Origin of the sequence: Streptomyces sp. NPDC002232, assembly GCF_042890295.1 — a bacterium.
Classification (GTDB): Bacteria; Actinomycetota; Actinomycetes; order Streptomycetales; family Streptomycetaceae; genus Streptomyces.
In genome coordinates this window covers 1-56492 of the sequence record NZ_JBIARV010000006.1, presented here as the reverse complement: position 1 = coordinate 56492, position 56492 = coordinate 1, and the positions used below count along the sequence as shown (strand labels likewise).

The 56492-nt window shown below is 73.5% G+C and carries 52 protein-coding genes and 1 pseudogene (1 of these 53 running past the window's edge); 34 read left to right on the top strand and 19 right to left on the bottom strand.

The window, feature by feature from the left end:
• Positions 1-859 carry the 3' portion of an alpha/beta hydrolase gene (locus ACFYXU_RS28455; protein ID WP_376509835.1) on the top strand. 254 nt of this gene lie to the left of the window's left edge, so 859 of the gene's 1113 nt are visible here — the last part of the coding sequence; the start codon falls outside the window, past its left edge; it ends in the stop codon at positions 857-859.
• Positions 860-974: 115 nt separating this feature from the next.
• Here the strand turns inward: ACFYXU_RS28455 and ACFYXU_RS28450 are convergent, their stop codons facing one another.
• Positions 975-1946 carry an ABC transporter ATP-binding protein gene (locus tag ACFYXU_RS28450; RefSeq protein ID WP_389460609.1) on the bottom strand — a complete coding sequence of 324 codons (972 nt, stop codon included), beginning with the start codon at positions 1944-1946 and terminating at the stop codon, positions 975-977.
• A 143-nt stretch (positions 1947-2089) separates the two neighbouring features.
• Here ACFYXU_RS28450 and ACFYXU_RS28445 point away from each other — a divergent pair, with 143 nt between their 5' ends.
• The 5 genes from ACFYXU_RS28445 to ACFYXU_RS28425 all read left to right on the top strand — a co-directional run bounded on the left by ACFYXU_RS28445 (position 2090) and on the right by ACFYXU_RS28425 (position 6138).
• Positions 2090-2776, top strand: a complete 687-nt coding sequence (locus ACFYXU_RS28445; protein WP_389460607.1) for an ABC transporter permease — start codon at positions 2090-2092, stop codon at positions 2774-2776.
• Between the two features lies 1 nt (position 2777).
• Positions 2778-3452: an ABC transporter permease gene (locus ACFYXU_RS28440; RefSeq protein ID WP_376509832.1), complete on the top strand. Its 675-nt coding sequence runs from the start codon at positions 2778-2780 to the stop codon at positions 3450-3452.
• A 4-nt stretch (positions 3453-3456) separates the two neighbouring features.
• A complete protein-coding gene (locus tag ACFYXU_RS28435) occupies positions 3457-4452 on the top strand; it encodes an ABC transporter substrate-binding protein (RefSeq protein ID WP_376509830.1) in 996 nt (331 codons plus the stop codon).
• A 130-nt stretch (positions 4453-4582) separates the two neighbouring features.
• Positions 4583-5653: a hypothetical protein gene (locus ACFYXU_RS28430; protein ID WP_389407669.1), complete on the top strand. Its 1071-nt coding sequence runs from the start codon at positions 4583-4585 to the stop codon at positions 5651-5653.
• Complete coding sequence (locus tag ACFYXU_RS28425) at positions 5650-6138, top strand: GNAT family N-acetyltransferase (protein WP_389407668.1); 489 nt, start codon at positions 5650-5652, stop codon at positions 6136-6138. The genes ACFYXU_RS28430 and ACFYXU_RS28425 overlap by 4 nt, the downstream gene beginning before the upstream one ends.
• Positions 6139-6174: 36 nt before the next feature.
• On the opposite strand, the gene ACFYXU_RS28420 is transcribed toward ACFYXU_RS28425, so the two are convergent.
• Together ACFYXU_RS28420 and ACFYXU_RS28415 are read right to left on the bottom strand one after the other, a co-directional pair.
• Positions 6175-7317 (bottom strand): NADH-quinone oxidoreductase subunit D, encoded by a 1143-nt coding sequence (locus ACFYXU_RS28420; protein ID WP_329854674.1) that lies wholly within the window; start codon positions 7315-7317, stop codon positions 6175-6177.
• 63 nt (positions 7318-7380) lie between these two features.
• The gene (locus ACFYXU_RS28415; protein ID WP_389461117.1) at positions 7381-8496 is read right to left on the bottom strand and encodes an SAM-dependent methyltransferase; all 1116 of its coding nucleotides are present in this window, start codon (positions 8494-8496) and stop codon (positions 7381-7383) included.
• Positions 8497-8596: 100 nt separating this feature from the next.
• Between ACFYXU_RS28415 and ACFYXU_RS28410 the strand changes: the two genes are divergently transcribed.
• Both ACFYXU_RS28410 and ACFYXU_RS28405 read left to right on the top strand, forming a co-directional pair.
• Positions 8597-9799, top strand: a complete 1203-nt coding sequence (locus tag ACFYXU_RS28410) for a sensor histidine kinase (protein WP_389407666.1) — start codon at positions 8597-8599, stop codon at positions 9797-9799.
• 78 nt (positions 9800-9877) lie between these two features.
• Complete coding sequence (locus tag ACFYXU_RS28405) at positions 9878-10552, top strand: response regulator transcription factor (protein WP_329854671.1); 675 nt, start codon at positions 9878-9880, stop codon at positions 10550-10552.
• Positions 10553-10620: 68 nt separating this feature from the next.
• Here the strand turns inward: ACFYXU_RS28405 and ACFYXU_RS28400 are convergent, their stop codons facing one another.
• Positions 10621-11709, bottom strand: a complete 1089-nt coding sequence (locus ACFYXU_RS28400) for a DUF5937 family protein (protein ID WP_376509822.1) — start codon at positions 11707-11709, stop codon at positions 10621-10623.
• A 132-nt stretch (positions 11710-11841) separates the two neighbouring features.
• Here ACFYXU_RS28400 and ACFYXU_RS28395 point away from each other — a divergent pair, with 132 nt between their 5' ends.
• Complete coding sequence (locus ACFYXU_RS28395) at positions 11842-12045, top strand: hypothetical protein (protein WP_376509820.1); 204 nt, start codon at positions 11842-11844, stop codon at positions 12043-12045.
• A gap of 166 nt (positions 12046-12211) precedes the next feature.
• On the opposite strand, the gene ACFYXU_RS28390 is transcribed toward ACFYXU_RS28395, so the two are convergent.
• A complete protein-coding gene (locus ACFYXU_RS28390) occupies positions 12212-13384 on the bottom strand; it encodes a threonine aldolase family protein (RefSeq protein ID WP_389407663.1) in 1173 nt (390 codons plus the stop codon).
• A 126-nt stretch (positions 13385-13510) separates the two neighbouring features.
• On the opposite strand from ACFYXU_RS28390, the gene ACFYXU_RS28385 reads away from it, so the two are divergent.
• The 10 genes from ACFYXU_RS28385 (at position 13511) to ACFYXU_RS28340 (ending at position 21618) form a co-directional block, all read left to right on the top strand.
• Entirely contained in the window at positions 13511-14491 is a 981-nt protein-coding gene (locus ACFYXU_RS28385) for a DUF2520 domain-containing protein (RefSeq protein WP_361405624.1), read from the top strand.
• Positions 14488-15558 carry a pantoate--beta-alanine ligase gene (gene panC / locus ACFYXU_RS28380; protein ID WP_376509816.1) on the top strand — a complete coding sequence of 357 codons (1071 nt, stop codon included), beginning with the start codon at positions 14488-14490 and terminating at the stop codon, positions 15556-15558. The genes ACFYXU_RS28385 and panC overlap by 4 nt, the downstream gene beginning before the upstream one ends.
• Complete coding sequence (locus tag ACFYXU_RS28375) at positions 15555-17249, top strand: L-aspartate oxidase (protein ID WP_389460604.1); 1695 nt, start codon at positions 15555-15557, stop codon at positions 17247-17249. Before panC ends, ACFYXU_RS28375 begins: the two co-directional genes overlap by 4 nt.
• Positions 17250-18269: a carboxylating nicotinate-nucleotide diphosphorylase gene (nadC, locus tag ACFYXU_RS28370; protein WP_376509812.1), complete on the top strand. Its 1020-nt coding sequence runs from the start codon at positions 17250-17252 to the stop codon at positions 18267-18269.
• A complete protein-coding gene (locus ACFYXU_RS28365; RefSeq protein ID WP_329854665.1) occupies positions 18269-19075 on the top strand; it encodes a type III pantothenate kinase in 807 nt (268 codons plus the stop codon). Before nadC ends, ACFYXU_RS28365 begins: the two co-directional genes overlap by 1 nt.
• 219 nt (positions 19076-19294) lie before the next feature.
• The gene (locus ACFYXU_RS28360; protein ID WP_376509938.1) at positions 19295-19870 is read left to right on the top strand and encodes a hypothetical protein; all 576 of its coding nucleotides are present in this window, start codon (positions 19295-19297) and stop codon (positions 19868-19870) included.
• A 14-nt stretch (positions 19871-19884) separates the two neighbouring features.
• Positions 19885-20055 (top strand): hypothetical protein, encoded by a 171-nt coding sequence (locus tag ACFYXU_RS28355; RefSeq protein WP_329854664.1) that lies wholly within the window; start codon positions 19885-19887, stop codon positions 20053-20055.
• Positions 20056-20174: 119 nt separating this feature from the next.
• The gene (locus ACFYXU_RS28350) at positions 20175-20594 is read left to right on the top strand and encodes a BlaI/MecI/CopY family transcriptional regulator (protein WP_329854663.1); all 420 of its coding nucleotides are present in this window, start codon (positions 20175-20177) and stop codon (positions 20592-20594) included.
• 15 nt (positions 20595-20609) lie between these two features.
• Positions 20610-21128, top strand: coding sequence for an amino-acid N-acetyltransferase (locus tag ACFYXU_RS28345; protein ID WP_329854662.1), 519 nt, complete (start codon positions 20610-20612; stop codon positions 21126-21128).
• Positions 21129-21282: 154 nt separating this feature from the next.
• Entirely contained in the window at positions 21283-21618 is a 336-nt protein-coding gene (locus tag ACFYXU_RS28340; protein ID WP_329854660.1) for an Lsr2 family protein, read from the top strand.
• Here the strand turns inward: ACFYXU_RS28340 and ACFYXU_RS28335 are convergent.
• Complete coding sequence (locus ACFYXU_RS28335) at positions 21587-22183, bottom strand: SCO3374 family protein (protein WP_389460602.1); 597 nt, start codon at positions 22181-22183, stop codon at positions 21587-21589. The two genes, ACFYXU_RS28340 and ACFYXU_RS28335, sit on opposite strands and share 32 nt — an antisense overlap.
• Before the next feature lie 462 nt (positions 22184-22645).
• On the opposite strand from ACFYXU_RS28335, the gene ACFYXU_RS28330 reads away from it, so the two are divergent.
• A complete protein-coding gene (locus ACFYXU_RS28330; RefSeq protein WP_329854656.1) occupies positions 22646-25168 on the top strand; it encodes an ATP-dependent Clp protease ATP-binding subunit in 2523 nt (840 codons plus the stop codon).
• A gap of 63 nt (positions 25169-25231) precedes the next feature.
• On the opposite strand, the gene ACFYXU_RS28325 is transcribed toward ACFYXU_RS28330, so the two are convergent.
• Positions 25232-28243, bottom strand: coding sequence for an NACHT domain-containing protein (locus tag ACFYXU_RS28325; RefSeq protein ID WP_389460600.1), 3012 nt, complete (start codon positions 28241-28243; stop codon positions 25232-25234).
• A 474-nt stretch (positions 28244-28717) separates the two neighbouring features.
• Here ACFYXU_RS28325 and ACFYXU_RS28320 point away from each other — a divergent pair, with 474 nt between their 5' ends.
• On the top strand, positions 28718-29401 hold the full coding sequence (locus ACFYXU_RS28320; RefSeq protein WP_376515210.1) for a M23 family metallopeptidase: 684 nt from the start codon (positions 28718-28720) through the stop codon (positions 29399-29401).
• A gap of 14 nt (positions 29402-29415) precedes the next feature.
• Here ACFYXU_RS28320 and ACFYXU_RS28315 read toward each other — a convergent pair whose 3' ends face one another.
• Positions 29416-29970 (bottom strand): helix-turn-helix domain-containing protein, encoded by a 555-nt coding sequence (locus ACFYXU_RS28315; protein WP_329854652.1) that lies wholly within the window; start codon positions 29968-29970, stop codon positions 29416-29418.
• A 101-nt stretch (positions 29971-30071) separates the two neighbouring features.
• Here ACFYXU_RS28315 and ACFYXU_RS28310 point away from each other — a divergent pair, with 101 nt between their 5' ends.
• Positions 30072-31655 (top strand): MDR family MFS transporter, encoded by a 1584-nt coding sequence (locus ACFYXU_RS28310; RefSeq protein WP_361405644.1) that lies wholly within the window; start codon positions 30072-30074, stop codon positions 31653-31655.
• 52 nt (positions 31656-31707) lie between these two features.
• Here ACFYXU_RS28310 and cseC read toward each other — a convergent pair whose 3' ends face one another.
• From cseC to ACFYXU_RS28280, 6 genes are all read right to left on the bottom strand, one after another.
• Entirely contained in the window at positions 31708-33024 is a 1317-nt protein-coding gene (cseC, locus tag ACFYXU_RS28305) for a two-component system sensor histidine kinase CseC (protein ID WP_361405647.1), read from the bottom strand.
• A 44-nt stretch (positions 33025-33068) separates the two neighbouring features.
• Entirely contained in the window at positions 33069-33773 is a 705-nt protein-coding gene (gene cseB, locus ACFYXU_RS28300; protein ID WP_329854647.1) for a two-component system response regulator CseB, read from the bottom strand.
• Positions 33774-33816: 43 nt separating this feature from the next.
• A complete protein-coding gene (locus tag ACFYXU_RS28295; RefSeq protein ID WP_376515217.1) occupies positions 33817-34563 on the bottom strand; it encodes a hypothetical protein in 747 nt (248 codons plus the stop codon).
• Positions 34551-35123 (bottom strand): SigE family RNA polymerase sigma factor, encoded by a 573-nt coding sequence (locus ACFYXU_RS28290; protein ID WP_189803317.1) that lies wholly within the window; start codon positions 35121-35123, stop codon positions 34551-34553. The genes ACFYXU_RS28295 and ACFYXU_RS28290 overlap by 13 nt, the downstream gene beginning before the upstream one ends.
• A gap of 311 nt (positions 35124-35434) precedes the next feature.
• Positions 35435-36361: an A/G-specific adenine glycosylase gene (locus ACFYXU_RS28285; RefSeq protein WP_329854643.1), complete on the bottom strand. Its 927-nt coding sequence runs from the start codon at positions 36359-36361 to the stop codon at positions 35435-35437.
• A 33-nt stretch (positions 36362-36394) separates the two neighbouring features.
• On the bottom strand, positions 36395-37078 hold the full coding sequence (locus tag ACFYXU_RS28280) for a phosphatase PAP2 family protein (protein ID WP_329854641.1): 684 nt from the start codon (positions 37076-37078) through the stop codon (positions 36395-36397).
• A gap of 225 nt (positions 37079-37303) precedes the next feature.
• Here ACFYXU_RS28280 and ACFYXU_RS28275 point away from each other — a divergent pair, with 225 nt between their 5' ends.
• Positions 37304-38161, top strand: coding sequence for a hypothetical protein (locus ACFYXU_RS28275; RefSeq protein ID WP_389460597.1), 858 nt, complete (start codon positions 37304-37306; stop codon positions 38159-38161).
• Positions 38162-38194: 33 nt separating this feature from the next.
• Here ACFYXU_RS28275 and disA read toward each other — a convergent pair whose 3' ends face one another.
• On the bottom strand, positions 38195-39319 hold the full coding sequence (gene disA / locus ACFYXU_RS28270) for a DNA integrity scanning diadenylate cyclase DisA (RefSeq protein WP_361405658.1): 1125 nt from the start codon (positions 39317-39319) through the stop codon (positions 38195-38197).
• Between the two features lie 331 nt (positions 39320-39650).
• Entirely contained in the window at positions 39651-41057 is a 1407-nt protein-coding gene (radA, locus tag ACFYXU_RS28265) for a DNA repair protein RadA (RefSeq protein WP_376515221.1), read from the bottom strand.
• Positions 41058-41241: 184 nt separating this feature from the next.
• Between radA and ACFYXU_RS28260 the strand changes: the two genes are divergently transcribed.
• Positions 41242-43023, top strand: coding sequence for a hypothetical protein (locus ACFYXU_RS28260; RefSeq protein ID WP_389460595.1), 1782 nt, complete (start codon positions 41242-41244; stop codon positions 43021-43023).
• Positions 43024-43136: 113 nt separating this feature from the next.
• On the opposite strand, the gene ACFYXU_RS28255 is transcribed toward ACFYXU_RS28260, so the two are convergent.
• A complete protein-coding gene (locus ACFYXU_RS28255) occupies positions 43137-43934 on the bottom strand; it encodes a hypothetical protein (RefSeq protein WP_361405697.1) in 798 nt (265 codons plus the stop codon).
• Between the two features lie 131 nt (positions 43935-44065).
• On the opposite strand from ACFYXU_RS28255, the gene ACFYXU_RS28250 reads away from it, so the two are divergent.
• The 4 genes from ACFYXU_RS28250 (at position 44066) to ilvD (ending at position 48602) form a co-directional block, all read left to right on the top strand.
• A complete protein-coding gene (locus ACFYXU_RS28250) occupies positions 44066-44998 on the top strand; it encodes a Ppx/GppA phosphatase family protein (RefSeq protein WP_329854636.1) in 933 nt (310 codons plus the stop codon).
• Between the two features lie 113 nt (positions 44999-45111).
• Positions 45112-45969 (top strand): sugar phosphate isomerase/epimerase family protein, encoded by an 858-nt coding sequence (locus ACFYXU_RS28245; protein WP_376515225.1) that lies wholly within the window; start codon positions 45112-45114, stop codon positions 45967-45969.
• A 73-nt stretch (positions 45970-46042) separates the two neighbouring features.
• Positions 46043-46654, top strand: coding sequence for a TetR family transcriptional regulator (locus tag ACFYXU_RS28240; protein WP_389460592.1), 612 nt, complete (start codon positions 46043-46045; stop codon positions 46652-46654).
• A gap of 94 nt (positions 46655-46748) precedes the next feature.
• A complete protein-coding gene (ilvD, locus tag ACFYXU_RS28235; protein WP_329854632.1) occupies positions 46749-48602 on the top strand; it encodes a dihydroxy-acid dehydratase in 1854 nt (617 codons plus the stop codon).
• Between the two features lie 185 nt (positions 48603-48787).
• On the opposite strand, the gene ACFYXU_RS28230 is transcribed toward ilvD, so the two are convergent.
• A complete protein-coding gene (locus tag ACFYXU_RS28230) occupies positions 48788-50959 on the bottom strand; it encodes a PQQ-binding-like beta-propeller repeat protein (RefSeq protein WP_389460590.1) in 2172 nt (723 codons plus the stop codon).
• 163 nt (positions 50960-51122) lie between these two features.
• Here ACFYXU_RS28230 and ACFYXU_RS28225 point away from each other — a divergent pair.
• The 5 genes and pseudogenes from ACFYXU_RS28225 to proC all read left to right on the top strand — a co-directional run.
• A pseudogene (locus tag ACFYXU_RS28225) lies at positions 51123-51368 on the top strand (SH3 domain-containing protein); the annotation flags it as partial.
• Between the two features lie 35 nt (positions 51369-51403).
• On the top strand, positions 51404-51916 hold the full coding sequence (locus ACFYXU_RS28220; protein ID WP_376515231.1) for a hypothetical protein: 513 nt from the start codon (positions 51404-51406) through the stop codon (positions 51914-51916).
• A gap of 71 nt (positions 51917-51987) precedes the next feature.
• Positions 51988-52788, top strand: a complete 801-nt coding sequence (locus ACFYXU_RS28215; RefSeq protein WP_376515240.1) for an ABC transporter ATP-binding protein — start codon at positions 51988-51990, stop codon at positions 52786-52788.
• A complete protein-coding gene (locus tag ACFYXU_RS28210) occupies positions 52785-53522 on the top strand; it encodes an ABC transporter permease (protein ID WP_389460587.1) in 738 nt (245 codons plus the stop codon). Before ACFYXU_RS28215 ends, ACFYXU_RS28210 begins: the two co-directional genes overlap by 4 nt.
• Before the next feature lie 84 nt (positions 53523-53606).
• Positions 53607-54416 (top strand): pyrroline-5-carboxylate reductase, encoded by an 810-nt coding sequence (gene proC / locus ACFYXU_RS28205; protein WP_389460585.1) that lies wholly within the window; start codon positions 53607-53609, stop codon positions 54414-54416.
• A 4-nt stretch (positions 54417-54420) separates the two neighbouring features.
• Here the strand turns inward: proC and ACFYXU_RS28200 are convergent, their stop codons facing one another.
• Positions 54421-55020, bottom strand: coding sequence for a cysteine hydrolase family protein (locus ACFYXU_RS28200; protein WP_389407656.1), 600 nt, complete (start codon positions 55018-55020; stop codon positions 54421-54423).
• 75 nt (positions 55021-55095) lie between these two features.
• Here ACFYXU_RS28200 and ACFYXU_RS28195 point away from each other — a divergent pair, with 75 nt between their 5' ends.
• Positions 55096-56112 carry a GlxA family transcriptional regulator gene (locus ACFYXU_RS28195; RefSeq protein ID WP_389460583.1) on the top strand — a complete coding sequence of 339 codons (1017 nt, stop codon included), beginning with the start codon at positions 55096-55098 and terminating at the stop codon, positions 56110-56112.
• The last annotated feature ends 380 nt before the right edge of the window (positions 56113-56492 follow it).

Sequence of the window (56492 nt, the reverse complement as noted above, 5' to 3'; positions counted from 1 at the left end):
CCACGCGGCCGGCTCGAAGGACGTGCGGGTGGTGGGGACGCAGACGCTCGACGTGCCGGGCGGCGGACGCCCCTCGGTCGGGGGACAGATCCAGAAGGTCGTGGTGTCGGGGGAGCGGTCCGGGATCGCCTCGCCGGCGTACGTGTACCTGCCTCCGGAGTACTTCCAGCCGAGGTACGCGCAGCGGAGGTTCCCGGCGGCCGTGGTGCTCACCGGGTATCCGGGGACCGCGGAGAACCTGCTCAAGGGGCTGAACTATCCGAAGGCGGCGTACCTCCAGGCGAAGGAGGGGCGGATGCAGCCGATGATCCTGGTGATGCTGCGCCCGACGGTGGCGCCGCCGCGGGACACGGAGTGCGTGGACGTGCCGGGGGGCCCGCAGACGGAGACGTTCTTCGCCCAGGACCTGCCGAAGGCCGTCTCGGGGATGTACCGGGTGGGGACGAAGCCGCGGAACTGGGGCTTCATGGGGAACTCGACGGGTGGCTACTGCGCGCTGAAGATCGCCCTCCACCACCCGGACCGCTTCGCGGCGGGCGCGGGCTTCTCCGCGTACTACAAGGCGGCGGAGGACGTCACCACGGGGGACCTGTTCCACGGGGACGAGGCGCTGCGCCGGCGGGGCGACCTGCTGTGGAGCCTGGACCACGGGCGGCAGGGCAGCACGTCGTTCCTGGTGACCTCGTCGAAGCGGGGCGAGGGGAACCTGAAGGGCACGCGGCAGTTCATCGGGAAGGTGAAGAGCCCGGCGGAGGTCTCGTCGATCGTGCTGGACAGCGGCGGCCACAACTTCAACACGTGGAACAGGGAGCTCGCGCCGGGCCTGGTCTGGATCGGCGGGAAGCTCAGCGCGAACTGACGGCCGCCCCGCCCTCCGGCGAGGGCCGCCCGGCTCCGGCTGACGGCCGCCTCGGCCACCGGGGAGGCCCGGCCCCGGCTGACCGCCGCCCGGGCGGACCCGGCCCGCCTCTGTCTCACTCCGCCGACGCCCGGCGCAGGGCGCGGTGGACGCCCTCCGGGGTGAGGACGCCGACGGGCCGGCCGTCGGCGTCGGTGACGGTGAGACGGCCCGTGTCGTGCTGGAGGAGCACCGCGAGGGCGTCCTTGAGGGAGGTCCCCAGGGGTACGGGGGCGGGGGCGCCGTCCGCGGCCGCTCCGGCGTCCTTCGCCCACGGGTCGAGGTCGGACGCGGTGACGGGGGTGACCGCGAGCCGCTTGAGGCCCCGGTCGTTGCCGACGAAGTCCGCGACGTACGGGGTGGCGGGGGCGCCGAGGACGGTGGCGGGCGTGTCGAACTGTTCGATGCGGCCCTGCCCGTAGACGGCCATGCGGTCGCCCATGCGGACGGCCTCCTCGATGTCGTGGGTGACGAGGAGGACGGTCTTGCGGACGGTGGCCTGGAGGGCGAGGAACTCGTTCTGAAGGCGCTCGCGGACGACCGGGTCGACGGCGCCGAAGGGCTCGTCCATGAGGAGCACGGGCGGGTCGGCGGCGAGGGCGCGCGCGACGCCGACGCGCTGGCGCTGTCCGCCGGAGAGCTGGGCGGGGTAGCGCGGGCCGTGGACGGCCGGGTCGAGGCCGACGAGGTCGAGGAGTTCGGCGGCACGCGCGCGTGCGGCGGCCTTCTTCCAGCCGAGGAGGGCGGGGACGGTCGCGGTGTTGTCGAGGACCGTGCGGTGGGGGAAGAGCCCGACCTGCTGGATGACGTAGCCGATCTTGCGGCGCAGGGCGACCGGGTTGACGCCGGCGATGTCCTCGCCGTCGACGAGGACGCGGCCCGAGGTCGGCTCGACGAGCCGGTTGACCATCATCATCGTGGTCGTCTTGCCGCAGCCGGACGGGCCGACCAGGGTCACGAGCTCACCCTCGGCGACCTCGAAGGAGAGGTCGTCGACGGCCGTGGTGCCGTCGTCGTACCGCTTGGTCACGTGCTCGAACCGGATCATGGTTCCCCATTCTGTCCCCTGGGCGTCGGGGGTGTGTGAAGGGCGTGTTGCCGCATTGTGGCGGGTCTCGGGGATTGTCGGTGGTGCGGGTTAGGGTCGTCACACAAGCGTTCGGGAGGGCGGACGACACGGGGGGAGGGACGATGAGCGCACCGAACTGTCTGGTCGCGAACGACTGGATCTGCGGCGAGTACCTGCGCACGCGGCGCACGGAGTTGACGGACGCGCTGCTCCAGCATGTGGGAATCACGGTCGTGTCCGTACTGATCGCGCTGGCCGTCGCGGTCCCGCTCGCGCTCCTGGTGCGGGCCAGGCCGCGGTTCGCCGGCCCGGTCCTCGGCCTGACCACCCTGCTCTACACGGTGCCGTCGCTCGCGATGTTCTCGCTGCTGCTGCCCCTCTTCGGGCTGTCGGCCGCGCTCGTCGTGACCGGCCTCGTGCTCTACGCCCTGACGATCCTCGTGCGGAACACGCTGGCGGGGCTCGCCGCCGTGCCCGCCGAGACGCGGGAGGCGGCCCGGGGCATGGGGTACGGCTCGCTGCGGATGCTGTGGCAGGTCGAGCTCCCGCTGGCGCTGCCGGTGCTGATGGCCGGCGTGAGGATGGCGACGGTCTCCACGATCGCGCTGACGACGGTCGGCTCCGTCGTCGGCCGAGGGGGCCTGGGCAATCTCATCGAGGACGCGCTGCCGACCTTCTTCAAGGCGCAGATGCTCGCCGCCTCGGTGCTGTGCGTGCTGCTCGCCGTCACCGCCGACCTGCTGCTCCTGGGCCTCCAGCGGCTGCTGACGCCGTGGACCCGGATACGGACCGCGCCGGGAGGTGGGTGAGATGGGCATCGTGACGGACGCCTGGGGCTGGCTCACCACCGGCGCGCACTGGACGGGCGAGGAGGGCATCGGGCGGCGGCTCACCGAGCACGTGTACGTGAGCGGGGCCGCGCTCCTCGTCGCCGCGGCGCTCGCGCTGCCGCTGGGCCTGTGGCTCGGCCACCTCGGCCGGGGCGGCGCGCTCGCGGTGAACGTGTCCAACGTGGGGCGGGCGATCCCCGTCTTCGCGGTGCTGGGCCTGTTCATGGTGTCCCCCCTGCGGAACGCCGGCTACGCGCCGACGGTGGTCGCCCTGGTGCTCTTCGCGATACCCCCGCTCCTCACCAACGCCTACGTGGGGGTGCGGGAGGTCGACCGGGCCGCGGTGCGGGCCGCGCGGGGCATGGGGATGACGGGCGGCCAGGTGTTCCTGCGGGTGGAACTGCCGCTGGCCCGCCCGGTGGTGATGACCGGGATCCGCTCGGCCGCGGTGCAGGTGGTCGCCACCGCGACCGTCGCCGCGATGGTCGGGCAGGGCGGTCTCGGCCGGATCATCACGGCCGGTTTCGCCACGTACGACACCGCGCAGGTCGTCGCGGGCGCCGTGCTCGTGGCGCTGCTCGCCCTCCTGGTGGAGGGCGTCCTGGTGGCCGCGGACCGCCTCTTCGACCGACACAGACGACTTGTCGAACACTGACTGGATGGGTGATCTCGTGAACAGGGTCTCGCGTATCGCGGGCGCGCTGGTGGGTACGGCGGCGCTGACCGTCGCCCTCGCCGCGTGCGGCGGTGACAGCCTGGAGGAAGGCAAGAAGAAGGACTCCGGGGGCTCCGGCTCCGCCGGCGGGGAGAAGGGCTCCCTGGTGGTCGGCGCGGCCGCGTTCACCGAGGCCAAGGTCCTCGCCGAGCTGTACGCGCAGTCGCTGCGGGCCGAGGGGTACGCGGTGTCCATCACCACGGTGAAGAATCGCGAGCTGTACGAACCCTCGCTGGAGAAGGGCGAGATCGACATCGTCCCGGAATACGCGGCGACGATCGCGGAATTCCTCAACGCGAAGGTGAACGGCCCGAAGGCGCCCGAGGACAAGCCGGTCGCCTCGGGCGACGCCACGGCCACGGTCGAGGCGCTGCGGAAGCTCGCCGAACCGCGCGGCCTGAAGGTCCTCGCGGCCGGAGAGGCCGTCGATCAGAACGCGTTCGCGGTGACGAAGGAATTCGCCGAGAAGAACAAGCTGACGAACCTTTCCGATCTCGGCCGCGCGAAGCTGAAGGTGAAGATCGCCGCCGGTGACGAATGCGCGGTGCGGCCCTTCTGCGCGCCCGGTCTGAAGAAGACGTACGGCATCGACGTGGCCGGGATCGACCCCAAGGGCGTCGGCACGCCGCAGGCCAAGCAGGCCGTCAAGGACGGGGTGGACCAGCTGGTCCTGACGACCACCACGGACGCCACGATCGACAGCTACGGCCTGGTCTTCCTCGCCGACGACAAGAAGCTGCAGAACGCGGACAACGTTCTGCCCGTGCTCAACGCCAAGGACGCCGGCGCCCCGGAGATAGCCGCCGCCCTGGACAAGATCACCAAGGTGCTGACGACAGCGGATCTCGCCGAACTCAACCGCAAGGTGGACGCCGAGCGGGCGAAGCCGGAGGACGTCGCCAAGGCGTATCTGGAGACGAAGGGGCTGCTCAAGAAGTAGTCGACGGGGGAGGGGAGTCGGCCCGAAACGGAACCGGAACCGGAGATATCCACTTCTGGTGGCGAGAAGTGGCCAAGAGATTGCCGGGCCGACGCCCCACGTGGCGCCTACGCACGGTAAATTTCAGGCCATGCCACGTGGACGCCACCGCCATTCCCCGCCTCTGCACAAGCTGCTGCCGCCCTCCGCGGTCGCCGGCGCCGCGGTCGTGTGCGCCGCGGCCGCCTGGCTGCCCGGCGACCCGGTGATCGCGCGGCTGCTCGCGGCCGCGGCGGCCGCAGCCGCCGTCACCGGCGCCGTCCTCATGCGCAGTTGGGACCGGAGCGCCGGCCTCAAGGTCGCCGAGCTCGACCGGGCGCGCACCGCCGACCAGTGGAAGGCCGAGGAGCGGACCGCCGAGCTGGAGTCCGACCTGGAGGAGTCCCGCGCGCTGCGCGTCCGCCTCGACGCCAAGCTCCGCGCCAAGCGCGTGGAGCTCGCCGGGCTGCGCGGCGAGCACGCCGACCTCCTCCGCCGGTACGCCACCGCGGAGACCGAGCGGGCCAGCGCCCTGGAGGGCCGCCGCGTCCTCGCCCTGGAGACGGGTGGCCCGGACGGCACCAAGGCGCTGCCGGCCGCCGGTTCCACGCCCACCCCGGAGGCCTTCCGCCGCGCCGCCCAGGCGCTCCGCGACCTCCCGCGCAACGCCGCGGCCCAGCAGGCCCGCCGCACGGCCGAGGCGGCCCGCGCCCGCGACCTCGCCGAGCGCGCCCGGGAGACGGAGGAGCCGCAGGGGAAGCACGCGGCGGCCGCCGGAACCGAGCAGCACACCCGGACGGCCGCCGCCGCCCCCGCGCTCCCGCCCGCCGCACCGGCCGGGGCCACCGCCCTGCCGGCGGTTCCGGCCGCCGCCGCGATCGCCCCGTACGCCGCCCGCAGGCCCGTCCCGCGCCCCGAGGGCGGCTTCGACTTCTTCGGTACGCAGAAGGCGGCGGAGGTCATCGAGGCCGTGCAGAACAGCGACCTCGCCGACGTCGTCGGCGAGGAGGTCCTCGAAGAGGCCCTCGCCTCCGGGACCCCGCTGCTCACGCCGGTCGCCCCGCCCCTCGCCCCGCACGTCACCGCCCCGCCCCGGGCGATCGGCCAGGTCATCGACCTGACCGCGCACGACGAGACCGAGCAGCTGGACGTGGCGGAACTGCGCGGCGCGGTCAACTCGTGACGTACCGCCTGGCCCCGCTCGGGGCCGAGGAGCTCGCCGCCCGCCGCGACGAGCTCCTCGCCCTGTGCGCCCAGGCCTTCTGCGGCGAGCCCTGGCACGAGCCGCCGCTCGGTGCCGTACGGACCGTGGACCGGCTGCTCGGTTCGGCCGCCGGGCGGGACGACTTCACCGCCGTGGCCGCGCTCGACGCCGAGGACGCCCTCCTCGGGTTCTCCGCCGGCTGGAGCGACACCGTCCTCACCGGGGACGCCCGCGCCTTCGAGCTCGCCGAACTCGTCGTCGCCCCCGGCCACCAGGGACGCGGGCTCGGCCGCCGGCTCCACGACGCGCTGCTCGGGGCCGCGGTGCCCGGACCGGCCCTGCTCATGACCCTCGACGTCCCGGCGCTGACGGACCGGTACACGGCCTGGGGCTGGACCGTCGCCGACCGGCGGCGGCCCGGCGCGGAGCGGCGCGCGTACGTCGTGATGCGCCGGGAGCGCTGACACCGGACCCGGCGCCCCGCGGCCCCCGGCGGACGGCTACTTGTCGATGTCGCCGACGACGAAGAAGAGCGAGCCCAGGATCGCCACCATGTCGGCGACGAGCGTCCCGGGCAGCAGCTCCACCAGCGCCTGGATGTTGTTGAACGACGCCGAGCGCAGCTTCAGCCGGTAGGGGGTCTTCTCGCCCTTCGACACCAGGTAGTAGCCGTTCACGCCGAGCGGGTTCTCGGTCCAGGCGTACGTGTGGCCCTCCGGCGCCTTGAGCACCTTCGGAAGCCGCTGGTTGATCGGGCCGGGCGGCAGGTCGGCCATCCGGTCCAGGCAGGCGTCCGCCAGGTCCAGCGCGTTGTGGGTCTGGTCCAGCAGGCACTCGAAGCGGGCGAGGCAGTCGCCCTCCTGCCGCACGGCGACCCGCAGGGTGTCCTGGAGCTCGCCGTACGCCAGGTACGGCTCGTCGCGGCGCAGGTCGAAGTCGACGCCCGAGGCGCGGGCGATCGGCCCGGACACCCCGTAGGCGTGGACGGCCCGCGGGCTCAGGACGCCGACCCCGCGCGTACGGCCCCGGAAGATCTCGTTCCCGAGGACGAGCCGGTCGTACACGTCCATCCGCGACCGCACGTCCGCGACGGCCTGCCGCGCCCGCCCCAGCCAGCCGGCCGGCAGGTCCTCCTTGAGGCCGCCGACCCGGTTGAACATGTAGTGCATCCGGCCGCCGGAGACCTCCTCCATCACGGCCTGGAGCTCCTCGCGCTCCCGGAAGGCGTGGAAGACGGGGGTGATCCCGCCCAGCTCCAGGGGGTACGAGCCGAGGAACATCAGATGGTTCAGGACCCGGTTCAGCTCGGCGAGGAGCGTCCGCGTCCACACGGCCCGCTCCGGGACCTCCATGCCGAGCATCCGCTCGACCGCCATGACGACGCCGAGCTCGTTGGAGAAGGCGGACAGCCAGTCGTGGCGGTTGGCCAGCATGATGATCTGCCGGTAGTCCCGCGCCTCGAAGAGCTTCTCGGCGCCCCGGTGCATGTAGCCGATCACCGGCTCGGCCTGCCGGACGACCTCCCCGTCGAGCACGAGCCGGAGCCGGAGCACGCCGTGGGTCGAGGGATGCTGCGGCCCGATGTTCAGCACCATGTCGGTGCTCTCCGCCGCGCCGCCGATGCCGACCGTCGTCTCCGTCATGCGGCCAGTATCCCCTGCCGCTCCCGGCCCCCGGGCCGCTGCCCGGAGGGCGGACGCGGCGGGTCAGCGGGCGCCCTCCGCGGGGACCCGCTGGGTCAGCCAGAGGAAGTCGCCCAGACCGCCGCGCGCGGTCAGCTCGGCCGCCTGGCCGGCGGCGGCGAGCGCGCGGACGTACCCGGCGGGGTCGGTCGAGGCGAGCGCGAGCGGGGGCCGCCCGCCGGACACCCCGAGCCGCCCCAGCGCCTCCCGCTGCGTGACCAGCTCGGCGCGCGGGAGCCCCGCCCCGGCCCCGGGGCCGCTCCCGCCGCCGTCCCGGGCCCGCGCCGCCGGACCCGCGTCCGGGGCCGGTCGCCGCGCCGGGTCCGCGTCCGGGGCCGGTCGCTCCACCGGGTCCGCGTCCGGGGCCGGGTGCTCCGCCCGGTCCGCGCACGCGTCCAGGGCCACGTGGGCCGTCACGTCGCAGCTGCCGTCCGGGACCGGCGGGACCTCGCGGCCCGCGCGGAAGCCCGTCAGGGTGCCGAAGGGCGGCCGGGAGGCCCGCACGTGCGCGTAGTCCACGGCCACCGCGCGGCCCGCGGCGACGCGGCCCACCGCCGCCGCCCAGGCCTCGTCGCGGGGCCGTCCGATCTCGGCCCGCGCGCCCGGCTCCCGCAGCGGCCACCAGCGCGCCAGCCAGTCGGCGTCCGGGCCGGTCACGGGGCCGCCGAGGCGCTCGGTGCCGTCCGGCGCGACCTCCACGTACCGGACCGTGCCCCGCGCGTCCGCCTCGGCGACGTCCACCGGCACGTTGTCGAGCCACTCGTTCGCGAAGAGCAGCCCGCGCACGCCGCTCGGCACCCGGTCCGTCCACTCCACCCGGGGGTCGAGCCCGGCCGGGCGGGCCGCGCGCTCGACCGCCCACGCCCGGACCGTCAGCGAGGACCCGACGGCCGCGAGCACCGCCGTCAGGAGCTCACCGCGCCCCGCGCCCACGTCCACGAGGTCGACCTCGTCGGTGCCCAGCTCGTCCGCGACCTCGCCCAGCAGCCGGGCCACGGCCGCCGCGAAGAGCGGAGAGGCGTGCACCGAGGTGCGGAAGTGACCCGCGGGGCCCTCGGGGCGCAGGTAGAAGCCCTCCGGGCCGTACAGCGCCCGCTCCGTGGCCTCCCGCCACCCCTGCCACTGACACGTCTCATCCATCACGTGCCCCAGTCTCCACCTCGGGGAGTACGGGCCCCGCGCCAAGGATCGGCCCCACGGTTGATCCCCGCACCTGTCCCCCTTCCCTACTCTGGGTGACGTGCAGCGCCTTTACGACTTCATCCGCAGACACCCGACGGGCGTCGACGTCTTCTGGGCCGTCGTCCTCCTCGGGCTCTCCGTGCTGTGGGTGGGGACGACCTACCCGACGGTGGACCACCCCGTCGCGTACGGTCTCGTCGCCGCGCTGTTCTCCCTGGTCGTGGCCCTGCGCCGGCGGGCCCCGGAGAAGATGCTGGTCCTCACGGTCGTGCTGGGCGTCGCCCAGCTCGCCCTCGGTCTGCGGCCGTTCCTGGCCGACTTCGCCATGCTCGTGATCATCTTCACCGTCGCCGCGCACGACGGACCGCGCTGGGCGTCCCGGCTCGCCCTCATCGGCGGGCTCAGCGCCTCCACGCTGTCCCAGCTCAGATGGCCGCTGGAGACTGACAGCTCCGGCACGGCCCAGGTCTTCTTCACCATCATCATGACCGTGCCGTTCGCCCTCGCCTGGGTCCTCGGCGACTCGCTCCGCACCCGCCGCGCCTACTTCGCGCAGCTGGAGGAGCGCGCCACCCGCCTGGAGAAGGAGCGCGAGGCCCAGGCCAAGGTCGCGGTCGCCGCCGAGCGGGCCCGGATCGCCCGCGAGCTGCACGACGTCGTCGCGCACAACGTCTCCGTGATGGTGGTCCAGGCCGACGGCGCCGCCTACGTCATGGACTCCTCCCCGGACACCGCCAAGCAGGCCCTGGAGACGATCTCCTCGACGGGCCGGCAGGCGCTCGCCGAGATGCGCCGGCTCCTCGGGATCCTGCGCACCGGCGAGCACCAGGAGGCCGGGGAGTACGTGCCGCAGCCCGACGTCGGGCAGATCGAGGACCTGGTGGAGCAGGTCCGGGGCGCCGGTCTCACCGTCGACTTCGCGATCGAGGGGAGCCCGCGCCCGCTGCCCAGCGGCGTCGAGCTCACCGCCTACCGGATCGTGCAGGAGGCCCTGACCAACAGCCGCAAGCACGGCGGGCCGGATGTCGGCGCCAGCGTGCGGCTCGTCTACTTCGACGACGGCCTCGGGCTGCTCGTCGAGGACGACGGCCGGGGCGCGCCGCAGGAGATGTACGAGGACGGGGGCGCCGACGGGCGCGGGCATGGTCTGATCGGCATGCGCGAGCGGGTCGGCATGGTCGGCGGCACCCTGGACGCGGGTCCGCGTCCGGGCGGCGGCTTCCGGATCAGCGCCCTGCTCCCCCTCAAGCCCGCCCACTGACGACCCCTCCGGCCCCCGGAAGCCCCCTCCCGCTCACCGTCCTTCCCGGCCACTGACGACCCCTAAGGAACTGACCTGATGTCCATCCGCGTGATGCTCGTCGACGACCAGGTGCTGCTGCGGACCGGTTTCCGCATGGTGCTCGCGGCCCAGGAGGACATGGAGGTCGTGGCGGAGGCGGGCGACGGCGTCGAGGCGCTCGAAGTGCTGCGCTCCACGGCCGTCGACGTCGTCCTGATGGACGTGCGCATGCCGAAGCTGGACGGGGTGGAGACGACCCGGCGGATCTGCTCGCAGCCGGATGCCCCGAAGGTGCTGATCCTGACGACCTTCGACCTCGACGAGTACGCCTTCTCGGGGCTGAAGGCGGGCGCGAGCGGCTTCATGCTGAAGGACGTGCCGCCCGCCGAGCTGCTCGGCGCGATCCGCTCGGTGCACAGCGGGGACGCGGTGGTGGCGCCCTCCACCACCCGCCGCCTCCTGGACCGCTTCTCGCCGATGCTGCCGTCCTCGGGCAAGGACCCCGAGCACAAGGAGCTGGGGCGGCTGACGGACCGGGAGCGCGAGGTGATGATGCTGGTCGCGCAGGGCCTGTCGAACGGCGAGATCGCGGCCCGGCTCGTCCTCTCCGAGGCGACGGTGAAGACGCACGTGGGCCGCATCCTGACCAAGCTGGGCCTGCGCGACCGCGTGCAGGTCGTGGTCCTGGCGTACGAGACGGGCCTGGTCCGGGCGGGCGGCGGCGGCCTCTGACCCGGCCGGCCGCCGGAGCACCGGCTCCCAGAAAGGCGGCCGGCGGAGCACCGGCGCCAGGAAGGCGGCTAGCGGAGCACCGACTCCAGGAAGTCGCTGCCCAGCCGCGCGACGACGGCCACGTCCAGCTGGTGCAGCACGTACCGGCCGCGCCGCTGGGTGGTGGCGAGACCGGCCTTCTTCAGGACCGCCATGTGACGGGACACCTCGGGGGCGGTGATGTTGTACGTGTCGGCCAGCTCGCTCGTCGTGTACGCGCCCCGGGCCAGGCTGCGGCACAGCCGCATCCGCATCGGGTGCGCGATCGCCTCCAGGCGCAGCTTGACCGTCTCCACGGGGGCGGCGCCGCCGAGGTCGCGGGCGGGCACCGGATACTGGACGACCGGCTGCCAGCCGGGCGTGTGCAGGGCGAAGAGGTGGGGCCAGCCGAACGCGGTCGGCAGGAACGTCACGCCCGAGCCCTCCGCGCTGGTGCGGCCCTGGACCAGCTTGTCGACGACGATCCGGCAGCCGCTCGCGTCCTCCTCCAGGGCCATCGCGGAGGAGGTGTCGGCGACGGCCTCGGCCAGCCCCCTGCGGCGCATCAGCTCGGTCTTGTGACGGGCGTCCGCGGCGAGCTGGACGCGCACCCGGCGCCAGGTGTCGGCGAAGAAGGCCTCGTCGCAGTCCTCCAGGAGCCGCCGGATCCACGCGCGCGTGCCGGGCGGGTCGGCCAGCATCCGCTCCACGAAGGCGACCTGCCGCGGGCCCCGGGCGGCGGCCAGGTCGAGGGCGCGGCGGCGCATCCGCTCGTCGACGAGCGGCGAGGGGGCGCCGTGCGTGTAGTGGCTGGCGCAGGAGATCTCCAGGGCCGAGCCCACGTACTTCTCGTCGTCCATGAGGTCGAGGTCGTCCAGCTCCTCCGCGAGCGTCTCGCGGGGCCGGGCGGGCAGCAGGATGTCGGCGCGGGTCGAGCGCCACATGAAGTCGGCCTCGTGGAGCCGGTCCGCCAGCCCCGGCTTCAGGGCCGCCGCCGTCGTGGTCGTCCAGGCGTGCAGCCGGGGGTGGTGCGCCGGCTCGGCGAGGGCGTGCAGGGCGGCGCCCAGCTCGGCCAGCGGCGAGGGGCAGAAGGCGATCCGCTCGTGCGGCAGTCCGGTGATGTCGATGCTCACGCTCACCCGTCCATGGTGCGGGGTGGGCCGGGGGAGCTGTCGCCACGTTTGACGGACCCCGTCAATCGCGGGGCCCCGGATTGACGGGGGCGGTCAATCGGGGGGCCGGTCCCCGGCGGCGCGCCGCACGGTGAGGACATGAACGCTCTGCACCAGTACCTCTTCGACTCCTACCGTGCCGCCTCGCTCGGCGAACCGGCGCCGCCGGCCCCCGGCACCCATGACGTCGCCGTGCTCCGGGCCGTCCGCGCCCACCGCCGCGCCGAGCGCCTGAGGGCGGGCCGCCCGGCGCACGGTCCCGTCCGGACGACCCTGCGCCGCTGGCTGCACCGCAGCCACTGATCCCGTCACCCGCCACGTGGGTCGGGAAGTCCCGTACCGCCCGAGCCTCCCGTACCGCCCGAGCCTCCCGTACCGCCCGACCCTCCCGTACCGCCCGACCTTCCTGTACGGCCCGGGGCCGTCACCCCGCCACGCGCGCGGGCAGGCCCCGCACCGCCCGAGCCCGTCACCCCGCCACGCGCGCCAGGAAGTCCCGTACCGCCTCCTTCACGTCCTCCGCCGTCCACTCCAGGCCCGGTCCGTTCACGGTCAGTTCCGTCACCGCCACCCCCGGCGGGCCGCCCGAGGCGGGGGTGAACCAGCGGCGGAAGAGCGCCGTGCCGGTCTCCTCGGTCTGGGCGAGGGCCGCCGCCGTCAGGACGTCGGGCCCGTACGGCAGCCAGACCTGGAACTGGTGGGTGTGCGGGGTCTCCGGGTGGATCCGGGACCAGCCGGTGCCCGCCTCCGCGAGCGCCTCCCGGATCGCGTCGGCCACCACGCGCGCGTGGGCCGTGTACGCGGGCAGCCGGGGCAGCTCGACGTCCAGGCCCCGGAGCGCGGACAGCGCCGCCGGGTAGTTCTGGAAGACCAGGCCGCCGTACCGGTGGCGCCAGACCCTGGCCTCCTCCATCACGTCCTCGGGACCGGCGAGCACGGCCCCGGACATCCCGCCGAGGGACTTGTAGAACGACACGTAGACGCTGTCGGCGAGCCCCGCGATCTCCGGGAGCCCGCGGCCGAAGCGGGTCGCGCACTCCCACAGCCGGGCGCCGTCGAAGTGGACCACCGCGTCGCGTTCGCGCGCCGCCGCCACCACCTCGGTCAGCTCCTCCCAGGTCGGCAGCACGAAGCCCGCGTCCCGCAGCGGCAGCTCCAGCATCAGCGTCCCGAAGGGCTCGGGGTGGTCCCGCACCTCCTCGGCGGTCGGCAGCCGGGGCGCGCCGGTCGGATGGACGGTCCGGAGCCCGGAGACGGCTCCGAACGCCCCGCCCTCGTGGACCTCCGGGTGGGCGAGCGGATGGAGGGCGACGACCGGGCTGCCGGTGCGTCCGGCCCAGCAGCGCAGAGCCACCTGCTGGGCCATGGTGCCGGTCGGGAAGAAGACCGCGGCGGGGAACCCGAGCTCCTCGGCGACGCGCCGCTCCAGCTCCTCCACGAGCCCGTTGCCGTACGTGTCGAGCGGGGCCTCGTCGTGGCCCGCGGCCTCCGCCCAGGCGGCCAGTTCCCGCAGCCGCGCGCCGACCGTGCCGTCCGCCGAGCTGTCCCACAGCCGCCGCTCGGCGCCGCCCCACACCCGGGCCCGGTGGAGCCGGGCCGCTTCCTCGTCCACAGGGGTCTCCGCAGGAGTCACAGGATTCATGGGCCGATCATCACACCACCGCCCACACCCTGTGGACAGGCCACGGAGCGCCGCGAAACGCTGGCGTAGCATGACCAGAAATCGTCCGGTACCCGCCGAGGACTGGAACGGAAGGCCGTCCCCACCGTGAACGCACCAGCAGCGCCCGAGCCCAGAGCCTCGGAGCCCCGGGCCGAGGACCGACCCGCCCGGCTCACCGTCGGCGTCGTCGGCGCCGGCCGCGTGGGCCCCGCCCTCGCCGCCGCGCTCCGGCTCGCCGGCCACCGTCCCGTCGCCGTCTCGGCGGTCTCCGACACCTCCCGGCGCCGCGCCGCGGAGCTCCTGCCCGACGTCCCCGTCGTCGAGCCCGCCCGGGTCCTCGCCCTCGCCGACCTGGTCCTCCTGACCGTCCCGGACGACGCGCTGCCGGGCCTGGTCGAGGGCCTCGCGGACACCGGAGCCGTCCGGCCGGGCCAGCTGCTCGTGCACACCTCCGGGCGGTACGGGACACGGGTCCTCGACCCCGCCCGCCGGGCCGGTGCCCTGCCGCTCGCCCTGCACCCCGCCATGACCTTCACCGGCACCGCCGTCGACGTCCAGCGGCTCGCCGGGTGCTCCTTCGGCGTCACCGCCCCCGAGGAGCTGCGGCTCGCCGCGGAGGCGCTGGTGATCGAGATGGGCGGCGAGCCCGAGTGGATCGCCGAGGAGGCGCGCCCGCTCTACCACGCGGCCCTGGCGCTCGGCGCGAACCACCTGGTCACCCTGGTGGCCCAGTCGATGGAGCTGCTCCACAAGGCCGGGGTCGCCGCGCCCGACCGCATGCTGGGCCCGCTCCTCGGCGCCGCCCTGGACAACGCCCTGCGGTCCGGCGACGCGGCCCTCACCGGGCCCGTCGCGCGCGGTGACGCCGGCACGGTCGCCGCCCACGTCGCCGAGCTGCGCAAGCACGCGCCCGGCACCGTCGCCGGGTATCTGGCGATGGCCCGCACCACCGCCGACCGGGCGCTCGCGCACGGCCTGCTCAAGCCCGAGCTGGCCGAGGACCTCCTCGGCGTGCTCGCCGAGCGGCCGAGCACCGCCGCCCACCCCGCCGACCCCGCAGACGGGCCGCAAGGAGAAGACCGATGAGCCTGTTCGCCCGCGACCGCGCCGCCACCGGCCGGGACGCCCGCCGCCGGCCCGCCGACCTCCTGCCGACGGCCGAGGACCTCGCGGACGCGGTCGCCCACCGGGGCACGCCCGGCGGCAACGCCGTCGTCATGACCATGGGCGCGCTCCACGAGGGGCACGCCACCCTGATCCGGGCCGCACGCGCGCGCGTGGGCGAGAAGGGCTTCGTCGTCGTCACCGTCTTCGTCAACCCGCTCCAGTTCGGCGCCGGCGAGGACCTCGACCGCTACCCCCGCACCCTCGACGCCGACCTGGTGCTGGCCGCCGAGGCCGGTGCGGACGCCGTCTTCGCGCCCTCCGCCGACGAGGTCTACCCGGGCGGCGAGCCGCAGGTGCGGATCACCGCGGGTCCCATGGGCGAGCGCCTCGAAGGCGCCTCCCGGCCCGGGCACTTCGACGGCATGCTGACCGTCGTCGCCAAGCTCCTCCACCTCACCGCGCCCGACCTGGCCTTCTTCGGCCAGAAGGACGCCCAGCAGCTGGCCCTGATCCGCCGCATGGCCCGCGACCTGAACTTCCCCGTCGAGATCGTCGGAGTGGAGACCGTCCGCGAGAGCGACGGCCTGGCCCTGTCCAGCCGCAACCGCTACCTGTCGGCCGGGGAGCGCCGGACCGCCCTGGCGCTCTCCCGCGCGCTCTTCACGGCCCGTGAGCGGCTCGCCGCCCAGGAGGCGCTGCGCGCGCGGGCCGCCTCGCTGCCCGGCTCCCAGGGCCGGGCCGAGAACCGCGCCGAGGCCCTGTCCCGGCTCGGCGAGGCCCGGGCCGCCGCCGACGCCCACGCCGTCGCGCAGGCCGCCGAGGGCGGCCGCGCCGAGGCGGTGCGGGCCGCGGCCCGTGCCGTCCTGGACGAGGCCTCCCGGGCCGAGCCGCCGCTCACCCTCGACTACCTGGCCCTCGTCGACCCGGCCGACTTCACCGAGGTCGCCGACGGTCATGACGGCGAGGCCGTCCTCGCCGTCGCCGCGCGCGTGGGGAGCACGCGGCTCATCGACAACATCCCCCTCACCCTCGGAGCCACCAAGTGACCGGAATACGGCTGCACGCGCCCGCGCCGGGCTGGGACATCGACGCCGATGTCGTCGTGGTCGGCTCCGGAGTCGCCGGCCTCACCGCCGCCCTCCGCTGCACCGCCGCCGGACTCCGTACGGTGGTCGTCACCAAGGCCCGCCTCGACGACGGCTCCACCCGCTGGGCCCAGGGCGGCATCGCGGCGGCGCTCGGCGACGGCGACACCCCCGAGCAGCACCTCGACGACACCCTCGTCGCCGGTGCCGGGCTCTGCGACGAGCGGGCCGTGCGGGCCCTGGTCACCGAGGGGCCGGACGCCGTCCGGCGCCTGATCTCCACGGGCGCCGACTTCGACAAGACCTCCGACGGCGAGATCGCGCTGACCCGCGAGGGCGGCCACCACCGCCGCCGGATCGCGCACGCGGGCGGCGACGCGACCGGCGCCGAGATCTCCCGGGCGCTGGTCGAGGCGATACGCGACCGGGGCGTCCGCTTCATCGAGCACGCCCTCGTCCTGGACCTCCTCACCGACGCCGAGGGCCGCACGGCCGGCGTCACCCTGCACGTCATGGGCGAGGGGCAGCACGACGGCGTCGGCGCCGTCCACGCGCCCGCGGTGGTCCTGGCCACCGGCGGCATGGGCCAGGTCTTCTCCGCCACCACCAACCCGGCCGTGTCCACCGGCGACGGGGTCGCGCTCGCGCTGCGGGCCGGCGCCGAGGTCTCCGACCTGGAGTTCGTCCAGTTCCACCCCACGGTGCTCTTCCTCGGGGCCGGCGTCGAGGGCCAGCAGCCGCTGGTCTCCGAGGCGGTACGGGGCGAGGGCGCCCACCTGGTCGACGCCGACGGCGTCCGCTTCATGCTCGGGCAGCACGAGCTCGCCGAGCTCGCGCCCCGGGACATCGTCGCCAAGGCCATCACGCGCCGGATGCTGGAGCGGTCCACCGACCACATGTACCTCGACGGCCGTCACTTCGGCGCCGAGATGTGGGCGGAGCGCTTCCCGACGATCCTGGCCGCCTGCCGCTCGCACGGCATCGACCCGGTGACGGAGCCGATCCCGGTCGCGCCCGCCGCCCACTACGCCTCCGGCGGCATCCGCACGGACCTGCGCGGCCGGACCACCGTGCCCGGCCTGTACGCGTGCGGGGAGGTGGCCTGCACGGGCGTCCACGGCGCGAACCGGCTCGCCTCGAACTCGCTCCTGGAGGGCCTGGTCTTCGCCGAGCGGATCGCCGAGGAGATCACGGCGGCCGCGCCGCGCGCGGCGGGCGTCCCCGTGCCGCCCCCGGTCCCGGTGACCCTGCCGCTGCCCGTGGCCGGCGCCCGGACCCGTATCCAGCGGATCATGACGGCCGGCGCGGGCGTGATCCGCTCGGAGGCCAGCCTGCGGGAGGCCGCCGAGGCCCTCGAAGCGCTGCACAGCGACGCGGTGGCGGGCGGCGACGACGACAGCAAGGCGGCCGAGCCGGGCGTGGAATCCTGGGAGACCACGAACCTGCTGTGCGTCGCCCGGGTCCTGGTCTCGGCGGCCCGCCGCCGCGAGGAGACCCGCGGCTGCCACTGGCGCGAGGACCACCCCGACCGCGACGACGCCGACTGGCGCCGGCACCTCGTCGTCCACCTCACCCAGGGGCGGACCCTGGAGGTCCGCACCACCGACACCTTCGACTTTCCCCCCACCCTCGACGCCCCCAGGGAGCCGTAAGTGAGCACGCCCGAGGAAGCCCGTCCCGAGCCCGTGGACGTCCCTCTCATCCAGATCAGCTCGGTCTCCTCGGAGGAGGCCGGCGGCTGCGGCGACGGCTGCGGCTGCGGCGGCGCCGAGGAGTTCGAGTGCGGGCTCGACCCCGCCCTCGCCGAGCTGCTCGCCGACGCCGGGCTCGACCCCGTCCAGGTCGAGGACATCGCCCACCTGGCGATCGCCGAGGACCTCGACGGCGGGGTCGACGTCACGACCGTCGCCACCGTCCCCGAGGACGCCGTCGCCACCGCCGACTTCACCGCCCGCGAGGCCGGTGTCGTGGCCGGTCTGCGCGTCGCCGAGGCGGTCCTGTCGATCGTCTGCACCGACGAGTTCGAGGTCGAGCGGCACGTCGAGGACGGCGAGCGCGTCGAGGCGGGGCAGGTGCTCCTCAGCGCCACCGCCCGCACCCGCGACCTGCTGACCGGCGAGCGCAGCGCGCTCAACATCCTGTGCCGCCTCTCCGGCATCGCCACCGCCACGCGCGCGTGGGCGGACGCCCTGGAGGGCACGAAGGCGAAGGTCCGCGACACCCGCAAGACGACTCCGGGCCTGCGCGCCCTGGAGAAGTACGCGGTCCGCTGCGGCGGCGGCGTCAACCACCGCATGTCGCTCTCCGACGCGGCCCTGGTGAAGGACAACCACGTGGTGGCGGCCGGCGGTGTCGCCGAGGCCTTCAAGGCCGTCCGCGAGCTGTTCCCCGAGGTGCCGATCGAGGTCGAGGTCGACACGATGCACCAGGTCCGCGAGGTCCTGGACGCGGGCGCCGACCTGATCCTGCTCGACAACTTCACCCCGATCGAGACCGAGGAGGCCGTCGCCCTGGTCGCCGGCCGCGCGGTCCTGGAGTCCTCGGGCCGGCTGACCCTGGAGAACGCGGCGGCGTACGCCTCGACCGGCGTCGACTACCTGGCGGTCGGCGGCCTCACCCACTCCTCCCCGATCCTCGACATCGGCCTCGACCTGCGCGAGGTGCGCGCCTGATGCTGCTCACCATCGACGTCGGCAACACGCACACGGTGCTCGGTCTCTTCGACGGCGAGGAGATCGTCGAGCACTGGCGGATCTCCACGGACCCGAGCCGCACCGCCGACGAGATGGCGGTCCTCCTCCAGGGCCTGATGGGCATGCACCCGCTGCTCGGCGTCGAGCTGAGCGACGGCATCGAGGGGATCGCCATCTGCGCGACGGTCCCCTCGGTGCTGCACGAGCTGCGCGAGGTCACCCGCCGGTACTACGGGGACGTGCCCGCGGTGCTCGTGGAGCCCGGCGTGAAGACCGGCGTGCCGATCCTCACGGACAACCCCAAGGAGGTCGGCGCCGACCGGATCATCAACGCGGTCGCGGCCGTCGAGCTGTACGGCGGTCCGGCGATCGTCGTGGACTTCGGCACGGCGACCACGTACGACGCGATCACCGCGCGCGGCGAGTACGCGGGCGGGGCGATCGCGCCGGGCATCGAGATCTCGGTCGAGGCGCTCGGCGTCCGGGGCGCCATGCTCCGCAAGATCGAGCTGGCCCGCCCGCGCAGCGTCATCGGCAAGAACACGGTCGAGGCCATGCAGTCGGGCATCGTCTTCGGGTACGCGGGCCAGGTCGACGGCGTGGTGGCCCGGATGAAGCGGGAACTGGTCGGGCCGAAGGGCGACCCCTCCGACGTGACGGTGATCGCGACCGGCGGCCTGGCGCCGATGGTCCTCGCCGACTCGAAGGAGATAGACGAGCACGAGCCCTGGCTGACCCTGATCGGCCTGCGCCTGGTCTACGAGCGGAACGTCTCCCGCATGTAGGGGCGGAGGGCAGGCCCGCGGGGCGGGACGACGGCCACGGGCACGGCCGCGCGACGGTACGCCCCGGACGCGCGGCGGGACGGCGCGACCGGACAGCGCGCGGGGCGGGGCGCGAGGGCCGAAGATCGTCACGGCGCGCCGAAATGATCCCTAAGGGGAAATTGTCCGATTAGCGCGTATCGTCGGCCCATGCCCACGCCATACGGATCCCGCGGCGGCATGGCGTTCAGCGCGGACGAGCTGCGTGTGCTCCGCCGTGCCCTTGCCGTCGCCCTCCACCCTGCCCCCCTCCAGGACGAGGACGTCCAGGACTGCCTGCGCCTGGCCGAGTCCGTGGACGAGGCGGTGCGCGAGGCGGGCCGGCTGCGCGCCTTCCTCCTCGCCGACCTGGCCCGCTACCGCGAGGCGCTGCCGGGGTCCCTCGGCGGCTACCTGGAGCTCCTCCGGGAGGCGCTGACCGCGGGCTACGACCCCGCCGCCGACGACCTCGCCGCCCTGCGGGCCCTGCGCCGCAACCCGGCCGCGGCCGAGCTGCTGGCCCGTTGCCAGGTCCTCGCCGAGCGCTCCGTACGCGCGCGCCTGGCCCGGGTCTCCCAGGCCACCGCCCCGCCCGCCGCCCTGGCGCCCTCGCGGGCCCGCCTGCTCGCCCTGCCCGGCGGTCGCGCGGCGGCCGACGAGCCCAAGCCGAAGCCGCCGGCCCCGACCGAGCGCCCGGTTCCGAAGCCGTCCGAGGTCTTCCCGCCACGCCGACGCCCCGTTCCCCCGCCCCCGCCCGAGGAGCGGGCCGCCGGATAGCTACTCTGGACGGCATGGACTACGTTTCCGCGCTCCTGCCCCCGGTCGTGATGGCCGCGTTCTTCATCGCCCTCGTCACCGTGATCGTCAAGAGCCAGGGCGGCCCGAACAAGGCCAAGGAGGACGCGGCCGTGGACGCCGCCCTCGCCCGCGCCGAGGCCGCCCGCCAGGCGGAGGGCTCCTGAGGGTCCAGGGCTCGTACAACAGTTCCGAGGGTGCGCGACCGCTTCCGGTCGTGCACCCTTTTTGTCGTTCCTGAGCGGCAATAGCCGTTTACTGTGCTTTCTCCCACTAGGGTGGCCTGGTGCCCCGCCGCCTGGGAGAACTCGAAGACGCGGTCATGACGCGTGTCTGGCAATGGAACCGCCCGGTCACCGTCCGGGAAGTCCTGGAGGACCTTCAGCAGGAACGGTCCATCGCCTACACCACCGTCATGACCGTCATGGACAATCTCCATCAGAAGGGCTGGGTCCGCCGCGAGGTCGAAGGCCGCGCCTATCGATATACGGCGGTCTCCACCCGCGCCGCCTACTCCGCCGCGCTGATGAACGAGGCCTGGGGACAGAGTGACAACCCCGCCGCCGCACTCGTCGCCTTCTTCGGCATGATGTCGCCGGAACAGCGCGAGTCGCTGAACGACGCCATCCGGATCGTGCAGCGCGACAACCCGATCCCCACCGCCCCGCGCGAGGCCCAGGGTGAGGAAGGGACGCCCCGCCCGTAGCGATAGCGTCCCCCCATGTCGACCTCCGCCAAAGCCGTCTCCGTACGCAGGGCCCGCACCAGCGATGTGGCCGCGGTCCGCCGTCTCGTCGATCCTTTCGTGCAGCGCGGCATCCTGCTCGACAAGGCGACCGTGACCCTTTACGAGTCCATCCAGGAGTTCTGGGTCGCGGAACGCGACGAGGACGCCACCGTCGTCGCCTGCGGGGCACTCCACGTGATGTGGGAAGACCTCGCCGAAGTCCGTACTCTCGCCGTCGCTCCCGAGTTCAAGGGAGCCGGCGTCGGACATCAGGTGCTCGACAAGTTGTTGCACACCGCCCGATGGCTCGGGGTGCGGCGGGTATTCTGCCTGACCTTCGAAGTCGACTTCTTCGCGAAGCACGGCTTCGTCGAGATCGGCGAGACCCCGGTCGACGGAGATGTCTACAGCGAGCTCCTGCGTTCCTATGACGAGGGAGTCGCCGAGTTCCTCGGTCTCGAACGAGTGAAGCCGAACACCTTGGGCAACAGCCGGATGCTTCTGCACCTGTGACGCGGAAGCCCGGGACTCCTCTCGCGGAACCCTATGTCCGAATCGCGCACGTTTCCCGCGTTCCCGGGGTTCTGAACCTCTCCCAGGGGTTTGTGTTTTTCCGGGAAAAGCGGTTTCCTTTCCGCGTACTGCATTTTCGATGAAAGGAAATCCGGTGGCACAGAAGGTTCAGGTCCTTCTTGTCGACGACCTCGACGGCGTCGAGGCGGACGAGACCGTGACGTTCGCGCTGGACGGCAAGACCTACGAGATCGACCTCACCACCGCCAACGCGGAAAAGCTCCGTGGCCTGCTCGAGCCGTACACCGCGGGTGGCCGTCGCACCGGCGGCCGCACCACCGCCGGCCGGGGCAAGGGCCGCGCCGTGGCGACGGGCAGCCAGGACACCGCGAAGATCCGCGCGTGGGCCAAGGAGAACGGCATGAACGTCAACGACCGCGGTCGCGTTCCCGCCGACATCAAGGCTGCCTACGAGGACGCGAACCGCTGAGGCGACAGCTGCTGAGCCGCCCCGCGGGTACCGCGCCCAGCAGCCGCACCCGATGGCACTCCGCCGCGGCGGCGGCCACGAGACGCACCAGGCAGGGGGCGCCCGCAACGCCCCACGGCGCGGCGCGCAGCGCCGGCAGCGAGGGCTCGACCTCGCGACCCGGCACGGGTGGCCGCAGCCACACCGCGGTGCCCGGCGCGCCGGATCCGCCCCACCCCGGGGGAAGGGGTGCGGTCATCCGGCCGTCGGCACCGAGGACCGCGAGGTCCAGCGAGATCCCGCCCCACTCCAGCCAGTCGAGCAGCCCCGGCAGCTCCTCCGCGCTCCCGGCGGCCACGAGCAGCCCCATCCGGGGCCCCACCAGGGCCACCGGCCCGGTGGCCGCGCCCACCCGGCGCAGCACGCCCCGGCCGGCCGCGACGGGCACCTCCAGGACGTCGAAGCACACCCCCGTGGCGAGACCCACCGGCGGACCCGGGACGGTGGCCCAGCCGAGCCCGTCCTCGTACCACCGGGCGATCCCGCCGTCGGCCGGCGAGCGGGGCGGCGGGACGGTGAGGGCCATGCCCGGGGAACTCCCTCGGGGGCGTGCGGGTTACGCCCTCCGGTGACACTCGGTCCCCGGACGAACGCGCAAGGTGTCCGGGATGGGGCGTACGCGTGCATTCGGCAGCGCAAGGGTGTTCGCTGGTAGCGGAGGGAACCGGGGTGCGCCGCATGGAGTGTCCGTCCTTACGGGTAAGACATTCCTAGTGGAGAGGGGCGACCCGCGGGCTTCGGCGTCTCACGTTCGCCATCGGCGTACTCATGGCGCGGGTAACTACTTGGCCTGCGGGAACATCGTCTCGCACCATCGGGTTGGAGCATTTGTCGGCTGTTCGGCAGCAGGTCTCCCCGCTTGAGTGGGGGTGATCCGGACGGATGTCGGCAGTTGGAATGAGCGGTCCCCGCTTGCGGGACTAAGCTGCGGAAGGACAGGGAGGGGATCGACCCCTAACTGACTGACCGCTCTGAGGAGCGATTAACGATGTTCGAGAGGTTCACCGACCGCGCGCGGCGGGTTGTCGTCCTGGCTCAGGAAGAAGCCCGGATGCTCAACCACAACTACATCGGCACCGAGCACATCCTTCTGGGCCTTATCCACGAGGGTGAGGGTGTCGCCGCTAAGGCCCTGGAGAGCCTCGGGATTTCGCTCGAGGCGGTCCGCCAGCAGGTGGAGGAGATCATCGGTCAGGGCCAGCAGGCCCCGTCCGGGCACATCCCCTTCACCCCTCGTGCCAAGAAGGTCCTGGAGCTGTCGCTCCGGGAGGCCCTCCAGCTCGGCCACAACTACATCGGCACCGAGCACATCCTGCTCGGCCTGATCCGCGAGGGCGAGGGCGTCGCCGCCCAGGTCCTCGTGAAGCTGGGCGCCGACCTCAACCGGGTGCGGCAGCAGGTCATCCAGCTGCTCTCCGGCTACCAGGGCAAGGAAGCCGCCACGGCCGGCGGTCCTGCCGAGGGCACCCCCTCGACGTCCCTGGTCCTCGACCAGTTCGGCCGGAACCTCACCCAGGCGGCCCGCGAATCCAAGCTCGACCCGGTCATCGGGCGCGAGAAGGAGATCGAGCGGGTCATGCAGGTGCTGTCCCGCCGCACCAAGAACAACCCGGTCCTCATCGGCGAGCCCGGCGTCGGCAAGACCGCCGTCGTCGAGGGCCTGGCCCAGGCCATCGTCAAGGGCGAGGTGCCCGAGACCCTCAAGGACAAGCACCTCTACACCCTCGACCTCGGCGCGCTGGTCGCCGGCTCCCGCTACCGCGGTGACTTCGAGGAGCGCCTGAAGAAGGTCCTCAAGGAGATCCGCACCCGCGGCGACATCATCCTGTTCATCGACGAGCTCCACACCCTCGTGGGTGCGGGCGCCGCCGAGGGTGCGATCGACGCCGCCAGCATCCTCAAGCCGATGCTGGCCCGCGGTGAGCTCCAGACCATCGGCGCCACCACGCTCGACGAGTACCGGAAGTACCTGGAGAAGGACGCGGCCCTGGAGCGCCGCTTCCAGCCCATCCAGGTCGCCGAGCCGTCGCTGCCGCACACCATCGAGATCCTCAAGGGTCTGCGCGACCGGTACGAGGCCCACCACCGGGTCTCCATCACGGACGAGGCCCTCGTCCAGGCCGCGACCCTGGCCGACCGGTACATCTCGGACCGCTTCCTCCCGGACAAGGCGATCGACCTGATCGACGAGGCCGGCTCCCGGATGCGCATCCGCCGGATGACCGCGCCGCCGGACCTCCGCGAGTTCGACGAGAAGATCGCCGGCGTCCGCCGCGACAAGGAGTCCGCGATCGACTCGCAGGACTTCGAGAAGGCCGCCTCGCTCCGCGACAAGGAGAAGCAGCTCCTCGCCGCGAAGGCCAAGCGGGAGAAGGAGTGGAAGGCCGGCGACATGGACGTCGTCGCCGAGGTCGACGGCGAGCTGATCGCCGAGGTCCTCGCGACCGCCACCGGCATCCCGGTCTTCAAGCTGACTGAGGAGGAGTCCTCGCGTCTGCTCCGCATGGAGGACGAGCTCCACAAGCGCGTCATCGGCCAGAAGGACGCCGTCATCGGCCTCTCCCGGGCCATCCGCCGGACCCGTGCGGGTCTGAAGGACCCGAAGCGCCCCGGTGGCTCGTTCATCTTCGCCGGTCCGTCCGGTGTCGGTAAGACCGAGCTTTCGAAGGCCCTCGCCGAATTCCTCTTCGGCGACGAGGACGCGATGATCTCCCTCGACATGTCGGAGTTCAGCGAGAAGCACACGGTTTCCCGCCTCTTCGGTTCGCCGCCCGGATACGTCGGCTACGAAGAGGGCGGCCAGCTCACCGAGAAGGTGCGCCGCAAGCCGTTCTCCGTCGTCCTCTTCGACGAGGTCGAGAAGGCCCACCCCGATATCTTCAATTCCCTTCTGCAGATCCTGGAGGACGGTCGCCTGACCGACTCCCAGGGCCGGGTCGTGGACTTCAAGAACACGGTCATCATCATGACGACCAACCTCGGGACCAGGGACATCTCGAAGGGCTTCAACCTGGGCTTCGCCGCCCAGGGCGACACGAAGTCCAACTACGAGCGGATGAAGGCCAAGGTCAGCGACGAGCTGAAGCAGCACTTCCGCCCCGAGTTCCTCAACCGTGTGGACGACATCATCGTCTTCCCGCAGCTGACCCAGGACGACATCCTCCAGATCGTCGACCTCATGGTGGGCCGCGTCGACGAGCGCCTCAAGGACCGGGACATGGGCATCGAGCTCTCCCAGTCCGCGAAGGAGCTGCTCGCCAAGAAGGGCTACGACCCCGTCATGGGTGCCCGGCCGCTGCGCCGGACCATCCAGCGCGAGATCGAGGACACGCTCTCGGAGAAGATCCTCTTCGGCGAGCTGCGCCCCGGTCACATCGTGGTCGTGGACACGGAGGGCGAGGGCGACGAGCGCACCTTCACCTTCCGCGGCGAGGAGAAGACGGCCCTGCCGGACGCCCCGCCCATCGAGGCGGCGGGCGGCGCGGGCCCGAACCTGTCCAAGGACGCGTAAGGCTCAGCACCAGAGCCGAAGGGGCGGCCCCGGAACCGATCGGTTCCGGGGCCGCCCCTTTCGTCATGTGCCGATCCGGACGGTCGGGGGGAGGTGCTCGGTGCCGGTGAGGGTGACACCGGCGGCCGAGAAGGCGGCGAGCCGGGGCAGGGCTGCGAGCGGGGAGACGTCCAGCCTGGTCGGGCCGGCGGCGTGCAGGTGCAGGATGCGCAGGTCGGGGAAGTTCCGCGCGAGGCGGTCGAGAGAGGGCGGCAGGCCGTTGAAGCAGACGACGAGCAGTTCGTCGACACCACGCACCCGCACGTCCTCCGGGCAGACGGCGAGGTGGTCGCCGCGGACGGTGAGCACGCGCACGGTCGTCAGCGCGGCGACCTGGTGCCAGCGCGGTTCCGTCACCCGGGTGTCCCACAGCACGAGCCGGCGGAGTCCGGGCCGGTGACGGAGAGCCGCCAGCCCGTCCCCGGGCCAGGCGGTGAAGGACAGGTACTCCAGCGGCCCGGGAGCGGGAAGATCGTCCAGCCGCCAGTCGGCGTCGCTGTGGAGGGTCAGGCTGAGGTGCTCCAGCCGGCTGAGCGAGGCGAGCGCGGTCAGGTCCGGCAGCCTGCCGTACCGCGTCAGGGCCAGGGTGCGCGGGTCGCAGCGGGCCAGCAGGGCGGCCAGCCGCCCGTCCGACACCCCGCGGACGTCGAGCCGCTCGGGCGGGACCGTGAGGCGGAGGATCTCGTCGGCGCGCTCGTCGTCGACGGCGGTGTACTGGAGGCCGTCGGGGGAGACGCGGGCCACGACGGCCTCCGCGTAGGGCCCGGCCTCGAAGCGTCCCCATCCCCACATCAGCTGGGAGCGGACCTTCAGCGCGGGGTGGTCGGCGAACCGGGCCAGGTAGGGGAGGGCCGCGTCCGAGGCGATGTGGGTGCCCGCCGTCACGACCAGCTGGGCCTCCTCGTCGCTCAGCCCCTCCGGCCCCGGCAGCAGGTCGAGGACCAGCCGCCCCACGGCCGCCAGCTCGCGGGCCTCGTCCGGGTTCCGGGGCGGGATCACCTCCGCCGTACGGGCCAGCACCCGCTCCCGTACCTCCGGGGACACCTCCGTCGCGTGGTCCAGGGCCGACGCCGCCAGCAGCACCAGGCGGAGCCCGATCCGGCGGTCCTGCGCCGCGTCCGCCGCCTTCAGCAGCTCCCGCAGGATCTCCGCGTACTCCCGGGGCCGGGCGTGGCCCACGGCCATGCGGATGACGTCCTCCCACTGGTCGTCGGCGGCGTTGCGGACCAGGACGCCGATGTCCCAGTGGTCCACCAGGGCCTTGGCGGCCAGGTGGTCCTGGAAGGTGCGGTGGACGAACTCGACCGTGTCCGTCGTCGGCTCGCGCAGCAGCCCGCTGCGGTGCAGGAGGTGGGTGAAGACCTCGCCCGGGTCGTGCGGCGCGGCCTCCTGGACCGCCGGGACCGCCTCCCGGACGAGCGCCTCCGCGTGGGCCCGGTCCAGCTGGGTGCGGCCGTTCAGCGTCAGCCAGTACGCGAGGCGCTGGATCAGCTGGATCTGCGGAGCCTCGGCGAGGGCGATGCCGGACGGGGCGCCCATGTCCCGCTCGCGGTCGCGGCGCGCGAGGAGCATGGACAGGGCGGCCTCGTAGAGGGCCTTGCGGCCGCGGGGAAGGAAGCCGCGCCGGTCACGGTGGAGGGCACAGACGAGCCCGCACATCAGGGGGTTGGTGGCGAGCTGGGCGACGTGCCCGGTGGTGCGCAGCGCGTCGAGGAGCGGCTGCTCGTACGGCTCCGCCTCCGGCCCGGCGGCCCGATGCCAGCGGCGTACGAAGGTGGCGACCTCGGCGCGGGTCATGGGGGAGAGGGTCAGCTCGGTGAAGCCGTCGGGGGCGAGCCAGTCGTCGCGGACGGCGGTGGTGCGCGAGGTGACGAGCCAGCGGTTGCCCTCGTACGCGTCGAGGAGGCCGCGGATCCAGTCGCGGGCCCGGCCGCGCTCGGCGGGCGGGATCTCGTCGATGCCGTCGACGAGGACGACGGCCCGGCCGGCGGCGAGGACCCGGTCGGCCCAGCCGTCGGGCGGGGTGAGGGGGCAGCCGGCGGCGGACAGGAAGCGGTCGGGGGCGGGGAGCCGTTCGCCGTGGCGGGTGAGGGTGCGCAGGGGGAGGACGAAGGGGACGCGGCCGCGGAGGTACCCCATGCCGGCCGGGCTCCCCTCCGTGGCGGCCGAGACCGTCAGCCACTGGACGAGGGTCGTCTTGCCGGAGCCCGCGAGGCCGCGCAGCAGGACCCGGTCGTGGCGGGCGAGGGCGAGGTCGGCGCGGAGGGCCTGCTCGGGGTGGCCGGGGTGCCCGGTTCCGTCGGGCAGGCCGGGGCCGGGCGCCGCGCCGGTCGCTTCGAGGGAGAGGTAGGCGAGGTCCAGCGGCCACCGGTCCGGCGAGTGGTGCAGGTCGATGCCGTGGATGGTGAGCCGGCCGTGCTTCTTGGTGAGGTGGGCCAGGTATCTGCGCTCGAAGTCCGCGTCCCGGACGTCCGGGTGCGGGACGCGGGCGGTGAGCGCGTCGAGCTTCGTGCCGAGTTCCGCCTGGCCGCGGGTCTGCTCCACGAGGGTGCGGGGGACGAAGGCGGAGCGCTGGGTGAAGAACTCCAGGATGTGGCGGCAGGCCAGCTCGGTGACGGCGTCGAGGAAGAGGACGGACGCCTCCGCGAGCCCGTCCGGGGCCGGGGCGGCGCCGCGCAGCCGGCGGGCGAGGGCCCGGTGGCCGAGGTGGACGGCCTGGGCGTCGTCCATGTCGAGGTCGCCGAGGGCGAGGAGGGTCGTCGCGAGGGTGCCGGTGACGGCCTCGGTCTCGTCGGCGGGGAAGGGCGGCTCGCCGCCGCCGGCCCGGGCCCGTGCGACGAGGGTTCCGGCGAGCTTGCGGACGTCCCGTTCGGTGAGGGTGCGCCTCTCGCCGCGGAAGGAGACCAGGGAGGAGAGCCGGATCGTGCCGGACGGGCCGGTGAGACCTGCCCCTGGACCGTCGCTGACCAGCAGTTTCCTCAGCAGTGGGCCGATCGCGGCCGAGGCGAGGCGGGTGCCGATGAGCGCCGGTTCCATGTGTGTCCCCCCGTGGAGTCCCGAAGCGGTCAGCGTAGTGCGGGACGGGGTTCCGGGCGGCTCGGTCGCGTGACCCAGGTCCCATCGGGGACGGGGCGCTGGTGACAAGGCGCACAGGCGTTTTGGAGGGTACTAGGCGGCATAGTGCTCGGCATCGAGGGTGAATCAGGACGTTTAGGGATCAACTGCCGGGACTTTGGTCCCGAGGGGCCCGAACCGGGCGCCGGGCCACGATTCGGGCACTTCACTCCCCCCTCGATGTGCGGATAAACCGTGTCGGCGAGGTTGTTTTGTCCGATTTCGTGACGTCGTCCGTCGGGCGTCAAGGGCCGCATTCCCCTGGAGATCGCTACGACGTGATGTCGTAGATGGGGTGTTTTGGGATGGGCTGGGGCTCGGGTTACCAAGGTGGAGCAAGCCCGGCGCAGCGACCGTTCGCGTCGGGTCCCGTACTTCCCGGAGGTTTTCCCCCGTATGTCGAAGCGCGTCATGAACCCCGCCGCCCGTGTCACCGCCGTTGCTCTCGTCACCGCGGGTCTGGGAGCGTCGCTGGTGGCCGGAGCAGGGTCCGCCTTCGCCGCCGAGGGCAAGGCCGCGGCCCCGGTCACGCTGACCGCGTCCGCCGCCGTCGCCGCCCAGGCCGACGCCCAGGCCCACGTCGCCGCCCAGGTGAAGGCCGCCGTCGCCAAGGCCGCCGCCGTGAAGGCCACGCCCGTGAAGGCCGTCAAGAAGGCGACCCCCGCGTGGGTCAAGCCGGTCGCCGCCTACACCCTCAGCGCCAGCTTCAACCAGGGCGGCGCCATGTGGGCCCACAAGCACTCCGGCCAGGACTTCGCCGTCCCGGTCGGCACCCCGGTCAAGGCCGCGGCCACCGGCACCGTCGTGAAGGCCGGTCCGAACGGCGGCGGCGACGGCCCCGCGTACGGCAACGCGATCGTCGTCCGTCACGCCAACGGCACGTACTCGCAGTACGCCCACCTGTCGAAGATCCAGGTCCACATCGGCCAGAAGGTCGGCGCCGGCCAGAAGATCGCCCTCTCGGGCAACACCGGCAACTCCTCCGGCCCCCACCTGCACTTCGAGATCCGCACGACCCCGAACTACGGCTCCGCCGTCAACCCGATGGCGTTCCTGCGCTCGCACGGCGTCGGCGTCTGACGCACCCGGTCGTATCAGGCTCGCTGGGCCTGCTCGATCAGATCGAGGGCGACCTCGAGGACGGCTTCCTGCTTCTCCTCGGGGTCGCCCTCGACGTTCTCCATGAAGAAGGTCCCCGCGTGCAGCGCGAAGATCGCGCTCACGGAGCGGACCTTGTCCTTCATCGGCGCCTCGGGCTCCTGGATGAACTGGTTGAGCGCGATGAAGCGCTCCTTGAAGGTGAGCCCGATGCTCAGGTCGCGCACGGTCGCCTGGTTCTCGTGCATGAAGCGGAAGAGGGGGGCCGCCGCGAGCAGGGCCTTCTGGTAGCGGCGCAGGATCTCCTGCTTCGTCTCCAGGGTGCGCGGCTGCTCGGCGGCCCAGGCGACCAGGTCGTCGATCGGGCGCGCCAGGTCCTGGAAGATCCCGATGATGATGTCTTCCTTGGTCTTGAAGTGGTAGTAGAGCGCGGCCTTCGTGACGTCCAGCCGCTCCGCGATCTCGCGCAGCGAGGTCTTCTCGTAGCCCTGCTCGGCGAAGAGTTCGAGAGCCACGTCCTGGATGCGCTGGCGGGTGTTGCCTCGGGCCATGGCTGCTCTCCACTTTCCAGAAAACTTACTTGACGCCCGGCTAGTTACCGGCCTACCTTCCTCAGTGTAGTAACTAGCCGGGCGGCAGGTAAGGGATCGAGATGGCGACGAAACACGACGTTAAGGCAGCAGAGGGGGAGGCTGTGGACCCGCAGCCGCGCAGCGTACGCGTCGTCCTCCTCGCCCTCATGATCGCGATGCTGCTCGCGATGCTGGACAACATGATCATCGGCACCGCGATGCCGACGATCGTCGGCGAGCTCGGCGGCCTGGAGCACCTCTCCTGGGTCGTCACCGCCTACACCCTGGCCACCGCGGCCTCCACGCCCCTGTGGGGCAAGCTCGGCGACATGTTCGGCCGCAAGGGCGTCTTCCTGACGTCCATCGTGATCTTCCTGATCGGCTCGGCGCTCAGCGGCATGGCCCAGGACATGGGCCAGCTCATCGGCTTCCGCACCATCCAGGGCCTCGGCGCCGGTGGCCTCATGGTCGGCGTCATGGCGATCATCGGCGACCTGATCCCGCCCCGCGAGCGCGGCAAGTACCAGGGCATGATGGCCGGCGTCATGGCCCTCGCCATGATCGGCGGCCCCCTCGTCGGCGGCACCATCACCGACCACTGGGGCTGGCGCTGGTCCTTCTACATCAACCTGCCGCTCGGCATCGTCGCCCTCGCCATGGTCACCACCGTCCTGCACCTGCCGAGGAAGCAGCGCGCCACGGGCACCCGGATCGACTTCCTCGGCGCCGCGCTGCTGACCGCCGGCATCACCGCGATCGTCCTCGTCACCACCTGGGGCGGCACGGAGTACGCCTGGGGCTCGGCCACCATCGTCGGCCTCGCGGTCGGCGGCGCCCTCGCGCTCGCCGCGTTCCTCTACGTCGAGACCCGCGCCAGTGACCCGATCATGCCGCTGCACATCTTCCGCAGCCGCAACTTCACCCTGATGTCCCTGATCGGCTTCATCACCGGCTTCGTGATGTTCGGCGCGGTCCTCTACCTGCCGATCTTCCAGCAGTCCGTCCAGGGCGCCTCGGCCACCAACTCCGGCCTGCTGCTCCTGCCCATGCTGCTGTCGATGATGGTCGTGTCGCTGCTCGTCGGCCGCTTCACCACCAGCACCGGCAAGTACAAGGTCTTCCCCATCGCGGGCGGCGCGCTCATGGTGGCCGGACTCTTCCTGCTCTCCACCATGGACACCGGCACCTCGCGCCTGGTCTCCGGCGTCTGGATGGCCGTCCTCGGCGCCGGCATGGGCTTCCTCATGCAGATCACCATGCTGGTCGCCCAGAACAGCGTGGAGATGAAGGACATGGGCGTCGCCTCCTCCTCCACCACCCTCTTCCGGACCCTCGGCTCCTCCTTCGGCGTCGCGATCATGGGCGCGCTCTTCACCAGCCGCGTCCAGGACGAGATGGCCTCCCGGGGCGGCGGCGGACTCACCGAGCGGACCGCCCAGCTCGACGCGGCCAGCCTCGCCAAGCTGCCGGCCGCGCTGCGCGAGGCCTACCAGCACGCGGTCGCCTCCGGCACCCACAGCGCCTTCCTGGTCGCCTCGGCCGTCGCCGTCCTCGGCTTCGTCCTCGCCTTCTTCGTCAAGGAGGTGGCGCTCCGCGGCGCCGGACCGGCCGCCGCCCCCCAGGCGGAGTCCGGCGACACCGCGAAGGTCGCCGAGACGGTCTGATCATCCGTACGACGGTGGGGCCGGTCCTTTCCAGGACCGGCCCCACCGTCGTTCACTCCGCCGGCCGCAGCACCGGGAAGCTGCCCGTGGCCGTCGGCGCGTGATCCGGCAGCCACAGCACCGCGATCGCGCCGCCCACCCCGCCGGGCGCGCCCTCCGAGGCCACGTTCCGGAAGGTCAGCCGGGCACCCAGCACCCGCGCCTGGCCCGCCGCGATCGTCAGGCCCAGGCCGTGGCCCTGGCCCGCGCGGTCGCTCGTCCCCGTACGGAACCGGCTCGGGCCCTCCTTGAGGAGCGCCTCCGGGAAACCGGGACCGTGGTCACGGACCCGGACCACCCGGCCCTCCACGGTGACCTCGACCGGTGGCTTGCCGTGCTTGGCCGCGTTCGCGAGGAGATTGCCCAGGACGCGCTCCAGACGGCGCGGATCGGTGTTCACCCAGGACTCGTGCACCACCCGGACGACGACCTCCGGATCCAGGGCCCGCACCCGCCGCTCCACGAACTCGCCGAGCGCGATCTCCTGGAGCTCGGCCCGCTCCGACGCACTGTCCAGCCGGGCCACCTCCAGGACGTCCTCGACCAGCGTCCGCATGGCCTGCGCCCGGTCCCGCACCAGCTCGGTCGGCCGCCCCGGCGGCAGCAGCTCGGCCGCCGTCAGCAGCCCGGTCACGGGCGTGCGCAGCTCGTGCGCGATGTCCGCCGTGACCCGGCGCTCGGCCTCGATCCGCTCGTTCAGGGCGTCCGTCAGCGCGTCCACCGCCCAGGCCAGGTCGTCCGTCTCGTCCCGTACGACTCCGCCGACGGCCTCCCGCACCCGCACGTCCGTGTTGCCCTGGGCCACGCGGCCGGCCGCGACGGCCGCCTTCCGCAGCCGCCGCGACAGCCCGCCGCCGATGAGCACGCCCAGCGCGCAGCCGCCGAAGACCACCGACACCGAGCCGATGACCAGCGCCCGGTCCAGATCGCTCATGATCGTCGCGCTGCGGTCGGCGAAGGGGATGTGCAGCGACAGCACGTCGCCGTTCGCGAGCGGAACGGCCGCCCACACGTCCGGCGGCCCGCCGTGCCGGTGCTCCTGCACGAAGGTCCCGCGCCGCTTGTCCCGCATCAGCTGGTCGAGCTGGTCCGGCAGCGACGGATCGTTGATCTTCGTGCCGAAGCGCGGCTCCTTCGGCTTCGACGTCTCGTACATCCGCTGGGCGAAGAGCAGCCGCTCCATCTGCACCTCGCGCGCGTTGTCGAGCATCGAGATGCGCGCGGCGTTGTGGACGACGATGCTCAGGGTGACCGCGATGAGCGCGCCGACCGCCGCGATGGCGACGGCGATCTTCCACCGGACCCCGGTCCGCAGGGGGAGCGGCCTCACCGGCACGGACCCGTCTCACGGGGTGTCTTGTCGATCATGCCGGGCTAGCTCCTGAGCTTGTAGCCGAAGCCGCGCACGGTCTCGATCCGGTCCTGGCCGATCTTGGCGCGCAGCCGCTGCACGTGGACGTCCACGACCCGGGTGTCACCGCCCCAGCCGTAGTCCCAGACCCGCTCCAGGAGCTTGTCCCGGGACAGCACGGTGCCCGGCGCCGACGAGAACTCCAGGAGCAGCCGCATCTCGGTCGGGGTCAGCGCCACCGGCTCCCCGCCCCTGCGGACCTCCATGCCCTCGGTGTCGACCTCCAGGTCGCCGAAGGAGAGCAGTCCGCCGCCGGCCCCCGCCTCGTCCCCGCGCTCGCCCGCGCCGAGACCCCCCGCGTGCCCGAAGCGGCGCAGCACGGCCCGGATGCGGGCCATCAGGACGGCGCCGTCGAAGGGCTTCGTCACATAGTCGTCGGCCCCGGCCTCCAGGCCCAGCACGACGTCGATCGAGTCGGCGCGCGCCGACAGCATGATGACCGGCACCGTCGACTCGTCGCGGATGCGGCGGCAGAGGCTGACCCCGTCCATGCCCGGGAGCATCACGTCGAGCAGCGCGATGTCCGGCCGCTGCGCCCGGAAGGCGTCCAGGCCGGACAGCCCGTCGGGCATGGCCGTCACCCGGAAGCCGTCCCGCTCCAGGGCGAGCTGGGTGGCCTCACGGATGACGTCGTCGTCCTCGACGAACAGGACATGGGTTTCGGCCATCGTGCGTGCCCTTCCGGGTCGGTGCGTTCTCTCGGTCCACGGCTCAGTCGGCGGGGGGCGCGCTCGGCGCGGGCTCGGTGCCCTCGCCGTCGCCGACGGCCCGGCTGTAGTCGTTGTGCACCCAGTCGTGCTGGGTGAACCTGTTCCCCGACCAGCGGTACGTGATCACGTCCTCGCCCGAGGGGTACGCGACCGGGTCGCCCTTCGCGTACACCTGCTTGGTGACGACCAGGTCGCCCCGGTCGATCGTGGCGTAGACGGCGGCGTCCTCGGCCATGAACACGTTCTCGTACCGGTCGCTCTCCCTGCGGTAGACGTACGTGCCGATGCCCACCGCGTCGCCGCACGTCATCACGTTGACCACGACGTCCGGCGAGGTGGAGTTCGTGAGGTTCCCGTAGGAGGCGTCCACCGGATAGGCGTCCGCGACGCACGGCTTCAGATCGCCCTTGAGCCGCTCGCCGATCTTCGGGTCGGCCTTCAGGAGCGCGATCGGGTCCACCCGCTCGGCCGACCGCTGCCCCTCGTCGGCGGACGCCGACGGGGTGGGCGCCGCGGCGGCGACCCCGTCCGTCCGGGCCGCGCCCTCGTCCCGGGAGCCCGTCCCGCCGGTGGAGCAGGCGGCCAGGGAGAGACCGACGGCGACGAGCCCGGCCGTCGCCGTGGCACTCGCCGCCTGGACCGTACGCCGAGGGCGGCGGCGCCCGGTCCCGTACCGGTCGTCGCCGCCGCTCGCTCCGCGCAGGCCCTCGTACGGTCTGCCGTCCGGTTCGCCGTCTAGGCCGCGCACCGCTCCCGACCCCCTTCGTCGCCTCGTACGGTCGTCCGCTCCCCGGTCCGGCCCAGGGCACGGGCGTCCAGGTCACGGCTCTCCAGCTCCTGACGGAGCCGGGCGAGCGCGCGGTGGAGCGTGGACTTCACGGTACCGGTCGACATGCCGAGCGCCGCCGCCGTCTCCTCCGTGCTCATCTGCTCCCAGTGCCGCAGGACGACGACGCTGCGCTGCTTCGGCGCGAGGACCTTCAGGATGTCCATGAGGAGGGCGCGGTCGGCGTGCTGCTCGGTCGGGTCCTCGACGCTCGCGTCGGGCAGCTGCTCGGTCGGCACCTCTTCGAGCTTGCGGGAGCGCCACCACTCGGTGCGGGTGTTGATCATGACGCGGCGCAGGTAGGCGTCGGCGAGGGACTTGTCGGCGATGCCGTCCCAGCGGCCGTACGTACGGGCCAGAGCCGTCTGGAGGAGGTCCTGGGCGTCGACGGGGTCGGCGACGAGACGGCGGGCGCTGCGCAGCAGCGCGTCCTGCCGCGTGCGTACGTACTCCTCGAAGTCGAGCACCTCGCCGTGCCTCATCCGAACCGCCTCCGAATCCCCGTGACCTGCTTCGTTCCTCGTGTCGTCGATGACGCTACGGAGCGGTTGTCACGGGGCTGTGCGGGGCAGCCGTCGGTGGACGCACGGCTACCCATCGGTTGTGTAACAGCGGGGGAGTAAAGGGTTTCGGCGGCAGGGACCCGGGGAGGGCGGCCCGCCCCGGGACGAGCGGTCCGGACCGGGCGCCCGTCCGGCGACGAGCGGTCCGGGAACGGCGCCCGGCCCGTGACGGGCGGTCCGGGCCCGTCCCGCGACGGCGGGCGGCGGGCCCGGACCCCCCGGCCCCGGGCTCAGGACAGCGGCAGCCGGTACAGGTCGCCGTCCAGGGGCTCCACGAGACCGTCCGCGACCAGCCCGTCCAGCGCCCTGGCCCGCTGCACCGGCTCGTCCCAGACCGCGTCCAGGGCCGCCTGCGGCACCGGCTCCGTCGAGTCCCTCAGCACGGCGAGCAGCCGCCCGCGCACCTGACGGTCGGTCCCGGCGTACGTCTGGCCCCGCCTCGGCGGACCGTCGTGCGCCGGCTTCCCCGCCAGCCGCCAGGCGCACCGGTCGGCGATCGGGCAGCGCCCGCAGTCCTCGCCCTTCGCCGTGCACACCAGCGCGCCCAGCTCCATCGAGGCGGCCGCCCAGCGGGACGCCGTCGCCTCGTCCCCCGGCAGCAGGGCGCGGGCGAGCCGCCGCTCGGCGGCCGTGGTCGCGTTCGGCGGGTACTGGACGCCGGTCGCCGCCCGCGCGAAGACCCGGCGCACGTTGGTGTCCAGGACCGCGTGCCGCTGTCCGTACGCGAAGGAGGCCACCGCCGCCGCCGTGTACTCGCCGATGCCGGGCAGCGCGAGGAGCTGCCCGTGGTCGCGGGGGACGTCGCCGTGGTGGCGCTCCGTTATGGCGACGGCCGCCGCGTGCAGCCGCAGCGCCCGGCGCGGGTAGCCGAGCCGTCCCCAGGCGCGGACCGCCTCGCCGGGGGCCTCGGCGGCCAGGTCGGCCGGGCGCGGCCAGCGCGCCAGCCACTGCTCGTACACCGGGAGGACCCGGACGACGGGGGTCTGCTGGAGCATGAACTCGCTGACCATGACGCCCCAGGCACCGGCCTCGGGGCGGCGCCAGGGCAGGTCACGGGCGTGCCGGTCGAACCAGGCGAGGACGGGCCCGTGGAGCTCGGCGGGGAGCGCCGGGTCGACGGGGGCCTCGGGCGTCGGGGGAGTGTCGATGGAAGTCATGGCACCCCCGATCCTGGCACGTCCGGGGCGTGATCAGTACGCGCCGTGGCGCGCGCGAGAGCGTCGCCCGGAGTGCGCGGGCGCATGCGCGGAGGCGTGCGCACTCGGCCCGCGCCCCGCGCACCACAGGACGGCCGAGCTCCTGCTGGACCGGGCCGTCTCCACCAGCGACCGCACGGGCCGCTCGGCGAGCCGCATCACCAGGAACGCCACCAGGGCGCCGAGCAGCAGACCGACGGTCACGTCGTGCGGGTAGTGGACACCGACGAAGACCCGGGAGAAGGCCATGAGCAGCGCCATCGGCACGGTCAGCCAGACCATCCCGCGCCAGGACAGCGCGAGCGCGATCGCGGCGGCCCCGGCGATCGCCGAGTGGTTGCTGGGGAAGGACCAGTCGCCGTGCGGCGGGCAGGCGACCAGCGAGACGGGCGCACCGGCGACGGCCCGGCACGGCCGTTCCTCGTCGACGAGCGACTTCGCCGCCTCGCTCACCACGTAACCGAAGCCGGTCGCGACCGGGGCGAGCAGCGCCAGCGCCATCACCCGGCTCGACCCCTCCCGGGAACGCCACCAGCCCGCGAGGAACAGCACACCGAAGAGCAGCAGCCCGAGCTCCGTCCACACCTCGGCGAGCCACTGGAACCAGTGCGGCGTGGAGTGGGCGAAGTCGGCGACGTCGAGATACAGACGGTCGGAGAGGTCGAGAAGGGTGTCCATGGTGCATGACGCTAACCGGAATCCGGAGTCCGCCGTCCCGGGCCGGCGGCCGGAACGACCCCGGGCGAACGCCGGAGGCCGGCGATTCGCGCCGGTTCCCTACGGTTTCCGGCAGGGATGCGGGAAAAGTTCCCGCACCCGACGGATGTGATCATCGGCAAAACTTGCGCTCTCCAGCGGCGGGTGGGGCGGGAGTTGGGCCGGATCTCTCGTAAGGTTCGGGTCGTGGGATCTTTGCGCAATCCGGTCGGGCCGCTTCCCTCCACCATCTACTGGCGACGGAGGGCGGTGGCGCTGTGCCTGGTGACGCTTCTCGCACTGCTCGCCGCCTGGGTCTTCACCTCCCGTGACGGCGGCGGGAAGAAGACGGACGACGGCGCCCACGGCGCGTCTCCCACCCCGCCCTCGATCACCCCGGGCCCCACCGGCTCGGGCCCGGCGATCAGTCAAAAGCCCGGCGGGCGCGACGAGTCGGGCGACTCCGGCGACAACGGCGGCTCCGCGGGCTCCGGTACGGACGAGGGCGCGGGCTCCGACGGCGGCTCCGGCTCCGGTACGGACGCGGGCGCCGACTCCGGCACCGCCGGCACCGGTACCGGCAAGAACGGCGACACCGACGGGGCCGGTGGCGACGGCGGCGCGGGCACCGGCGCCGGCCAGCAGGTCCCGGCTGGCTCCGCCCTCCCCAACTGCCCCGCCGGAGCACTGCGGTTGACGCTCCGCTCCACCAAGGTCACCTACGAGGCGGACGAGAAGCCCCGCTTCCACCTCGTCGCCGAGAACACCTCCGACACCACCTGCAAGGCCGACTTCGGGCCCCGCGCCGCGGTCCTGACGATCAGCGACGACCGGGACGACCAGGTCTGGTCCACCGCCGACTGCCCCCGGCCCGGGAACCCGCTCCTGCTGCGCGTCCCCGCGCACACCACCCTCACCCACACCGTCGAGTGGAACCGCGCCCGCAGCGCCCCGAACTGCGCGAGCGTCCCGCCGGGCCAGGCCGGCCCCGGCACCTACCTCGTGGAGGCGACGGTGCCGGGCGCCAAGGTGCTCCCGGCCTCGTTCCGGCTCGCCAAGGACTGAGAGCGGCCCGCGGCGGGTGCCGCGGGCCGGGGATCAGACGTAGCGCTCCAGGATCGAGGACTCCGCCAGGCGCGACAGGCCCTCGCGGACGCTGCGGGCCCGGGCCTCGCCGACGCCGTCGACGGTCTGGAGGTCGTCCACGCTCGCCGCGAGCAGCTTCTGGAGCCCGCCGAAGTGCTCCACCAGACGCTCGATGATCGCGCCCGGCAGCCGGGGCACCTTCGCCAGGAGCCGGTAGCCGCGGGGCGAGACCGCCGAGTCGAGCGTCTCGGGGGAGCCGCTGTAGCCGAGGGCCCGCGCCACGACCGGAAGTTCGAGCAGCTCGGTGTGGGTGAGCGCGTCCAGTTCGGTCAGCGCCTCGGCGACGGTCCGCGAACGCTTCGCCGTCGGCTCCGGCACGTAGTCCCGGACCACCAGCTCCCGCTCCGGCTCCACGCCCGCGATCAGCTCGTCGAGCTGGAGCGACAGGAGCCGTCCGTCGGTGCCGAGCTCGACCACGTACTCGGCGATCTCGGTGGCGATCCGGCGGACCATCTCCAGCCGCTGCGCGACCGCGGTGACGTCCCGGACCGTGACCAGGTCCTCGATCTCCAGGGCGGAGAGCGTGCCGGCCACCTCGTCGAGCCGCAGCTTGTACCGCTCCAGGGTCGCGAGCGCCTGGTTGGCCCGGGACAGGATCGCCGCCGACTCCTCCAGGACCCGGCGCTCACCGTGCACGTACAGCGCGATCAGCCGCATCGACTGGGAGACCGAGACGACCGGGAAGTTGCACTGCTTGGAGACCCGGTCCGCCGTGCGGTGGCGGGTGCCGGTCTCATCGGTGGGGATGGAGGCGTCCGGCACCAGCTGCACGCCCGCGCGGTGGATCTTGGTGATGTCCTTGTCGAGGACGAGCGCGCCGTCGAGCTTGCACAGCTCGCGCAGGCGCGTCGCGGCGAACTCGACGTCCAGCACGAACCCGCCGGTGCACATCGAGTCGACCGTCTTGTCCAGGCCGAGGACGATGAGACCGCCCGTGTTCCCCCGGAGGATCCGCTCCAGGCCGTCGCGCAGCGCGGTACCCGGCGCGACCGCGCTCAGGGCGGCGCGCATCAGCGCTTCGTTGCCGGAGCCCGCGCCGGACTTTCCAGGACCTGTTGCCCCGTCCTTGGCTGCCACTGCTCTCCTCCGGCTCGTACGGATGGGCGAGACCAGGGCAAAGTCTAGCGACACCGCTCCGCCGGGGGTTCGCTGATGCGACGCGCGGGTCCGTTCCGCACGGCCGGACCCCTTCACCCGGTCGCTCCCGAGCCGTGCCCGCGCCCCGGCGCGGGCCGTACCGGCGCCCGCATCCGGCCCGCGCGCCCGCCCGCGCCGTACGCACACGCACACCCCGACGGGGCGGCCCGGCCCGACGCTCCGACGTGCCCGCGTCCGACGTCTCCATGGCCCGCGCGAGGCGGCCGCCCGGCCCGGGCCCGCGCGCGGCAGCACCCGCGGCCCGGCCCCGTCAGTGACTCGGGGTCTCCTCGGCGGCCTTGCCGCGGCGGCTGCGCGGCAGCACCCGCAGCGCGTCCCCCACGTCCGCCACCTCCGTCACCTTCATCCCCGCCGGCACCTTCCCCGGGTCCACCGGGACCAGCGCGTGCGTGAAGCCGAGCCGGTGCGCCTCGGCGAGCCGCCGCTGCACGCCCGTCACCCGCCGCACCTCGCCCGCGAGCCCGACCTCCCCGATCGCGACCAGGTTCTTCGGCAGCGGCGTGTCGCTCGCCGCGGAGGCCAGCGCCAGCGCGATCGCCAGGTCGGCGGCGGGCTCGGTGAGCTTCACCCCGCCCACGGTCGCGCTGTAGATGTCCCGCTTGCCCAGCGCGCTGATCCGGCCCCGCTGCTCCAGGACCGCCAGCATCATCGAGACCCGGGAGGTCTCCAGGCCCGACGTCGTCCGCCGCGGCGAGGGGATCTGCGAGTCCACCGTCAGCGCCTGCACCTCGGCGACCAGCGGGCGCTTGCCCTCCAGGGTGACCGTCAGACAGGTGCCCGGCACGGCCACGTCACGCCGGGTCAGGAAGAGCCCGGAGGGGTCGGCGAGCCCGGTGATGCCCTCGTCGTGCAGCTCGAAGCAGCCGACCTCGTCCGTCGCCCCGTACCGGTTCTTCACGCCCCGGACCAGCCGCAGGCGCGCGTGCCGGTCGCCCTCGAAGCTCAGGACGACGTCGACCAGGTGCTCCAGGAGCCGGGGACCGGCGATGGCCCCGTCCTTGGTGACGTGGCCGACGAGGAGCGTCGACATGCCCCGCTCCTTGGACGCCCGGATGAGGGCGCCCGCCACCTCACGGACCTGCGCCATGCCACCGGGAGCGCCGTCGATCTCGGGCGAGGCGACGGTCTGCACCGAGTCCATGATCAGCAGCGAGGGCTTCACGGCGTCCAGGTGCCCGAGGACGGCCGACAGATCGGTCTCGGCCGCCAGGTACAGATGGTCGCTGAGCGCCCCGATCCGGTCCGCGCGCATCCGGACCTGGCTCGCGGACTCCTCGCCCGTGACGTACAGCGTGCGGTGCTCGTCGCTGGAGGCCTTGGCGGCCACGTCCAGCAGCAGCGTCGACTTGCCCACGCCCGGCTCGCCCGCGAGCAGCACCACGGCGCCGGGCACCAGGCCCCCGCCGAGCACCCGGTCCAGCTCGTCCACGCCGGTCGAGCGGGCGGTCGCCTGCCGGCCGTCGACCTGCCCGATGGGCAGCGCGGCGGTGGAGACCCGGCCGGCGGCGGTCGTCCGGACGGCGGGCGCGCCGTACTCCTCGACCGTCCCCCAGGCCTGGCACTCGGGGCAGCGGCCGAGCCACTTGGCCGTCTGCCAGCCGCACTCGGTGCAGCGGTAGGACGGCCGGTCCTTGGCGGTTTTCGTACGGGCAGCCATGGGCCACACCGTATCCGCCGCCACCGACAACGGCCGCCGTCCTCCACAGGGGGGACACCCGAAGGCACAGTGGGCGACGGAAACACCCGCTTCCTGTCCCCCTTCGAGCGATACCTTCACCCGTAAGAATGAGAATGGAGCAACCGGTACGAAAAGTGCCCCCCGCGCTGCCTACGGTCGCCCAGTGACGAGCAGCAGGCTGGATTCCCCCGCACGCACCACCGGCGCACACCGGGCGCACCGCGCCACGGGCCAGGGACCGCGCACGCTCGGCCGGCGTCCCCCCGCCCGCTACGAGGCGGCGCTCGACGGCCTCTTCACGTACTGCCTCTCCGTGCTCTGCGACCACGACACGGCCACCGCCGTCCTCGGTGACGTCCTCGCCGTCGCCGAACGCCACCACGGCCGCTGCCCCTCCGACGAGGACGGACGCACGGCCTGGCTGTACGCCCTCGCCCGCTGGGCCTGCCTGCGCAGCCTCGCCGAACAGCGCCGCAGACGCCAGGGCGCCCACACCGGCCGCCCGGCCGTCACCGCCCCCGAGCCGCCCCGGGTCTCCGAGGAGACCGCCGAACGCCGCCGCACCGAGCTCGCCCGCCTCGCCTGGCCCGAGGCCGCCGGCACCACGCCCGAGCAGCGCGAGGCCCTGGAGCTCGCCGTGCGGCACGGCCTCAGCCACCGCCAGGTCGCGGCCGTGCTCTCCCTCGACCCGGCCGCCGCCCGCGAACTCCTCGCCACCGCCGGCTGCGAGGTCGAACGCACCCGCGCCGCCCTCGCCGTCGTCGAGACCGGCAGCTGCCCCACCGTCGCCCGGCTCACTTGCGACCACCAGGTGCTCCTCTCCGCCGTCCTGCGCGCCGAGCTCGTCCGGCACGTCGACGACTGCCCCCGCTGCCGCCGCGCCGCCGAGCGCGTCGGCGCCACCGGTCCCTGGCCGGGCGCCACGGCCCTCCCGGCGGACCGCCTGCCGCTCGTCGAGGCGCCCAGGGCCGCCGCGTACATGGCGATGCTGCACGTCCCGCGCGCGCGGGCCGGCGCCCCGCGCTTCGCGCCGACCGGCTTCCCCATGGACCCGAAGGACCACGTCGCCCGCCGCGACCGGATGCGGGCCCGCGCGGTGACCACCACGGTCGTCGCCGCCGTGGTCGCCGCCCCCGTCCTCGCCCTGTGGACCTCCTACCGCGGCGCCTCCACGGAGGACACCGCCGGTCACGACGGGGCCAGGATCAGCGCGCGCGAGGCGGACGAACCGGTGGGCCCCGACGGCGGCCGCTACGAGAACGCGGGCAGCGCCCGCACCACCCCCGAGCCCGACTCCACCCAGGGCGGCCGCGCCCCCGACGTCTCCGTCGAGGTCGTCAGCCCCGGCGGCCCCACCGCACCGGCCCGGCCCGGCGAGCCCGCCCCCGGCTGGATCACGGTCACCGCCGCCGGCCGGGGCGACCTCACCCTGCTCACGCTCACCGCCTCGGGCGGCTCGCCCGTCGACTGGTCCCTGTGGACGGACGCGCTCTGGCTGTACGTGAGCCGGGCCTCCGGCACGCTCCGCCCCGGCGAGAGCGTCACGATCGCCGTCCGCGTCGACCACGCCCGCGAGCCCGTCGGCCCGTGGAGCGCGCGCCTGGGCGTGAACCCCTCGGGAGGGATCGTCCGGATCGACGGCTACCACCGGCCGCCCGACGACCGGGTCGTCCCGCGCCCGCCGGTCACGGCGACCCGTCCGACGCTGCCGCCGACGACGACCCCGCCCACCTCACCGCCGACGACCGAACCGACCACGCCGCCGACGTCCCCGCCCACGACGGAACCGACGACGCCGCCGACGACCGAGCCCACGACCCCGCCGCCGACCACCGAACCGACGACGGAGCCGACCACCCCGCCCCCGACGACCGAGGAACCCCCGCCCACGACCTCCGACCCGGGCACGCCCCCGTCGCCCGAGGACCCGCCGTCGTCGTCGTAGCCGACCGGGAACCGGACGGTCCGGTGCGGTTCAGCGACCGGTCGGCCCGGGGCGACTCAGCGACCGGGCCGGCCGGATGTGGCCGGGCGACCGGTCGGCCCGGCCCGGCGCGGTTACGCGACCGGGTCCGCCGGGTGCGGAGCCACCAGCGGCAGCGTCGAGGCGAGCCGCGCCTCGCACAGCCCGGCCAGCACCCCGTACGCCTCCTCGCCCATCATCTCGACGAGCTCCGGCCGGTACGAGACGTAGACCGGCTCGCCGCCGACGTGCGCCGACGTCGCCGTCGTGCAGTACCAGTGCAGATCGTGGCCGCCCGGCCCCCACCCGCGCCGGTCGTACTCGCCGATCGACACCTGGAGGACCTTCGAGTCGTCGGGGCGCTCGATCCAGTCGTACGTCCGCCGCACCGGCAGCTGCCAGCACACGTCCGGCTTCGTCTCCAGCGGCTCCCGGCCCTCCTTCATCGCCAGGATGTGCAGCGAACAGCCCGCGCCGCCCGCGAAACCGGGCCGGTTCTGGAAGATGCAGGACCCCTCCCAGCGGCGGGTCTGCCGGTCGCCGTCCTCGTCGAGCTGCACCCAGCCCGACTCCGCGCCCACGCCGTGGAACTGCCACAGCTCCGGGGTGAGCCGGGCCACGTGCTCCGCGACCCGCTTCTCGTCGTCCTCGTCGGAGAAGTGGGCGCCCAGCGTGCAGCAGCCGTCGTCGGCCCGCCCCTCCTGGATGCCCTGGCAGCCGTTGCCGAAGATGCAGGTCCAGCGCGAGGTCAGCCAGGTCAGGTCACAGCGGAAGACCTGCTCCTCGTCCGCCGGATCGGGAAACTCGACCCACGCGCGCGCGAAGTCGAGGCCCTTCTCGTCGGGCTCCCCGGCCGGGCCCCCCTTCTGCTTCCCGACCTTGACCGCCTTCACGGCCTTCGCCGCGTGCGCACTCCTGGCCGCCTTCGCAGCGCCGTCGCCGCCGCGGTCTTTGTCCTGCTTCGCCTTCTTCGTCTTTGGCACAGCACCAAGCGTATGACGACGGGCGCAGTAGCGTTCCGCCCATGAGACTCGGAGTCCTCGACGTCGGTTCGAACACAGTGCACCTCCTCGTGGTGGACGCCCACCCCGGCGCCCGGCCGCTGCCCGCCCACTCGCACAAGGCGGAGCTGCGGCTCGCCGAACTGCTCGACGAGCGGGGCGCGATCGCGCCCGACGGCGTCGAGCGGCTCATCGCGACCGTGCGGGACGCGCTCCTGGCCGCCGAGGACAAGGGCTGCGAGGAGGTGCTGCCGTTCGCGACCTCCGCGGTGCGCGAGGCCAGCAACGCCGACGCGGTCCTCGCGCGCGTGAAGGACGAGACCGGGGTCGACCTCCAGGTCCTCACCGGCGAGGAGGAGGCCCGGCTCACCTTCCTCGCCGCCCGCCGCTGGTTCGGCTGGTCCGCCGGCAAGCTGCTCCTCCTCGACATCGGCGGCGGTTCACTCGAAGTCGCGTACGGCATCGACGAGGACCCCGACACGGCGGTCTCGCTGCCCCTCGGCGCCGGCCGCCTGACGGCCGGCTGGCTGCCCGGCGACCCGGCCGACACCGCCGACGTGAAGGCCCTGCGCCGCCACGTCCGGGCGCAGATCGCCCGGACCGTCGGCGAGTTCAGCCGCTTCGGCCGCCCCGACCACGTCGTGGCCACCTCCAAGACCTTCAAGCAGCTGGCCAGGATCGCCGGCGCGCCCGGCTCCGGCGAGGGCCTCTACGTCCAGCGGATCCTGACCCGCAAGTCCCTGGAGGAGTGGGTCCCGCGGCTCGCCGCGATGAGCGTGCCCGAGCGCGCCGCGCTCCCGGGCGTCTCGGAGGGCCGCGCCGGACAGGTCCTCGCGGGCGCGCTCGTCGCCGAGGGCGCGATGGACCTGCTCGGCGTCGAGGAGCTGGAGATCTGCCCGTGGGCCCTGCGCGAGGGCGTCATCCTGCGCCGCCTGGACCACCTGCCGGAGCACTGAGGGACCGCACGGGGGCGGGGCCGGGCGTGAGCCCCTCGCGCAGGGCCGGGGCGGCGGCGGGCGTGACGGGAAGCACCCTCCGGCCCCCCGCCCGGCCCCGTACCCTGTTCCCCGTGGCAGAACCAGTGGTGCGCATCCCGGATGCGAAGGTCGCCCTGTCGACGGCCTCGGTCTATCCGGAGTCGACGGCGACGGCCTTCGAGATCGCCGCGCGCCTCGGGTACGACGGCGTCGAGGTCATGGTGTGGACCGATCCGGTCAGCCAGGACGTCGAGGCGCTGCGCCGGCTGTCCGACTACCACCAGGTCCCGATCCTGGCCGTGCACGCCCCCTGCCTCCTCATCACCCAGCGCGTCTGGTCCACCGACCCGTGGGTCAAGCTCCAGCGCGCGCAGGCGGCGGCCGAGCGGCTCGGCGCGTCCACGGTCGTCGTGCACCCGCCCTTCCGCTGGCAGCGCCAGTACGCCAAGGACTTCGTGACCGGCATCTGGCGGATGGCGGACGAGACGGATGTCCGGTTCGCCGTCGAGAACATGTACCCGTGGCGGTACAAGGACCGCGAGATGCTCGCGTACGCCCCCGAGTGGGACGTCACGAAGGACGACTACCGGCACTTCACCGTCGACCTCTCGCACACCGCGACCGCCCGCACCGACGCCCTCGCGATGATCGACCGCATGGGCGACCGCCTCGGTCACGTCCACCTCGCCGACGGCAGGGGCTCCGCGAAGGACGAGCACCTCGTCCCGGGGCGCGGCACCCAGCCCTGCGCCGAGCTCCTGGAGCGGCTCGCGCTCACCGGCTTCGACGGGCACGTCGTCATCGAGGTCAACACCCGCCGCGCGATGTCCGCCGCCGAACGCGAGGCCGACCTCGCGGAGGCCCTCGCCTTCACCCGGCTCCACCTCGCCTCCGCCGCCGCCCGCCCCGCCCCGGGCCCCCGCCCCGCCGAGCGGACCCCGCGCCCGTGACGGCCCCGGCCCCGCGTCGCACCGACAGGGCTTCCGCTCCGTCTCCACGTCCGACCGTCAGGACCCCCGCCCCATGACCGAACCGGCCCCCCGCCGGCGCGGCCGCCCCTCCCGCGCCGGGGAGGGGAGCGGCCCGGACACGCGGACCCGCATCCTGGAGGCGGCCCGCGCCCAGTTCGCCGAGCGCGGCTACGACAAGACCTCGGTCCGCGGCATCGCCAAGGCCGCCGGTGTCGACCCGGCGCTCGTGCACCACTACTTCGGCACCAAGGACGAGGTCTTCGCCGCCGCCGTCGAGGTCTCCTTCGAGCCCGCGGCGGTGCTCCCGGCGATCCTCGGCGGCCCCCGCGAGGCCATCGGCGAGCGGCTCGCCCGCTTCTTCATCGGAGTCTGGGAGAACCCGGCCTCCCGCGCCCCGCTCCTCGCGATCGTCCGCTCCGCGCTCACCCACGAGGCGGCGGCCAAGGTGCTGCGGACCTTCGTGCTGCGCCGTCTCCTGGAGCGGATCGCGGCCGAACTGGACGTGCCGGACCCGAGCTTCCGCGCGGAGCTGGCCGCCTCCCACATGATCGGGATCGTGATCATGCGGTACGTGATCCAGGTCGAGCCGCTGGCCTCGGCGGACCCGGAGCGGATCGTGGCGCAGGTGGCCCCGACGCTCCAGCGCTACCTGACCGAAAGCTGAACACTCGTCCCGCATTGCGGACACCCTGTCCAGATCTTGGAGCGTCGGCGTACGCTCGAATGCAAGCACACCCATCACTGAGGAGCGAGCGACGATGCCCGAGCTGAGGTCCCGCACAGTCACCCACGGCCGCAACATGGCGGGCGCACGCGCCCTTATGCGCGCCTCCGGTGTACCCGGCGCGGACATCGGCCGGAAGCCGATCATCGCCGTCGCGAACTCCTTCACCGAGTTCGTCCCCGGGCACACCCACCTCCAGCCGGTCGGCCGGATCGTCTCCGAGGCCATCACCGCCGCCGGCGGCATCGCCCGCGAGTTCAACACGATCGCCGTCGACGACGGCATCGCCATGGGCCACGGCGGCATGCTCTACAGCCTGCCCTCGCGCGACCTGATCGCGGACAGCGTGGAGTACATGGTCGAGGCGCACTGCGCCGACGCCCTGATCTGCATCTCCAACTGCGACAAGATCACCCCCGGCATGCTGATGGCGGCCCTGCGCCTGAACATCCCGACGGTCTTCGTCTCGGGCGGCCCGATGGAGGCCGGCCGCGCGGTCCTGGTGGACGGCTCGGTCCGCACGCTCGACCTGGTCGACGCGATGTCCGACGCCGTGAACCCGGCGATCTCGGACGAGGACATGCTCCGGATCGAGGAGAACGCCTGTCCCACCTGCGGCTCCTGTTCCGGCATGTTCACCGCCAACTCGATGAACTGCCTGACCGAGGCCATCGGCCTCTCCCTCCCCGGGAACGGCTCGCTGCTCGCCACCCACACCGCGCGCAAGGGGCTGTACGAGGACGCGGCCCGCACGGTCGTCGACATCACCCGCCGCTACTACGACGAGGACGACGCCTCCGTCCTGCCGCGCGCGATCGCGACCCGCGCCGCCTTCGAGAACGCCATGGCCCTCGACATCGCCATGGGCGGCTCGACCAACACGATCCTCCACCTGCTCGCCGCCGCCCAGGAGGCCGAGGTCGCCTACGGCCTGCCGGACATGGACGAGGTCTCGCGCCGGGTGCCCTGCCTGGCCAAGGTCGCCCCGAACGTCGCCAAGGACCGCACGTACTACATGGAGGACGTGCACCGGGCGGGCGGCATCCCCGCCATCCTCGGCGAGCTGTACCGCGCGGGCCTGCTCAACGAGGACGTGCACGCCGTCCACTCCCCCTCCGTCAAGGAGTGGCTGGAGACCTGGGACGTGCGCGGCGGCTCCCCGTCCGACGAGGCCACCGAGCTGTTCCACGCGGCCCCCGGCTGCGTCCGCTCCGCGACCGCCTTCTCCCAGTCCGAGCGCTGGGAGGCCCTCGACGTGGACGCGGCCGGCGGCTGCATCCGCGACGCCGCGCACGCGTACTCCAAGGACGGCGGCCTGGCCGTCCTGCACGGCAACCTCGCCGTGGACGGCTGCGTCGTGAAGACCGCCGGCGTCGACGAGTCCATCTGGACCTTCGAGGGCCCGGCCGTCGTCTGCGAGTCGCAGGACGAGGCCGTCCAGAAGATCCTCCTCAAGGAGGTCAAGGAGGGCGACGTCGTCGTCATCCGCTACGAGGGCCCCAAGGGCGGCCCCGGCATGCAGGAGATGCTCTACCCCACCTCGTACCTGAAGGGCCGCGGCCTGGGCAAGGCGTGCGCGCTGGTCACCGACGGGCGCTTCTCCGGCGGCACCTCGGGCCTCTCCATCGGCCACGCGTCCCCGGAGGCGGCCTCGGGCGGCACGATCGCGCTCGTCGAGGACGGCGACCGCATCCGCATCGACATCCCGAACCGCTCGATCGAGCTCCTGGTCGACGACGCCACCCTCGCGGCCCGCCGCGAGGCCCTGGGCGGCGTGTACGCGCCGAAGGACCGCGAGCGCAAGGTGTCGGCGGCGCTGCGGGCGTACGCGGCGATGGCGACGAGCGCCGACAAGGGCGCGGTCAGGGACGTGACGAAGCTGGGCTGACCCCGGCGGACAGCCACGACGAACAGGATGGAGGGGAGCGGACCCGTGGTCCGCTCCCCTCCGTCGTGTCCGGGCTTTCCCCCGCCGTGCTCGGGCGCCCGGCCCCCTTCCGCCGTACGCGGACGTCAGCCGCTCCCCTCCTGCCGTACGCGGACGTCAGCCGCCCACCCGGACGCCGGGCCGCGTCACCAGGACGCGGGATCGCGCGCGTCCACCGCGAACACCGAGCCGTCCGGCGCCGTCCCGAACACCCGGTCCCCGGCGACCAGCGGCGCGGGCACGAGGGTCGCGTACCCGAGGCGGCCGTTGCGCAGCCGCGGCCTGGTCTGGCCGACGACCGCCCCGCGCGCGGTGTCGACGGCCAGCAGCCGGCCGTCCTGGACGGAGAAGTAGAGCCGGTCGCCGGGGCCCAGGACCGGCGCGGAGACGTTGGCGGCGCCCGTCTCCAGGTCCCACACCACCCGGCCCTTCGGCGCGGCGGTGTCGAAGGCGGTGAGGTGCCCGTCGGCGTCGAGCAGATGGACGACGGCCCCGCGCACGGCGACGCCCCGGAGGTCCATCCGGTAGGGCAGCGCCACCGTGCGCACGGCGGCGTCCGCGCCCTCGCCGGGTCCCAGCAGGACCAGGGAGTCGACCAGCGAGGACTGGTAGAGGCGGGCCAGGACGAGCGTGCCGTCGCCGGTGCGGCCCAGCGGGTCGAGGTCGCCTTCCAGGTTCCGCTGCCAGACGGTCTCGCCGGTCGCGGGACGGACGGCCCCGACCCGGGTGTGCGAGCCGTCGAAGGAGGTCTCGGACACCGTGAGGAGACCGGACGGCCCGTCGTACGGCCCGGCGAGCGGCACCGTGAAGCCGGGCAGGCCGTGGCGCCACAGCTGCTCGCCGCTGCGGGCGTCGACCGCCCGGATGCCGCCGGTGCCGTCGGCCAGGACGACGGCGGAGCCGGCCGGCCGGTGGATCTCGGGCAGCTTCCCCCGCGCCGTCCAGCCGGGAGTCCCGTCCCCGGCCGCGTACGCCCGCAGGGGCCCCGTCGGAGTGGCCGAGCCGATCAGACCGTCCGCGAGGAGCACCGGCGCCCGGGGCGCCTCCTGCTCGACGGGCGCCGTCCGCGACCAGAGGATCCGCCCGGTCACCGGGTCGAGCCGGGCCAGACCGACGCCCCGGGCCGCGCAGTACAGCGCCCCCGGGCCGTGCACGCAGGCGGGCGCGGCGGAAGGACCGTGCTGCTGGAGCGCGGTGTGCCAGCCGGAGAAGGAGGTGGCCACCTCGGCCGGGCTCGTGGGCGTCTCGGGGGCGCGGTCGGCGGGGCGGCTGAGCGCCGCGTACAGACCGGTCGCGGTCAGCGCGAGCGCGGCGGCGACGGCGATCGTCGGGCGGGGCCGGATCCGCGCGAGGGACGGGATCCGCGGGCCGCGGCGGGGCGGGACCGGCGCGGCGGCCCGGACCGGCGTGTCCGCGTCCCACGCGGGCGTGGGGCCGTCGTCGGGCAGGGCGGGCCGCCGGCGCTGTGCCGGTATGAAGGCCTCCGCCGCGTACGAGGGCGGCAGCAGCGCCTGCATGATCTCGGCCGGGGTCGGCCGGTCGACGGGCTCCTTGGCGAGACAGCGGGCGACGAGCGGCGCCAGGTCCGCCGGCACGCCCGTGAGGTCCGGCTCGTCGTGGACGACCTGGTACGCCACGATGTACGGGCTGTCGGAGTCGAACGGGCCGTGCCCGGTCGCCGCGTGCACCAGCACGGAACCCAGGGCGAACACGTCCGCCGCCGGCCCGACCTCCCGGGGCCGCTGGAACTGCTCGGGCGCCATGAAGGGCGGCGAGCCGATCAGCTTGCCGGTCTCCGTGTGCAGATCGCTGTCGACCGGCCGGGAGATCCCGAAGTCGATGACCTTGGGCCCGGTGTCGGTCAGCAGGACGTTGCTGGGCTTGAGGTCCCGGTGGACGACCCCCGCCCGGTGGATGTCGCGCAGCGCCTCCGCGAGCCCGGCCGTCAGCCGGCGCAGCTCGGCCTGGGACAGCGGACCGTTCCGCTTCACCTGGTCGGCGAGCGTGGGCCCGGGCACGTAGAGGGTCGCCATCCAGGGGCGTACGGCATCGGGGTCGGCGTCGACGACCGGCGCGGTGAAGGCCCCGCTGACCCGGCGGGCGGCCGCGACCTCCTGGCGGAAACGCGCCCTGAACTCGGGGTCCTCCGCATACCGTGCGTGCACGACCTTGACCGCGAGCCGCAGCCCGGAGGCGGAGGCCGCGAGGTGCACGACGCCCATGCCGCCGGCGCCCAGACATGCCTGGAGGCGGTAGTCGCCCGCGTACTCGGGCTCCTCCGCTTCGCGGCCGGAACCGGTGCCGCGCAACGGTGGCATCGCCCACCCCCGTGTGAGTCCCCGTCACATCGCGCGCAGCCGCGCGACCCGACGGAGCCTAGTCGATGGCGTCCGGGAAGTCGGTGGGGCTTGCTAGCCTGCGCGTCGCGGAGAGTGAAACTCGGCGGAGCGCTTTTGCGCCAAGGGGGAGGACGCCATGACCACGCGCTACGAGGTCGCACCGGGATACCGGGTCAACGTGCGGTCGGGACCGGGCACCCAGTACCCGGTCGTCCGGTCGCTGGCACCGGGAGCCACCGTGGCGATCGCATGCCAGAAGTACGGCGAGTGGGTCTCCGGCCCGTACGGCACGACGAACATCTGGGACAACATCGCGGCGGGCGAGTACGTCTCCGACGCCTACGTCCACACGGGCAGCGACGGCATGGTCGCACCGCGCTGCGCCTGAGCCTCTTCACCGTCGCCCCTGGGATAATCGACCCTGTGAGCGACGCAGAGCAGACCCCGGCCCAGCACCACGACGGCACCGGCCCCCGGCCGGAGGAGATCCGCTTCTTCGGCACGACCTGGGTCGACCACGGCGGCGGCTACGCGCCGCGCCGCATCGGCCTCGCCGTCGGAGCCCTCGCCGCCGCCGTCGCGGGCTGCTTCGTGCTGCGCTTCGCCTACCAGGGCCTGCAGATCGCCGACGTCGGCGGCCTCGTCAACACGCTGGTCGTCCTCATGTTCGCGATCTGCAGCGCCATCGCCTTCGCCAAGACCTGGGAGGGCTTCGTCCGCCGCCCGGCCGACCCGGCCCGCGAGGAGTCCCTGCGCAGCCTGAAGGCGATCGGCTTCATCGGCTCCCTCCTCGCCTACGCCGCCCGCTGCCTCGTCGAGGCCCCCGGCGAGAAGCTGCGCCGCGCGGAGTACGAGACGGCCGTCGCCCAGTACGAGAAGCGCCGGTCCACCCGTACGGGCAACCCGGCGGCCCGCAAGAAGCCGAAGCGCAGGTAACCACCCACCGCCCCCTCCGCACGTCCGGATCCTTGACGCCCGGCACCCCCGGGCCCAGTATTCATCACATGATGAATAAACCGGCGGCCGAGGACCGCGGGACAGCCGCCACCGCAGCCGTCACCGCCCACCACCTCACCGCCACCCGAGGCGACCGCCCCGTCCTCCGCGGCCTCGACTTCACCGTCCCCGCCGGCCTCGTCACCGGCCTCCTCGGCCCCTCCGGCTGCGGCAAGACCACCCTCATGCGCGCCGTCACCGGCACCCAGGCCCACGTCACCGGCACCCTCCAGGTCCTCGGCCGCCCCGCAGGCGACCCCACCCTCCGCTCCCGCATCGGATACGTCACCCAGGCCCCCTCCGTCTACGACGACCTCACCGTCCGCCAGAACCTCGACTACTTCGCCGCCGTCCTGCTCCCCGGCCGGGCCCACCGCCACGACCGCCGCACCCACGTCGACCGCGCCCTCGGCGACGTCGACCTCACCGCCCACGCCGACGCCCTCGCCGGCCGGCTCTCCGGCGGCCAGCGCAGCCGCGTCTCCCTCGCCGTCGCCCTCCTCGGCACCCCCGAGCTCCTCGTCCTCGACGAACCCACGGTCGGCCTCGACCCCGTCCTCCGCCGCGACCTCTGGACGCTCTTCCACCGCATCGCAGCCGACCGGGGCACCACCCTGCTCATCTCCTCCCACGTCATGGACGAGGCCGAGCGCTGCCACCGCCTCCTCCTCATGCGCGAGGGCGAGATCCTCGCCGAGGACACCCCCGAAGCCCTCCGCCGCCGCACCGACACGGCCACCGTCGAAGAGGCCTTCCTCCACCTCGTCGACACGGCGAACCACCGAGCCGCCCACCAGGAGCCCCGCCCGTGAACGCGCACCGCACCCTCGCCACCGCCGCCCGCGTCCTGCGCCAACTCCGCCACGACCCGCGCTCGATCGCCCTGATGCTCCTCGTCCCCTGTCTGATGCTCTTCCTGCTCCGCTACGTCTTCGACGGAAGCCCACAGACCTTCGACAGCATCGGGGCCTCGCTCCTCGGCATCTTCCCGCTCATCACGATGTTCCTGGTGACCTCCATCGCCACCCTCAGGGAACGCACCTCGGGCACCCTCGAACGCCTCCTCGCCCTGCCCCTCGGCAGAGCCGAACTCATCACCGGCTACGCCCTCGCCTTCGGACTCGTCGCCGTCCTCCAGTCCGTCCTCGCCACCGCCCTCGCCGTCTGGTTCCTCGGCCTCGACGTCATCGGCTCCCCCTGGCTCCTCCTCCTGGTCGCCCTCCTCGACGCCCTCCTCGGCACCGCACTCGGCCTCTTCGTCTCCGCCTTCGCCGCGTCCGAGTTCCAGGCCGTCCAGTTCATGCCGGCCGTGATCTTCCCCCAGCTCCTGCTCTGCGGCCTCTTCACCCCGCGCGACCGCATGGCCCCCGCCCTCGAAGCGCTCTCCGACGCCCTGCCCATGTCGTACGCCGTCGACGGCATGAACCAGGTGCTCCGCCACCCCGACGTCACCGGCGACTTCGTCCGCGACACCCTCGTCGTCGCGGGCTGCGCCGTCCTCGTCCTCGGCCTCGGCGCCGCCACCCTCCGCCGCCGCACCGCCTGACCGCCCCTCGGACACCGCACGCACCCCGGACCCCACCGGTGAAAGGATGACCAAAAGGCCCCCTCCGGCGAGGTGAACAGACCCATGACCCAGACCGTCGCAGTCCTCGGCACCGGCAAGATCGGTGAAGCACTCCTCAGCGGCATGCTCCGCGCCGGCTGGCGCCCCGCGAACCTCCTGGTCACCGCCCGCCGCGCCGAACGCGCCGACGAGCTCCGCACCCGCTACGGCGTCGACACCGTCACCAACGCCGAGGCCGCCAAGCGCGCCGACATCCTCATCCTCGCCGTGAAGCCGCAGGACATGGGCCGCCTCCTCGACGAGCTCACCCCCCACGTCACCGCCGACCGCCTGGTCATCAGCGCGGCGGCGGGCATCCCCACCTCCTTCATCGAGGACCGCCTCACCCCCGGCACCCCCGTCGTCCGCGTCATGCCGAACACCCCCGTCCTCGTCGACGAGGGCATGTCCGTCATCTCCGCCGGCAGCCACGCCACCCCCGACCACCTCGCCCACACCGAGGAGATCTTCGGCGGCGTCGGCAAGACGCTCCGCGTCCCCGAGTCCCAGCAGGACGCCGCCACCGCCCTCTCCGGCTCCGGACCCGCGTACTTCTACTTCCTCGTCGAGGCCATGACCGACGCCGGCATCCTCCTCGGCCTGCCCCGCGCCCAGGCCCACGACCTCATCGTCCAGGCCGCCATCGGCGCCGCCGTGATGCTCCGCGACAGCGGCGAGCACCCCGTCAAGCTCCGCGAAGCCGTCACCTCCCCCGCCGGCACCACCATCAGCGCCATCCGCGAACTGGAGAACCACGGCGTGCGCGCCGCCCTGATCGCCGCCCTCGAAGCGGCCCGCGACCGCAGCCGCGAGCTCGCCTCCGGCAACGGCTGACCGACTACACCGCGGACGCGCCCTCCCGTACGCCCTCCAGCACGTCCGCCGTGGTCACGACCCGGGCGAACCGCCCCCCGTGCAGCGACACCGCCGTCGCCCGGGTCAGCTCCTCCGCCGTCCGCGTCCAGCCGAACGGCCCCGCGAGGTCGAAGGTGTGCATCGCGTCCAGCGCGAACAGCACCTCGTACCCCAGGTTCCCGCCCATCCGCGCGGTCGTCTCGTTGCACATGTTGGTCTGGATCCCCACGACCACGAACTGCCCGATCCCGGCACCCCGCAGCCACGCGTCCAGGTCCGGCTCCCCGTAGAAGGCCGAGTTCACCGACTTCACCACCAGCAGCTCGGGCCCCGCGCCCTTCCCCCGCCGCTCCTCGACGAAGTCCTTGAACGCGTTCCCCCCGGTCCCCGGCGCCAGCGGCGAACCCGCCTGCACGGAGTCGTGCCGCACGAGGACGACCGGCCGCCCCGTCCCCTGCCAGGCGTCGATCAGCGCCGCCATGTTCTCCTCGGCCCCGGGATTGTCCCGCCGCCCCCAGAACTCCTCCTCGAAGCCCTTCTGCACGTCGACGACCACCAGCGCTGCGTTCTCGTTGATCTCCATGCCCACGATCCTCCCGCCGGGAATGCCCCGTCCCCAGGGGGAGGAATGACAGCGACCGATGGTTAACTGCCAGCCGTGCCCCTGACACCCGCACCCCGCCCCCAGCGCATCGCCCTCGTCGCCTTCCCCGGCGTCCGCGCCTTCGACATCTCCGTCATCACCGAGGTCTGGGACAGCGACCGCACCCCCCGCGGGGTCCCGCCCTTCGAACTCCGCAGGACCGCCACCGACCCCCACACCCCCATCCCCCTCCGCGGCGGCCTCACCCTCACCCCCGACCGCCCGCTCACCTGGATCGACGACCTCACCCCCACCGACCTCGTCGTCGTCCCCGGCATCGAGGACCCCGACGCCGAGCTCCCCGCCCCCGTCCTCGACGCGCTCCGTCGCGCCCACACGGCCGGCACCCCGGTCGCCTCCCTCTGCGCGGGAGCCTTCGTCCTCGCCCGTGCCGGCCTCCTCGACGGCCGCCGCGCCGTCACCCACTGGCACCTGGCCCGCACCCTGGCCACCCGCCACCCGGCCGTCCGCGTCGAACCCGACGCCCTCTTCGTCGAGGACACGGGCATCTGGACCTCGGCCGGCACCGCCGCCGGCATCGACCTCTGCCTCCACCTCGTCCGCACGGCCCACGGAGCCGAAGCCGCCGCGACGGTCGCCCGCTCGATGGTCACCGCCCCCTTCCGTACGGGGACCCAGGCCCAGTTCATCGAGCACCCCACGCCCCGCGCCGACCGCGACGCCGACGCCCTCGCCGCCGTACGCGCCCACGCCCTGGCCCACCTCGCCGAACCCCACACCGTCGCGAGCCTGGCCGCGTGCGCCGGCATGTCCCCCCGCTCCTTCGCCCGCCACTTCCAGGCGACGACGGGGACCACTCCGCTCCACTGGCTCATCACCCAGCGGGTCGCCGCCGCCCAGAAGCTCCTCGAACGCACCGACCACCCGCTCCCCGAGGTGGCCCGCCGCGCGGGCTTCGGCAGCGAGGTCACCATGCGCCAGCACTTCGCCTCCCACCTGGGCACCAGCCCCCGCGACTACCGCCACGCCTTCCGCCACCCGGCGAGCGGAGGGCCCACCGACCAGGGTTGACACGGAACCCCGCCATCCGTAATGTTCTCCGAGTTGTCCGACGTGAGCACCGACTCCGGTCGGCCCCGGACAGCCATTCCGCAAGATCCACAGAAGCTGACGATGCTTTGTCGCGCCGTCGTGCTTTCCGTGCGTTTTTGCGAAATGAGGAATCCGCGTTCGAAGGTCTGAGCGCAAGCCGCCCGATTAGCGTCGGGGGCAGGGAATCCGCTAAAGTCTCACTCGTCGGAACGGCCCAACAGCCGGAAAGACAAATCCCGCTGACTGGGAATCAGACGCCGAAAGGATCTGATAGAGTCGGAAACGAAGGAAGCGCCCGGAGGGCCTGGAAACAGGAACGAAGGAAGCGTCCGCACCTTGAGAACTCAACAGCGTGCCAA

Coding starts and splice junctions, on each gene's coding strand:
- ACFYXU_RS28335 (WP_389460602.1), bottom strand. CDS start 22,183: ATGGCCCTCACCGTCCCGCCGCCCCGCTCGCCGGCCGACGGCGGGATC.
- radA (WP_376515221.1), bottom strand. CDS start 41,057: ATGGCTGCCCGTACGAAAACCGCCAAGGACCGGCCGTCCTACCGCTGC.
- proC (WP_389460585.1), top strand. CDS start 53,607: ATGACCCAGACCGTCGCAGTCCTCGGCACCGGCAAGATCGGTGAAGCA.
- ilvD (WP_329854632.1), top strand. CDS start 46,749: ATGCCCGAGCTGAGGTCCCGCACAGTCACCCACGGCCGCAACATGGCG.
- ACFYXU_RS28325 (WP_389460600.1), bottom strand. CDS start 28,243: ATGGAACCGGCGCTCATCGGCACCCGCCTCGCCTCGGCCGCGATCGGC.
- ACFYXU_RS28415 (WP_389461117.1), bottom strand. CDS start 8,496: ATGGATGAGACGTGTCAGTGGCAGGGGTGGCGGGAGGCCACGGAGCGG.
- ACFYXU_RS28445 (WP_389460607.1), top strand. CDS start 2,090: ATGAGCGCACCGAACTGTCTGGTCGCGAACGACTGGATCTGCGGCGAG.
- ACFYXU_RS28290 (WP_189803317.1), bottom strand. CDS start 35,123: ATGAGGCACGGCGAGGTGCTCGACTTCGAGGAGTACGTACGCACGCGG.
- ACFYXU_RS28230 (WP_389460590.1), bottom strand. CDS start 50,959: ATGCCACCGTTGCGCGGCACCGGTTCCGGCCGCGAAGCGGAGGAGCCC.
- ACFYXU_RS28240 (WP_389460592.1), top strand. CDS start 46,043: ATGACCGAACCGGCCCCCCGCCGGCGCGGCCGCCCCTCCCGCGCCGGG.
- ACFYXU_RS28405 (WP_329854671.1), top strand. CDS start 9,878: ATGTCCATCCGCGTGATGCTCGTCGACGACCAGGTGCTGCTGCGGACC.
- ACFYXU_RS28395 (WP_376509820.1), top strand. CDS start 11,842: ATGAACGCTCTGCACCAGTACCTCTTCGACTCCTACCGTGCCGCCTCG.
- panC (WP_376509816.1), top strand. CDS start 14,488: ATGAGCCTGTTCGCCCGCGACCGCGCCGCCACCGGCCGGGACGCCCGC.
- ACFYXU_RS28330 (WP_329854656.1), top strand. CDS start 22,646: ATGTTCGAGAGGTTCACCGACCGCGCGCGGCGGGTTGTCGTCCTGGCT.
- ACFYXU_RS28430 (WP_389407669.1), top strand. CDS start 4,583: ATGCCACGTGGACGCCACCGCCATTCCCCGCCTCTGCACAAGCTGCTG.
- ACFYXU_RS28315 (WP_329854652.1), bottom strand. CDS start 29,970: ATGGCCCGAGGCAACACCCGCCAGCGCATCCAGGACGTGGCTCTCGAA.
- ACFYXU_RS28200 (WP_389407656.1), bottom strand. CDS start 55,020: ATGGAGATCAACGAGAACGCAGCGCTGGTGGTCGTCGACGTGCAGAAG.
- ACFYXU_RS28250 (WP_329854636.1), top strand. CDS start 44,066: ATGAGACTCGGAGTCCTCGACGTCGGTTCGAACACAGTGCACCTCCTC.
- ACFYXU_RS28360 (WP_376509938.1), top strand. CDS start 19,295: ATGGCGTTCAGCGCGGACGAGCTGCGTGTGCTCCGCCGTGCCCTTGCC.
- ACFYXU_RS28440 (WP_376509832.1), top strand. CDS start 2,778: ATGGGCATCGTGACGGACGCCTGGGGCTGGCTCACCACCGGCGCGCAC.
- ACFYXU_RS28320 (WP_376515210.1), top strand. CDS start 28,718: ATGTCGAAGCGCGTCATGAACCCCGCCGCCCGTGTCACCGCCGTTGCT.
- cseB (WP_329854647.1), bottom strand. CDS start 33,773: ATGGCCGAAACCCATGTCCTGTTCGTCGAGGACGACGACGTCATCCGT.
- ACFYXU_RS28365 (WP_329854665.1), top strand. CDS start 18,269: ATGCTGCTCACCATCGACGTCGGCAACACGCACACGGTGCTCGGTCTC.
- ACFYXU_RS28420 (WP_329854674.1), bottom strand. CDS start 7,317: ATGACGGAGACGACGGTCGGCATCGGCGGCGCGGCGGAGAGCACCGAC.
- ACFYXU_RS28310 (WP_361405644.1), top strand. CDS start 30,072: ATGGCGACGAAACACGACGTTAAGGCAGCAGAGGGGGAGGCTGTGGAC.
- ACFYXU_RS28435 (WP_376509830.1), top strand. CDS start 3,457: ATGGGTGATCTCGTGAACAGGGTCTCGCGTATCGCGGGCGCGCTGGTG.
- ACFYXU_RS28280 (WP_329854641.1), bottom strand. CDS start 37,078: ATGGACACCCTTCTCGACCTCTCCGACCGTCTGTATCTCGACGTCGCC.
- ACFYXU_RS28345 (WP_329854662.1), top strand. CDS start 20,610: ATGTCGACCTCCGCCAAAGCCGTCTCCGTACGCAGGGCCCGCACCAGC.
- ACFYXU_RS28355 (WP_329854664.1), top strand. CDS start 19,885: ATGGACTACGTTTCCGCGCTCCTGCCCCCGGTCGTGATGGCCGCGTTC.
- ACFYXU_RS28285 (WP_329854643.1), bottom strand. CDS start 36,361: ATGACTTCCATCGACACTCCCCCGACGCCCGAGGCCCCCGTCGACCCG.
- ACFYXU_RS28215 (WP_376515240.1), top strand. CDS start 51,988: ATGAATAAACCGGCGGCCGAGGACCGCGGGACAGCCGCCACCGCAGCC.
- ACFYXU_RS28450 (WP_389460609.1), bottom strand. CDS start 1,946: ATGATCCGGTTCGAGCACGTGACCAAGCGGTACGACGACGGCACCACG.
- ACFYXU_RS28390 (WP_389407663.1), bottom strand. CDS start 13,384: ATGAATCCTGTGACTCCTGCGGAGACCCCTGTGGACGAGGAAGCGGCC.